50 protein-coding genes, 2 tRNA genes and 1 other annotated feature (2 of these 53 running past the window's edge) are annotated in these 57671 nt (G+C 47.0%); of the genes, 50 read left to right on the top strand and 2 right to left on the bottom strand.

All coding sequences use genetic code 11. The annotated features are described in order from the left end of the window. The 24 genes from ACE04G_RS24590 to ACE04G_RS24475 form a co-directional block, all read left to right on the top strand. A protein-coding gene (locus tag ACE04G_RS24590; protein ID WP_282320756.1) for a stage V sporulation protein D crosses the window boundary here: on the top strand, positions 1-1082 show its 3' portion. 871 nt of this gene lie to the left of the window's left edge; 1082 of the gene's 1953 nt are visible here — the last part of the coding sequence; its start codon lies off the left edge, out of view; it ends in the stop codon at positions 1080-1082. A gap of 140 nt (positions 1083-1222) precedes the next feature. After that, entirely contained in the window at positions 1223-2710 is a 1488-nt protein-coding gene (locus ACE04G_RS24585) for a UDP-N-acetylmuramoyl-L-alanyl-D-glutamate--2,6-diaminopimelate ligase (RefSeq protein WP_449004892.1), read from the top strand. Beyond that, positions 2710-4122 (top strand): UDP-N-acetylmuramoyl-tripeptide--D-alanyl-D-alanine ligase, encoded by a 1413-nt coding sequence (locus tag ACE04G_RS24580; protein WP_047844438.1) that lies wholly within the window; start codon positions 2710-2712, stop codon positions 4120-4122. Before ACE04G_RS24585 ends, ACE04G_RS24580 begins: the two co-directional genes overlap by 1 nt. A gap of 12 nt (positions 4123-4134) precedes the next feature. After that, complete coding sequence (mraY, locus tag ACE04G_RS24575) at positions 4135-5103, top strand: phospho-N-acetylmuramoyl-pentapeptide-transferase (RefSeq protein ID WP_047843751.1); 969 nt, start codon at positions 4135-4137, stop codon at positions 5101-5103. A gap of 3 nt (positions 5104-5106) precedes the next feature. After that, positions 5107-6528, top strand: a complete 1422-nt coding sequence (murD, locus tag ACE04G_RS24570) for a UDP-N-acetylmuramoyl-L-alanine--D-glutamate ligase (protein ID WP_449004878.1) — start codon at positions 5107-5109, stop codon at positions 6526-6528. 48 nt (positions 6529-6576) lie between these two features. Further along, entirely contained in the window at positions 6577-7674 is a 1098-nt protein-coding gene (gene spoVE, locus ACE04G_RS24565) for a stage V sporulation protein E (RefSeq protein ID WP_074095851.1), read from the top strand. A gap of 7 nt (positions 7675-7681) precedes the next feature. Continuing rightward, the gene (gene murG / locus ACE04G_RS24560) at positions 7682-8791 is read left to right on the top strand and encodes an undecaprenyldiphospho-muramoylpentapeptide beta-N-acetylglucosaminyltransferase (protein WP_076211539.1); all 1110 of its coding nucleotides are present in this window, start codon (positions 7682-7684) and stop codon (positions 8789-8791) included. A gap of 149 nt (positions 8792-8940) precedes the next feature. Next, positions 8941-9846, top strand: coding sequence for a UDP-N-acetylmuramate dehydrogenase (murB, locus tag ACE04G_RS24555; RefSeq protein ID WP_221822038.1), 906 nt, complete (start codon positions 8941-8943; stop codon positions 9844-9846). Positions 9847-9863: 17 nt separating this feature from the next. Beyond that, a complete protein-coding gene (gene murA / locus ACE04G_RS24550; RefSeq protein WP_221822039.1) occupies positions 9864-11147 on the top strand; it encodes a UDP-N-acetylglucosamine 1-carboxyvinyltransferase in 1284 nt (427 codons plus the stop codon). A 58-nt stretch (positions 11148-11205) separates the two neighbouring features. Further along, positions 11206-11973 carry a cell division protein FtsQ/DivIB gene (locus tag ACE04G_RS24545; RefSeq protein WP_091014077.1) on the top strand — a complete coding sequence of 256 codons (768 nt, stop codon included), beginning with the start codon at positions 11206-11208 and terminating at the stop codon, positions 11971-11973. Positions 11974-12266: 293 nt separating this feature from the next. After that, positions 12267-13550, top strand: a complete 1284-nt coding sequence (gene ftsA / locus ACE04G_RS24540; RefSeq protein WP_036614863.1) for a cell division protein FtsA — start codon at positions 12267-12269, stop codon at positions 13548-13550. A gap of 150 nt (positions 13551-13700) precedes the next feature. Next, positions 13701-14816 carry a cell division protein FtsZ gene (gene ftsZ, locus ACE04G_RS24535; RefSeq protein ID WP_017687306.1) on the top strand — a complete coding sequence of 372 codons (1116 nt, stop codon included), beginning with the start codon at positions 13701-13703 and terminating at the stop codon, positions 14814-14816. Positions 14817-15077: 261 nt separating this feature from the next. After that, complete coding sequence (gene spoIIGA / locus ACE04G_RS24530; RefSeq protein WP_091014080.1) at positions 15078-16058, top strand: sigma-E processing peptidase SpoIIGA; 981 nt, start codon at positions 15078-15080, stop codon at positions 16056-16058. Between the two features lie 11 nt (positions 16059-16069). Then, positions 16070-16792 carry an RNA polymerase sporulation sigma factor SigE gene (sigE, locus tag ACE04G_RS24525; protein WP_017687308.1) on the top strand — a complete coding sequence of 241 codons (723 nt, stop codon included), beginning with the start codon at positions 16070-16072 and terminating at the stop codon, positions 16790-16792. Between the two features lie 111 nt (positions 16793-16903). Then, on the top strand, positions 16904-17686 hold the full coding sequence (gene sigG / locus ACE04G_RS24520; RefSeq protein ID WP_017687309.1) for an RNA polymerase sporulation sigma factor SigG: 783 nt from the start codon (positions 16904-16906) through the stop codon (positions 17684-17686). Between the two features lie 174 nt (positions 17687-17860). Then, complete coding sequence (locus tag ACE04G_RS24515; RefSeq protein ID WP_017687310.1) at positions 17861-18253, top strand: YlmC/YmxH family sporulation protein; 393 nt, start codon at positions 17861-17863, stop codon at positions 18251-18253. A gap of 51 nt (positions 18254-18304) precedes the next feature. Next, positions 18305-19204, top strand: a complete 900-nt coding sequence (gene pgeF, locus ACE04G_RS24510) for a peptidoglycan editing factor PgeF (protein WP_339177967.1) — start codon at positions 18305-18307, stop codon at positions 19202-19204. Between the two features lie 6 nt (positions 19205-19210). Then, positions 19211-19912: a YggS family pyridoxal phosphate-dependent enzyme gene (locus ACE04G_RS24505; protein ID WP_339177963.1), complete on the top strand. Its 702-nt coding sequence runs from the start codon at positions 19211-19213 to the stop codon at positions 19910-19912. After that, positions 19903-20370 carry a cell division protein SepF gene (locus ACE04G_RS24500; protein WP_036614853.1) on the top strand — a complete coding sequence of 156 codons (468 nt, stop codon included), beginning with the start codon at positions 19903-19905 and terminating at the stop codon, positions 20368-20370. Before ACE04G_RS24505 ends, ACE04G_RS24500 begins: the two co-directional genes overlap by 10 nt. A 7-nt stretch (positions 20371-20377) precedes the next feature. Then, positions 20378-20647, top strand: coding sequence for a YggT family protein (locus ACE04G_RS24495; RefSeq protein WP_017687314.1), 270 nt, complete (start codon positions 20378-20380; stop codon positions 20645-20647). A 238-nt stretch (positions 20648-20885) separates the two neighbouring features. Next, positions 20886-21668: a YlmH family RNA-binding protein gene (locus tag ACE04G_RS24490; protein WP_221822044.1), complete on the top strand. Its 783-nt coding sequence runs from the start codon at positions 20886-20888 to the stop codon at positions 21666-21668. Positions 21669-21906: 238 nt separating this feature from the next. After that, positions 21907-22416, top strand: coding sequence for a DivIVA domain-containing protein (locus tag ACE04G_RS24485; protein WP_017687316.1), 510 nt, complete (start codon positions 21907-21909; stop codon positions 22414-22416). Positions 22417-22473: 57 nt separating this feature from the next. Further along, positions 22474-22766: a binding site (T-box leader), on the top strand. A 338-nt stretch (positions 22767-23104) separates the two neighbouring features. After that, positions 23105-26203 (top strand): isoleucine--tRNA ligase, encoded by a 3099-nt coding sequence (ileS, locus tag ACE04G_RS24480; RefSeq protein ID WP_405118019.1) that lies wholly within the window; start codon positions 23105-23107, stop codon positions 26201-26203. A gap of 165 nt (positions 26204-26368) precedes the next feature. Next, a complete protein-coding gene (locus ACE04G_RS24475) occupies positions 26369-26728 on the top strand; it encodes a DUF5665 domain-containing protein (RefSeq protein ID WP_017687319.1) in 360 nt (119 codons plus the stop codon). A gap of 31 nt (positions 26729-26759) precedes the next feature. Here ACE04G_RS24475 and ACE04G_RS24470 read toward each other — a convergent pair whose 3' ends face one another. Beyond that, complete coding sequence (locus ACE04G_RS24470; RefSeq protein WP_076211518.1) at positions 26760-27497, bottom strand: TraR/DksA C4-type zinc finger protein; 738 nt, start codon at positions 27495-27497, stop codon at positions 26760-26762. A gap of 222 nt (positions 27498-27719) precedes the next feature. Between ACE04G_RS24470 and lspA the strand changes: the two genes are divergently transcribed. The 8 genes from lspA (at position 27720) to ACE04G_RS24430 (ending at position 34238) form a co-directional block, all read left to right on the top strand. After that, a complete protein-coding gene (gene lspA, locus ACE04G_RS24465) occupies positions 27720-28214 on the top strand; it encodes a signal peptidase II (protein WP_091028497.1) in 495 nt (164 codons plus the stop codon). Then, on the top strand, positions 28207-29169 hold the full coding sequence (locus tag ACE04G_RS24460; protein ID WP_449004877.1) for an RluA family pseudouridine synthase: 963 nt from the start codon (positions 28207-28209) through the stop codon (positions 29167-29169). The genes lspA and ACE04G_RS24460 overlap by 8 nt, the downstream gene beginning before the upstream one ends. 110 nt (positions 29170-29279) lie before the next feature. Further along, positions 29280-30533, top strand: a complete 1254-nt coding sequence (locus ACE04G_RS24455; protein ID WP_036674844.1) for an LL-diaminopimelate aminotransferase — start codon at positions 29280-29282, stop codon at positions 30531-30533. Positions 30534-30736: 203 nt separating this feature from the next. After that, positions 30737-31627 (top strand): decaprenyl-phosphate phosphoribosyltransferase, encoded by an 891-nt coding sequence (locus ACE04G_RS24450; protein WP_339185425.1) that lies wholly within the window; start codon positions 30737-30739, stop codon positions 31625-31627. Positions 31628-31645: 18 nt separating this feature from the next. Beyond that, positions 31646-32278 (top strand): HAD family hydrolase, encoded by a 633-nt coding sequence (locus tag ACE04G_RS24445; protein WP_339177952.1) that lies wholly within the window; start codon positions 31646-31648, stop codon positions 32276-32278. A gap of 26 nt (positions 32279-32304) precedes the next feature. Next, positions 32305-32595: an EamA family transporter gene (locus ACE04G_RS24440; protein WP_197997836.1), complete on the top strand. Its 291-nt coding sequence runs from the start codon at positions 32305-32307 to the stop codon at positions 32593-32595. Then, a complete protein-coding gene (locus ACE04G_RS24435) occupies positions 32582-32902 on the top strand; it encodes a DMT family transporter (RefSeq protein WP_339177950.1) in 321 nt (106 codons plus the stop codon). The genes ACE04G_RS24440 and ACE04G_RS24435 overlap by 14 nt, the downstream gene beginning before the upstream one ends. Before the next feature lie 31 nt (positions 32903-32933). Beyond that, positions 32934-34238: a DUF6080 domain-containing protein gene (locus ACE04G_RS24430; protein ID WP_339177947.1), complete on the top strand. Its 1305-nt coding sequence runs from the start codon at positions 32934-32936 to the stop codon at positions 34236-34238. 98 nt (positions 34239-34336) lie between these two features. Here ACE04G_RS24430 and ACE04G_RS24425 read toward each other — a convergent pair whose 3' ends face one another. Beyond that, on the bottom strand, positions 34337-37012 hold the full coding sequence (locus ACE04G_RS24425) for a YhgE/Pip domain-containing protein (RefSeq protein ID WP_449004876.1): 2676 nt from the start codon (positions 37010-37012) through the stop codon (positions 34337-34339). Between the two features lie 707 nt (positions 37013-37719). Between ACE04G_RS24425 and pyrR the strand changes: the two genes are divergently transcribed. The 18 genes from pyrR to ACE04G_RS24335 all read left to right on the top strand — a co-directional run. Continuing rightward, positions 37720-38283, top strand: coding sequence for a bifunctional pyr operon transcriptional regulator/uracil phosphoribosyltransferase PyrR (gene pyrR, locus ACE04G_RS24420; RefSeq protein ID WP_017687330.1), 564 nt, complete (start codon positions 37720-37722; stop codon positions 38281-38283). Next, positions 38283-39194 carry an aspartate carbamoyltransferase catalytic subunit gene (locus tag ACE04G_RS24415; RefSeq protein WP_036674848.1) on the top strand — a complete coding sequence of 304 codons (912 nt, stop codon included), beginning with the start codon at positions 38283-38285 and terminating at the stop codon, positions 39192-39194. The genes pyrR and ACE04G_RS24415 overlap by 1 nt, the downstream gene beginning before the upstream one ends. A gap of 125 nt (positions 39195-39319) precedes the next feature. Next, entirely contained in the window at positions 39320-40624 is a 1305-nt protein-coding gene (locus ACE04G_RS24410) for a dihydroorotase (RefSeq protein WP_339305011.1), read from the top strand. A 455-nt stretch (positions 40625-41079) separates the two neighbouring features. Next, a complete protein-coding gene (gene carA, locus ACE04G_RS24405) occupies positions 41080-42222 on the top strand; it encodes a glutamine-hydrolyzing carbamoyl-phosphate synthase small subunit (protein WP_047843735.1) in 1143 nt (380 codons plus the stop codon). Between the two features lies 1 nt (position 42223). Continuing rightward, the gene (gene carB, locus ACE04G_RS24400) at positions 42224-45442 is read left to right on the top strand and encodes a carbamoyl-phosphate synthase large subunit (RefSeq protein WP_047843734.1); all 3219 of its coding nucleotides are present in this window, start codon (positions 42224-42226) and stop codon (positions 45440-45442) included. A gap of 103 nt (positions 45443-45545) precedes the next feature. Beyond that, a complete protein-coding gene (pyrF, locus tag ACE04G_RS24395) occupies positions 45546-46286 on the top strand; it encodes an orotidine-5'-phosphate decarboxylase (protein ID WP_449004891.1) in 741 nt (246 codons plus the stop codon). Continuing rightward, a complete protein-coding gene (gene pyrE / locus ACE04G_RS24390) occupies positions 46283-46924 on the top strand; it encodes an orotate phosphoribosyltransferase (RefSeq protein WP_036674850.1) in 642 nt (213 codons plus the stop codon). The genes pyrF and pyrE overlap by 4 nt, the downstream gene beginning before the upstream one ends. A gap of 272 nt (positions 46925-47196) precedes the next feature. Further along, entirely contained in the window at positions 47197-48144 is a 948-nt protein-coding gene (locus tag ACE04G_RS24385) for an ABC transporter ATP-binding protein (protein WP_339297460.1), read from the top strand. After that, complete coding sequence (locus ACE04G_RS24380) at positions 48107-49216, top strand: efflux RND transporter periplasmic adaptor subunit (protein ID WP_339177937.1); 1110 nt, start codon at positions 48107-48109, stop codon at positions 49214-49216. The genes ACE04G_RS24385 and ACE04G_RS24380 overlap by 38 nt, the downstream gene beginning before the upstream one ends. Next, complete coding sequence (locus ACE04G_RS24375; protein ID WP_339305003.1) at positions 49216-52140, top strand: ABC transporter permease; 2925 nt, start codon at positions 49216-49218, stop codon at positions 52138-52140. Before ACE04G_RS24380 ends, ACE04G_RS24375 begins: the two co-directional genes overlap by 1 nt. A gap of 2 nt (positions 52141-52142) precedes the next feature. Beyond that, on the top strand, positions 52143-53006 hold the full coding sequence (locus ACE04G_RS24370) for an ABC transporter ATP-binding protein (protein ID WP_449004875.1): 864 nt from the start codon (positions 52143-52145) through the stop codon (positions 53004-53006). Positions 53007-53027: 21 nt separating this feature from the next. Beyond that, entirely contained in the window at positions 53028-54479 is a 1452-nt protein-coding gene (locus ACE04G_RS24365) for an ABC transporter substrate-binding protein (protein ID WP_449004874.1), read from the top strand. Between the two features lie 106 nt (positions 54480-54585). Next, positions 54586-54777 carry a hypothetical protein gene (locus tag ACE04G_RS24360; protein ID WP_047843730.1) on the top strand — a complete coding sequence of 64 codons (192 nt, stop codon included), beginning with the start codon at positions 54586-54588 and terminating at the stop codon, positions 54775-54777. Positions 54778-54848: 71 nt separating this feature from the next. Next, positions 54849-54922, top strand: a tRNA-Met gene (locus ACE04G_RS24355). A gap of 56 nt (positions 54923-54978) precedes the next feature. Then, positions 54979-55052: transfer RNA gene (locus tag ACE04G_RS24350), tRNA-Ile, on the top strand. Positions 55053-55228: 176 nt separating this feature from the next. After that, a complete protein-coding gene (locus ACE04G_RS24345; protein WP_336761819.1) occupies positions 55229-55654 on the top strand; it encodes a hypothetical protein in 426 nt (141 codons plus the stop codon). A 242-nt stretch (positions 55655-55896) separates the two neighbouring features. Continuing rightward, a complete protein-coding gene (locus ACE04G_RS24340; RefSeq protein WP_449004873.1) occupies positions 55897-57453 on the top strand; it encodes a tetratricopeptide repeat protein in 1557 nt (518 codons plus the stop codon). Positions 57454-57592: 139 nt separating this feature from the next. Then, positions 57593-57671, top strand: partial view of a hypothetical protein gene (locus ACE04G_RS24335; RefSeq protein ID WP_339304995.1) — the beginning only. It continues 101 nt past the right edge of the window; only the first 79 of its 180 coding nucleotides appear in the window; its start codon is at positions 57593-57595; its stop codon lies beyond the right edge, outside the window.

The following is a 57671-nucleotide window of genomic DNA, read 5'->3' as shown; positions in this document are numbered from 1 at the left end:
AACCGGGTTCTACGTTCAAGATTATTACCTTGGCAGCAGCGCTTGAAGAGAAAAAGGTCAATCTGCAACAGGATCAATTTTTTGATCCCGGATACGTTGAGGTGGGTGGAGCTCGTCTGCGTTGCTGGAAAAAGGGCGGCCACGGAAGTCAGACCTTTTTGCAAGTGGTGGAGAACTCATGCAACCCGGGATTTGTAGCTCTGGGGCAGAGGCTGGGCAAAGAATCGCTCTTCTCCTATATTAAAGACTTTGGCTTCGGTACCAAAACGGGAATTGACCTCAGTGGAGAAGCCAGTGGAATTCTATTCAAACTGTCGAGAGTAGGACCTGTCGAACTTGCAACAACTGCTTTTGGTCAAGGTGTATCGGTTACGCCTATTCAGCAAGTAGCAGCTGTGTCAGCGGCCATCAATGGGGGTAAACTTTACAAGCCATATGTTACGAAAGCGTGGGTTCATCCGGTAACGGGAGAAGTCATGGAAGAGGCCAAGCCGGAACTGGTTCGTCAGGTGATCTCGGAGAATACATCCAAACAAGTACGTGAAGCACTCGAGAGTGTTGTTGCAAAAGGTACCGGGCGTCCAGCATTCATTGATGGATACCGGGTCGGTGGCAAAACAGGTACAGCCCAGAAGGTTATCAACGGACGTTATTCCTCGACCGAGCATATCGTATCCTTTATCGGATTTGCACCAGCAGATGATCCACAGATTGTGGTCTATACCGCAGTTGATAACCCCAAAGGAATTCAGTTCGGAGGTGTGGTTGCCGCCCCGATTGTGCAGAACATCCTTGAAGATGCTTTGCACTATATGAATGTCCCTGTTCGGAAGGATCAGGTCGCCAAAGAATACAAGTATGGTGAAACCAAAATCGTGACAGTCCCAGACTTGACAGGAGCTACTGTTGAAGATCTGTACGAGGACCTGAACATGAATTTTATGCTGGCGAAGTCTGGCAGTGGTAAATACGTAATTAATCAGGCACCTAAACCTGGGGCGAGGGTAGAACAGGGATCAACCATCCGCATTTATATGGGGAATGTACTGAACGATGCACATGATCACACAAAGGATGAATAACAGGGCTTAGGGGTAGTTTGAGGCTTCTAGCGCAACAAAATTCATCCAAGTGCGTTTCATTATAGGGTTGTATTGACGATATTAATAAATACAGACATATGTTAAAACAGAAGTATAATTGGAAAAGTGAGGTTATTCATGTGCTTTTAAAACAATTTGCATCGATGCTGACCACCGCCCGCCTCGTGGGCGAATCAAATACAGAATGCCAAAACCTTCAGACAGATTCCCGGCAGGTAAAACCGGGTGATCTGTTTATCTGTCTTCCGGGACATACAGTAGATGGTCATGATTATGCAGAAAAAGCTGTAAATGCCGGTGCAGTTGCATTAGTGGTTGAACGGCAGCTGGATCTGCCTGTACCACAATTGCTGGTGAAGGATAGCCGATTTGCGATGGCTGTTTTGGCAGATTTCTTTTTTGACTCGCCAAGCCAGAAGATGAATATGATTGGTGTAACGGGAACGAACGGAAAAACAACGACCACCTATTTGATTGAAAAAATCATGAGTGATTACGGACGCAATACGGGATTGATCGGTACTATTCAAATGCGGTATGACGGTCGCACCTACCCGATGTCAGGAACAACACCAGAGGCGCTTGATCTGCAGCGTAGTCTGCATGATATGGTTCAGAAGGGTACGGACTGCTGTGTTATGGAAGTTTCTTCTCACGCATTGGAACAAGGGCGAGTAAAGGGAACAAATTTCCGTACAGCGGTATTTACTAACCTGACGCAGGATCATTTGGACTACCACCATTCCATGGAGGAATATCGCGGGGCCAAAGGATTGTTCTTTGCACGTCTGGGTAACGGTTATACGGAAGATGTCTCACAGCGTAAATTCGCTGTTATCAATGCAGATGATCCGGCTGCGGCTTATTTCATCTCTGTGACTGCGGCTGAAGTAATTACATATGGCATGGGTGAAAAGGCGGATGTACGCGCATCCCAAATCTCAATCACGTCTCAGGGAACTGCTTTCCACGTGGATACATTTGCAGGCAGCGCGGATATTCGCTTGCGCATGGTAGGCAAATTCAATGTGTACAATGCAATGGCAGCAATCTCTGCAGCGCTGGTGGAAGGTATTCCGTTGGAAGAGATCAAGCGCAGTCTGGAGACGGTTCCAGGCGTGGATGGACGTGTTGAAGGAGTGGACGAAGGACAGCCATTTGCTGTTATTGTCGATTATGCCCATACACCGGATGGACTGGAGAATGTGTTGCGGACGGTGAAAGAATTTGCCGAAGGGCGTGTAATTTGCGTGTTTGGCTGTGGTGGTGACAGGGACCGTACCAAACGTCCTCTCATGGGGAAAATTGCTGCGAATTATAGTGATTTTGTACTGGTTACTTCCGATAATCCGCGGACAGAAGATCCGGATCTGATTCTCAAAGACATTGAACAGGGCCTGATTGAAGAATCCGTTCCTGCTGAACGTTATATGATGATTGTGGATCGACGCCAGGCGATTCATGAAGCTATTGAAATGGCAAGCCCAGCCGATGTAGTATTGATTGCGGGCAAGGGTCACGAGACCTATCAGATTATCGGCACAACCAAAACCGATTTTGATGACCGAATCATAGCCAAAGAAGCGATAAGGGGCAAATCCAATTGATAAAAAGAACATTGGCACAATTGGCCGAGATGTGTGGAGGAACATTAAGTGACGTTGCCGCTCATGGCAATGTAATGGTTGAAGGGGTGTTTACCGATTCGCGTAAACCTCTGGAAGGCAGTTTGTTTATCCCGCTAGTGGGTGAAAGGTTTGACGGACACGAATTTGTGCAAGCCTGTTTAGAGAAGGGGGCTGCAGGGGCGATCTGGCAAAAGGATCATGGTATTCCGCCACAAGGAGCTGTCATTGTTGTTGACGACACACTTGTCGCACTGCAAGCACTCGCATCTGCTTATCTAACGGAGAATAAAGCGGCTGTAGTCGGCATTACAGGCAGCAACGGCAAGACAACAACAAAGGACATCGTTGATGCCATTCTCTCAACGACGTTCAAAGTGCATAAGACGCAAGGCAACTTCAATAATCACATTGGTTTACCACTGACTGTACTAAGCATGGACCCGGATACCGAGATTATCATTTTGGAGATGGGTATGAGTGGTCGCGGGGAAATTAACGATTTGTCCGTTATTGCGCAGCCTGATGTAGCGGTCATTACCAATATTGGTGAATCACATCTGCTTCAGCTGGGGTCCAGACTGGAGATTGCCAGAGCCAAAGCCGAGATTGCCGCGGGATTGAAGCCTGGCGGGTTACTGATCTACAACGGAGACGAGCCTTTAATTGCACAAGTCCTTGAAGAACCTGCAACGAAACAACCCGATGGATTGCAGCGGTTTACATTTGGTCTGCAAACCGATAATGATGACTATCCTACCGGACTTATGAATGCGCAGAACGGGGTAGTTTTCACCACCAAACAGTCTGGAGAACATGCATTTACGCTACCTCTGCTAGGAACGCATAATGTCGTTAACTGTCTGGCTGCTTTGGCAGTAGCCCGTCATTTCAAAGTGACGACGGAGCAGATTGCCGCGGGATTGTCTCGCTTGAAACTGACAGGCATGCGTATTGAGGTTACGCAAGGCGTTAGTGGTCTAACCCTGCTGAATGATGCATACAATGCAAGTCCAACCTCCATGAAGGCCGCAATCGATGTACTAGAAGGTCTGAAAGGATACCGCATGAAAGTGGCTGTGCTTGGTGATATGCTTGAACTCGGTCCCCAAGAGCAGGATCTGCATTACGGAATCGGAGAGTATATCACATCGGCCAAAATGGACATGGTGCTGGTATATGGTCCGCTATCAGCCAAGATTGCTGAAGGAGCAAGCAAGCATATGCCTACAGAGGCTGTGCATGCTTTTATAGATAAAGAAGAAATGACCCGTTATCTACTGGAGAAACTACATCCCAGAGACGTTGTCTTGTTCAAAGCCTCAAGAGGCATGAAGCTGGAAGACGTGGTCGAAGCACTACAAATAGCACCATTACAGAATCGAGTAGACTAGAGGGGTGAACCCATGGATTTTCAGGTATTACTGTTAACAATCGGCGTTTCATTTATTCTGGCGGTGATTGCCGCACCGCTCCTGATTCCGCTGTTACGCCGGATGAAATTCGGACAGCAAGTTAGGGAAGATGGGCCTCAGAGCCATTTGAAAAAAAGCGGAACACCTACAATGGGTGGAGTCGTCATTTTAGTTGCGTTCACATTGGCCTTTTTGAAATTTTCGGCAGTCAAGAATACAGACTTTTATGTCTTACTTGTGGCTACGCTGGGATTCGGGCTGATTGGCTTCCTAGATGATTACATCAAAATTGTGTTCAAACGTTCGCTGGGACTGACGGCCAGACAAAAAATGCTGGGCCAATTGTTCTTCAGTGCAGTGATGTGTTTCTTGCTGATCCAGAATGGACACAGCACAGCCATCTCTATTCCGGGAACGTCATTCTCGTTTGACTGGACCGGATGGTTCTATTATCCGTTTGTTGTATTCATGATGCTTGCCATTACCAATGCGGTTAACTTTACCGACGGTTTGGATGGTTTGCTATCAGGGGTAAGTGCGATTGCCTTTGGCGCGTTTGCCATTGTGGCGATGCAAGCCACGTCGATGCCGGCAGCAGTGTGTGCAGCAGCGATGATCGGAGCCGTACTCGGTTTTCTGGTATACAATGCACACCCGGCCAAAGTGTTTATGGGAGACACCGGTTCTCTCGGGATTGGCGGTGCGATTGGTGCGGTAGCCATTGTAACCAAAACAGAGCTTCTATTTGTCATCATTGGCGGTATTTTTGTTATCGAAATCCTGTCTGTCATCATTCAAGTGGTATCTTTCAAGACTCGTGGCAAGCGTGTATTCAAAATGAGCCCCATTCACCATCACTTTGAATTAAGTGGTTGGTCAGAATGGCGGGTTGTTATTACCTTTTGGGCGGTAGGCGCAATTTTGGCCGCTCTTGGACTTTATCTCAACAAGGGGTTGTAGATCATGAATCATCCTGAATCATATCGCGGACAACAAGTAGTCGTGCTCGGATTGGCCAAAAGCGGCGTACAGGTCGCCAAAGTGCTGGATCGCGCCGGAGCGAAGGTTACAGTAAATGACATAAAAGAGAGAGATCAATGTCCCGAAGCTTCCGAATTGGAGGCTTTGGGAATTTCTGTTGTATGCGGAGGACATCCGGATGATCTGATTCACAGTGGTGTGAAGCTGGTCGTTAAAAACCCGGGTATCCCATACCATGCAGCTCCTGTGCAGCAAGCTATGGCATTGGGCATTGAAGTGGTGACCGAAGTAGAGGTTGCTTATCATCTATGTGCTGCACCCATGATCGGGATTACGGGCTCCAACGGTAAAACAACAACCACCACGTGGGTGGGTAAAATGTTGGAGCATGCCGGCCTCAAACCGATTGTTGCCGGTAATATCGGAACACCTCTCTGTGAAGCGGCAGAGCAAGCTTCTCCAGATAACTGGATGGTTGTTGAGCTTAGCAGTTTCCAACTTAAAGGAACGGTTGATTTCCGTCCTCGGATTGCCAGCTTGCTTAACGTTGCAGAGACGCATCTGGACTATCACGGGAACATGGATGATTATGTGGCTTCCAAAGCCAAACTGTTCGCTAATCAGCATCCTGACGACGTAGCCATTCTGAATTGGGATGATGCGGTATGTCGTGGTCTGATTCCTTACATCAAAGGCAGATTGATCCCCTTCTCAGTGACAGAGAAATTGGATACAGGTGTGTATGCAGATCCTCCTTATGTGGATGGAGAAGAGGACGATGTGAAGCGTCAGGTAATCTACGCGGATGAAAACGGAGATCACCACATCATTATCGACGTTGAGGATATTGGCCTTCCTGGGCGATTTAATGTGGAAAATGCACTGGCTGCTGTGGCTATTGCTGTAGCGGCAGGAGCTGATCCTGCGGTGCTGGCTGCTCCGCTTGCAGACTTCAAGGGAGTTGAACACCGACTTGAATATGTTCTGGAGCATAATGGCTCTGCATACTACAACAACTCCAAAGCAACCAATTCGAAGGCTACGGTCATGGCCCTGAATTCGTTCAAGGAACCGGTCGTATTGATTGCCGGAGGGCTGGATCGCGGGTCAGATATGATGGAGTTGTTACCCTTGTTCCAGGAACGGGTAAAAGCTGTCGTTGCAATTGGTGAGACACGGACAAAAATTGCCAAGGTCGCGGAACTTGCCGGATTAAAGCAAATTAAGGTCGTCGATAATGAGGAGGACGCTGCCCGGACGTTAACCGTAGCTGTGCAGGAAGCATCGAAGCTTGCCACTGCCGGTGATGTCGTTTTGTTATCCCCGGCATGTGCAAGTTGGGACATGTTTGCTTCCTATGAAGAGCGGGGACGCATTTTTAAAGAGGCGGCGCATAACTTGTAAGTAGGGGGGTGGAAAAGCCCCTACTTCCATGCAAGGGGTGGCCTCCTGATGAAACAGACGCGACCGGCACCAGATATTTGGTTGCTGATTTGTATTTTGGCATTGCTTGCCATCGGCATTATTATGGTATATAGTGCGGGCTCGGTGCTTGCCTTTCATGACTATGGCGATTCATTTTATTTTGTAAAAAGACAGGCCCTGTTTGCGGTGCTTGGGCTTGTGGCCATGTTCGTAACTGCTAATGTAGACTACCGGGTGTGGAGGAAATATGCCAAGCCTATACTGATTGCCTGTTTTATTATGCTCATTGCGGTGCTCATTCCTGGAATTGGTGTGGTTCGCGGTGGCGCACGAAGTTGGCTGGGCATTGGTTCGTTCGGTATTCAGCCTTCAGAATTCATGAAGCTGGGCATGATTCTGTTTCTCGCTCACTGGCTGAGCAAGGAACCGGGTAAAATCAAAACCTTCACATCGGGGCTTCTGCCACCGCTGGGATTGATCGGGTTGGCTTTTGGGATTATTATGCTGCAACCTGATTTGGGGACTGGCACCGTGATGATGGGCGCATCGATGCTTATTATTTTCACAGCCGGAGCGCGAATGAAACATCTGAGCTTGCTTGCTCTTGGTGGCGTAGCGGGGTTTGCAGCTTTGATTGCAGCAGCACCCTATCGGTTGCAGCGTATCACAGCGTTTTTGGACCCGTGGTCCGATCCACTGGGTGCCGGATATCAGATCATTCAATCCTTATACGCGATTGGTCCTGGTGGACTGGCGGGATTGGGACTGGGTATGAGCCGGCAGAAGTACAGTTATGTACCAGAACCGCAAACGGACTTTATTTTTAGTATTTTGGCCGAAGAACTCGGCTTTATAGGTGGAATGATTGTATTATTGTTGTTTCTGGTGCTGGTGTGGAGAGGAATGCGTGTAGCCATGACCGTTCCGGATGCCTTCGGCAGTCTGCTTGGTGTTGGTATCGTAGGTATGGTCGCCGTACAGGTCATTATTAACATTGGTGTTGTCATTGGCATGATGCCTGTTACGGGCATTACATTGCCTCTGATCAGTTACGGTGGATCATCATTGACCCTCATGCTCACAGCACTGGGCATTTTAGTGAATTTATCCCGTTATGCGAGGTGACTATGCGATGCGAGTCGTTCTAAGCGGTGGCGGTACGGGTGGACATATCTATCCGGCCGTTGCCATAGCAAGACAATGCGAGGCGGAGAACCCGGACTCGACATTTCTATACATCGGAGGAACCAGAGGGCTTGAAAGCAAGCTGGTTCCCCAAGAAAATATTCCTTTTAAATCCATTGATATTACGGGATTTCGGCGGAAATTGTCCATCGACAACCTGAAAACGGTCATGCGTTTCATTCAAGGTGTACGCAAGTCCAAAAAAATGCTGAAGGAATTCAAACCGGATGTTGTGATTGGTACAGGTGGATATGTATGTGGACCTGTGGTATACGCAGCAACAAAACTGGGAATTCCGAGTATAATTCATGAACAGAACGCCATTCCTGGTCTGACGAACAAATTTTTGATGCGTTATGTGGACACGGTTGCCGTTAGCTTTGAAGGTTCTGAAAAATCGTTTTCCGGCGCAAAAAAGGTGATCTACACCGGTAATCCGCGAGCGACTACGGTAGCCCAGGCTAGCCGTGATCGTGGTTTTGCCACGTTAGGTGTACCGATGAACAGCCGTGTTGTTCTTGTGGTTGGTGGCAGTCGCGGGGCAAAAGCAATCAATCAGGCTATGGTGGACATGGCTCCAATGCTGGATCAACTGGACGATGTACATGTCGTTTACGTGACAGGGGATACCTATTTTGATGAAACGCGTGAAGCCATTCGCAGCTCATTGGGTACGATGCCAAACCACCTGCATGTCCTGCCTTACGTGCATAATATGCCTGAGGTGCTTGCCTGCACATCCTTGATTGTAAACCGCGCAGGTGCATCATTCCTTGCGGAGATTACATCCCTGGGAATTCCTTCGATCCTGATTCCGTCACCTAACGTGACTAATAATCATCAGGAAGCCAATGCACGCACGCTTGAAGGTGGAGGCGCATCACTCACGATGCTGGAGAAGGAGCTTACAGGCAAAGTCCTGTATGAAGCCATTGCCAAGATTATGAATGATGAATCGGGACGCAAACGAATGGCTGAAGCCTCCCGGAAACTGGGGAAACCCGATGCAGCTGAAGTGCTTGTTCATGAAATTCAGCGTCTTGCTGCACGCCGATAAAGTGTGTTTGTGGGCGATTGTCACACACAAGACGGGGCTGACATAAGATACCGTATAAATCGTGACCATCGTTCCATGGCGCCAGAGCACGGTCTGTAACAACAGAATATACCGTGTTCATCGGTTTTGAAGCAAAGGAGGAAGCAAACATGCATCAGTGGATATCGTTACTATCCCAGAATAATGTTGGCAGAGTTCTTGAAAACGAATCGCTAGCCAAATACACCACATGGAAGATCGGCGGTCCTGCGGATGCACTGGTCATTCCCGAGAATAAAGAGCAGATGATGAATCTCGTTCAATTGCTTCACACGTATCAGATTCCGTGGATGCAACTTGGACGGGGCTCAAACATGCTGGTGTCAGACAAAGGAATACGCGGTATTGTGGTGAAACCAGGCGAGGGCTTTGATTATGCCGAATTTCACGAAGGCGGTGTAACCGCCGGAGCGGCGCATTCTTTTGTTAAACTCAGTGTGGTTGCTGCCAAAAAGGAATGGACCGGTCTGGAATTCGGCAGCGGTATCCCCGGCACTGTTGGTGGAGCTGTGTACATGAATGCAGGCGCGCATGGATCGGATGTGTCACGGATATTCAAATTCGCTGAGATTGTACTGGAGACAGGGGAATTGGTACGTTACAGCAAGGAGGACATGGATTTTGCCTATCGCCACTCTGTTCTGCATGATCGGAGAGGCATTGTGCTGGAAGCAACATTTGAACTCCAGCATGGAGAGCGCAACGTCATTTCGGAAACGATGGCGGCTTACAAAGATCGCCGGCGCCGCACACAGCCACTGCAGATGGCATGTGCAGGTAGTGTATTCCGAAATCCACCGGGTGATCATGCAGCCCGCCTGATTGAAGCAGCAGGGCTGAAAGGAATGACCCAGGGAGGCGCACAGGTATCCACCATGCATGCCAATTTCATTGTTAATACAGGCCAAGCAACAGCAGAGGACGTTATCACCCTAATGCAGCAGATACAGAGCACTATATCATCTCAAAACGGTATTAACCTGGTACCGGAAGTCTTCGTAGTGGGTGAGCGGTAAACCCCGGAGGTGATACATTGGACAAATTGGTGATTGAAGGCGGGAAACCCCTCTCAGGATCCATACGCATCCATGGAGCAAAAAATGCCGCTTTACCGATTATGGCCGCAAGTTTGTTGGCAGATGGAGAAGTTACACTGCATAACGTTCCACACTTGCTGGACATTGAAGTGATGCTGTATATCCTGGAACGGCTTGGATGCACGTGTCGGCATGAACAGGGAACAGTGACGATTAATACCTCGTCTATCCGGTCATATGATGTGCCAGAAGATCTAATGAAGCAGATGCGCTCTTCCATTTTTTTGATGGGACCATTGCTGGCTAAGTTTGGGCAAGTGTCAGTGTATCAGCCAGGTGGTTGTGCCATTGGAGAACGCAAAATTGATCTTCACCTCCGGGGCCTGGAAGCGCTCGGAGCCTTGATTGAAGAGCAGGACCAACAGATTATCTGTCATGGGCACAATCTGGTGGGTACAGATATTCATCTGGATTTCCCGAGTGTGGGAGCAACCGAGAATATCATGATGGCAGCCGTTCTGGCTAAAGGCACGACAACCATTTGCAACGCGGCAAGAGAACCTGAAATCCAGGACCTGCAACACTTTTTGAATGCTATGGGTGCAAGCATTATTGGTGCAGGAACGGATACAATTACGATCAATGGCGTTGAGGAACTGAAGCCTTGTTCCTATGAGATTATACCGGATCGAATCGTTGCCGGAACCGTAATGATTGCAGCAGCAGCAACACGAGGCAATGTTACGCTTACACACTGCAATCCTGCTCATCTTACTTCACTTATACATGTATTGAAGCGCACTGGTGTTCAAATCACAGTCTGCAATGATATAATGACGGTGAGCTGTATGAGCCGTCCCAAATCAGTAGACCGTATTGTGACTTCTCCGTATCCTTCGTTTCCGACAGATTTGCAATCGCAAATCATGGTGCTGCTCAGTCTGGCAGACGGATTCAGTGTGATGAAGGAAACGGTATTCGAGGGCCGGTTCAAACATGTGGATGAACTGAATGTGATGGGGGCTGATATTTCAGTCGATCTGAACGCAGCATTTATCCGTGGTGTTCCCCGTCTGTACGGGGCTACAGTAGAAGCAACCGATCTTCGTGCAGGTGCAGCTCTGGTCATTGCTGGTCTGGCTGCTCAAGGCAAAACGGTTGTGGAGCAAGTGCATCATATTGACCGGGGCTACGATCAGATCGAGAAGTTATTCCAAAGTCTTGGAGCATCGGTTGAGCGTCAGTCGCCCGTTTCGAAACAGTTGGATTTTGCCAATTAACGTCCTTGGAGTCCCCTTCTTGAAGGGAGGGGACCTGAGGCTTTGTGGAGCGCTACTTATGCCTAAAAGTCAAATTCCGGTTCTGAAGAAGAATCGGCCAAAAGGAAACACAAGCCGCAAAATTGTAATTATTCTCTTATTATTATTTATTGTTTTGCTCGCTGTACTATTCTTTCGTTCTTCCATGAGTCGGATTTCGGCAATTGAAATTACGGGTAATGTATATACAGCAACTTCAGAACTGCTGGAGAAAAGCGGGCTGAAAGAAGGCGAACAATTTTTTGGGACAAGTACTGCCGAGGTTATTGAGCGTCTCAAGACCATCAAGGCGATTTCCACCGTTACCGTGGACAAGCAATTTCCGGGTATTATTCATATCAAGGTTCAGGAATATGCCACGGTTGCTTATGAGCTTGGTTCTGACGGTACGTTAAAAGCGATATTAGCCAGTGGGACAAGCTTGACGGTTCCGGCAACAATTGGCGTTGCTGTGGAGAAGCCCATATTGACCCAATGGAAGGCTGATGATCCACTCAAAGCCAAACTGAGCCAGACACTGGCTAAAATTCCAAATGAATTGACGACGGATATTTCGGAAATTATTCCGAACCCAACGCCTTCATTTCCGGATCAGATTCGGATGTATACCAAATCGCAGTTTGAAGTGATTACAACCGTCTCTCTTTTATCGGATAAAGTGGAGTATCTGAATCAGGTGATTGAGACCGAACGGCCTGGGAAAATCACCATGCTTGAGGCAGATACCTATGTCCCTTTCATCCCGGATGATCCCGAAGATGATGCTGAACCAGGAGCAACCCCCTGATCTTTGCCATTATGAGGCTGGACTGAATATGAAAGCCTAGGCAGGTCGGGGTTTGGCCCCGTCAGAGCAATGAAACTTGTTCTTTCTGAGATGAAGAAAAAATGATACACTTGAACTTATGGCACCTGAGTTGCCTCCTTCTTTTTTCTTCAAGGTTTTATGTCTGGCAACCAGATTTTGACACCCAAAAACATTGTAGAAAAAAGAGGGAAAGCCTGAAGTGTGTTGAATATGTTTTAAGAGTGTTTAAATTCGAACGTAATTTACTATTGGAGTCAGGAGGTGCCACAGACTTGAGCAACAATGACATCATTGTTAGTTTGGACATCGGTACATCCAAAATTCGCGCTATTATTGGGGAAATGAATAATGGAACCTTTAATATTATAGGAGTTGGATCTGCCGACTCGGAGGGAATTCGCAAAGGTGTAATCGTAGATATCGATCAGACGGTGCAGTCGATTCGCAACGCAGTGGATCATGCAGAACGTATGGTAGGTATTCAAATATCCGAAGTGTATGTTGGAATCTCGGGAAATCATATCGGACTGATGAGCAGTCACGGCGTCGTGGCTGTGTCTAACGAGGATCGTGAAATCGGAGAAGAAGACATGGAACGGGTGTTGAAAGCAGCCGAAGTCATTGCAGTTCCTCCGGAACGGGAAATTATTGATGTTGTCGCCAAGCAATATGTTGTAGATGGCTTGGAGGGCATACAGGATCCCCGTGGTATGATTGGTGTTCGTCTGGAAGTTGAAGCAACGATCATAACGGGTGCAAAAACCGCGATACATAATCTTTTGCGCTGCGTGGAAAAAGCGGGTCTGAAAGTAAGCGATCTGGTTCTCATGTCGCTTGGAGCGGGTCAACTGGCTTTGTCCAAAGATGAAAAAACGATGGGTTCAGTGCTTGTTGATATTGGAGCAGGTGCGACAACCATCGCCATTTTTGAAGAAGACAGTCTTGTTGCAACATCAACGTTGCCTATAGGTGGGGAATTCGTAACAAATGATATCGCCTATGGCTTACGCACGTTAACGGATCAGGCGGAGAAGGTGAAACTGAAATATGGCTGCGCCTGGTTGGATGATGCTGCTGCGGATGTGATGTTCAAAGTCACCCGAATTGGCAGTAATGTAGACAAGGAGTTTTCACAGGAGGATCTGGCAGCAATTATTGAACCTAGGGTTCAAGAAATATTCCAGATGATATCCCAAGAAGTGAAACGTCTTGGTTACAACGAGCTTCCTGGAGGTTATATACTAACGGGAGGTACGGTCTCTATGCCGGGGGTTCTGCAGGTCGCTCAGCATGAGCTTGCTGCTTCGGTACGAGTTGCAGTTCCGGATTATATTGGTGTGCGTGACCCTGGGTTTACAAGCGGAGTCGGCATATTGCACAGTGTAATTCGCAGTTTGCGCATTCGTCCCTCGATCAATAACGGCGGTGGAAACAACAACAACAATAATAACAACAAGAAACCGACCAACCGTCCGAAGCCAAATACGGCACAGGAATCGGAGCAAAAACCCGGTCTGTTCGAGCGGCTGAAGAATATGTTCAGCGAATTTATATAACAGGTTGGATCCATTTCATACATTCTTGAAGCCGTCTGAATGCGCCGGTACTAAAATAAACGCTTTCGTTCGTCGATATATGAAATTGATTCGGTTCAAATCAAAAATTGGACGGGCCATCCATGCACATTGAGGGGGAGATGGAATAATATGTTGGAATTTGATTTCGAGATGGAGAGCTTGGCTCAAATTAAAGTCATCGGTGTAGGCGGCGGCGGAAGCAATGCAGTCAACCGTATGATTGAAAATGGTGTACAAGGTGTTGAATTTATTACGGTGAATACGGATGCTCAGGCGTTACACCTGGCGAAATCCGAGCATAAATTGCAAATCGGTGATAAATTGACTCGTGGTCTTGGTGCTGGCGCCAACCCGGATGTAGGTAAAAAAGCAGCGGAAGAGTCCCGCGATCTGATCATGAACACGTTGAAAGGTGCAGACATGGTATTTGTTACAGCCGGTATGGGCGGTGGTACAGGTACAGGTGCGGCTCCGGTTATTGCCGAAATCGCTAAAGAGTGTGGTGCACTTACCGTTGGTGTCGTAACTCGTCCATTTACATTTGAAGGACGCAAGCGTTCCAGCCATGCAGAGCAAGGTATTGAAGCGCTCAAGGAAAAAGTCGACACACTGATCGTGATTCCTAATGATCGTTTGCTCGAAATCGTAGACAAAAAGACTCCTATGCTTGAAGCGTTCCGTCAAGCGGATAACGTACTTCGTCAAGCTGTACAAGGTATCTCTGATTTGATCGCTGTACCGGGTCTGATCAACCTTGACTTTGCTGACGTCAAAACGATTATGCACGAACGTGGTTCAGCCCTTATGGGGATTGGTGAATCAACTGGTGAGAATCGTGCCGCAGAAGCAGCACGCAAAGCCATTATGAGTCCTTTGCTGGAAACTTCTATTGAAGGTGCTCGCGGCGTAATCATGAATATTACGGGTGGCGTTAATCTGTCCCTGTATGAAGTGAACGAAGCGGCAGAGATCGTAACTTCTGCTTCCGACCCGGAAGTGAACATGATCTTTGGTGCCATCATTGACGAAGACCTGAAAGAGGAGATTAAGGTTACGGTTATTGCAACCGGTTTTGAAGATAAACCTGCTCCACCACCACCAGGACGTAAACCAGCTCCAGCAACAGCGGAGACGACGGATACACGTTCGCCGAACCTGCGTCCTTTCGGAAATCAGCCGAGCAATGATCAGCTGGACATTCCGACATTTTTACGCAATCGTTCACGCAATAATAACAACGATTAATACGCAAATCAATTTATTGGAAACCCGGTACTCCTTATGGAGCGACCGGGTTTTTTCTGTTTATTCAGATATCATAGCATACAGCAATGAACAAATTCTGAACAAAGGGCCTGAGCAATTCCGACAAAAAAAGTTGGAACCACACCCCCATGATTAGACAGACTTTGAACAGGGGGCTCCGTATACTTGTGAATATGCTCATGAATATCAGGATATCGGGTACCGGTATTTCGATATGTTGCGCGCAGGCAGGTGAAGACTTTGGTTGTTTATGTGGATCTAATTTTTTTGACAAACCTGTGTATTGACGGTGCACTCATCGGAATGACCGCCTGGATGCGCAAGACAAAGCTGGTTTGGTGGCGGTGGTTGCTGTCAGCCATTGTGGGCGCATTATACGTGGTCATGATGTTTGTACCGGAGTTTGATTTTATGTTCACCTTTTTGATCAAGTTCGGGTTCTCGCTGGTCATGCTTACGATTGCTTTTGGTTTTAAAGGTCTGCAGGCTTTTGCGAGGACGCTCGGTACCTTCTATGTGATTAATTTTGTCGCTGCCGGAGGTATTCTGGGTGTGCATTACATGCTTCAGAGCTCCGGTGAGTTGTTTAACGGCATCTGGTTTACGGCTTCTGGCGGTATGTCATTTGATCTGAAAATTGCTTTCTGGTTCACGTTTATCGTATTTTTTGCTGTTCTGTTTTTATTCAAAGCTGTGCAGAGCTCAAAACGGAAAACGGATCGTATGACGACCTATTTGGGTAAAGTTGAGGTCTGCATCGATGAGGTAGTCATTTCTTGTACAGGCCTTCTGGATACGGGCAATCAACTTACTGATCCCTTATCGCGCATGCCGGTCATGGTGATGGAAGTTTCGTTATGGCAAGACATGTTACCTGCTTCATGGAAGGGTAGACTCAAGGACGAGGCGCCGGACAACCTTATTCTGGAGCTTGATCAGGAAAGTTTTCAGTGGCAGGATCGACTGCGGCTAGTGCCTTATCGGGGCATTAACAAAGGGACTGCGTTTATGCTGGCAATGAAGCCGGACCGGGTGAAGGTGACGATGGAGGAAACATGTTATGAGACGACAAGGGTACTCATTGGGCTGGATGGAGGTGTTTTGTCGTCGGATGGGAAATACCAGGCCGTGATTCATCCTGAACTTGTGCAAGACGCTGCTTCTGCGCAGTCTACGGCTCTCTCTGCGGGAGCAACAGAAAAGCCGCTGAATGTGGTATAGGAGGAACGTACATGCTTGTGAAATGGAAACTGGTGGCGCAGCTGCAATATTACCGTCTGTTATTTTTATTGGGACTCAAAAGCGAAGAGATCTATTATATTGGGGGAAGTGAGGCACTTCCGCCGCCTTTGACAAGGGAAGAAGAAGAATTTTTACTGCAAAAATTGTCCTCGGGAGACTCGGCCATTCGCGCAATGCTTATTGAGCGCAATCTGCGTCTGGTGGTGTACATTGCACGAAAGTTTGAAAACACAGGAATCAATATTGAAGATTTGGTCTCCATTGGAGCCATCGGATTGATCAAGGCAGTTAATACATTTGACCCGGAAAAGAAAATCAAACTGGCAACCTATGCATCACGTTGTATCGAAAATGAAATTTTGATGTACCTGAGACGTAATAGTAAGATCCGAACTGAAGTTTCTTTTGATGAACCGCTCAACATTGATTGGGATGGAAATGAACTATTATTATCCGATGTATTGGGCACAGAAAACGATACAATCTATCGGAATATTGAAGAGCAGGTAGACCGGAAACTTTTGCACAAGGCACTGGAAAAATTAACGGAGCGCGAGCGAATGATTATGGAGCTTCGTTTTGGCCTGACGGATGGGGAAGAAAAGACACAAAAAGATGTAGCGGATCTCCTCGGAATCTCCCAATCCTACATCTCTCGACTCGAAAAAAGAATCATTAAAAGACTCCGCAAGGAGTTCAATAAAATGGTCTGAAATACATCTTTGGTCAGAATGGGTATTACTGGCAAGGGTGCCAAGTACGAATAAAAAAGCCTGCCCCGGAGATAATGTACATTAATGTTTCTCCTTGGGAGGTAAATCACGATGACCCGAAACAAAGTCGAGATTTGTGGCGTGGACACCGCAAAATTGCCTGTCCTCACCAACACTGAAATGCGGGAATTGTTTCATTCCCTTCAGCAACACCATGATCGCTCAGCAAGAGAGAAATTAGTGAATGGCAACCTGCGTCTGGTACTCAGTGTCATTCAGCGTTTTAACAATCGGGGGGAGTTTGTCGATGATCTGTTCCAGGTTGGTTGCATCGGCCTGATGAAAGCCATTGATAATTTTGATTTATCCCAGAATGTCAAATTTTCAACCTACGCGGTGCCGATGATTATCGGTGAAATCCGTCGATACCTGCGTGATAATAACCCAATTCGGGTATCTCGCTCCTTGAGGGACATTGCTTACAAAGCACTTCAGGTCCGTGACAGCCTGACGAATAAAAATTCCCGGGAACCGACGATATTTGAAATTGCGGAAGTACTGAATGTGCCGAAGGAAGATGTTGTTTTTGCATTGGACGCCATTCAGGACCCGGTCTCGCTCTTCGAACCGATTTATCATGATGGTGGAGATCCGATCTATGTTATGGATCAGATCAGCGATGACAGAAACAAGGATGTGTCATGGATCGAGGAAATTGCACTCCGTGAAGCGATGCATCGTCTTGGTCAGCGGGAAAAAATGATTCTGTCGATGCGGTTTTTCGAAGGGAAAACCCAGATGGAAGTGGCTGATGAAATTGGCATTTCCCAGGCTCAGGTATCACGTCTGGAGAAATCAGCGATACAGCAGATGCAAAAACATGTAAAGTCGTAACACGATGCAAGGGCAGAAGGACGATCAATCGGGGCAGTGTATACCGTTGGTCGTCTTTTTGTATTGGAACGTTGCCACTTTCGGTGAAAAACAGGACATTTTTCGCCCCTGAAACATATATTGTATAGAAGCGTGAAGAACGGGCAGAAGAGGAATAACAGGGGGCGGAAATGAATGAAAGTGAATACGAGCGAAGTAGCGGCACGAGGCATGAAAATCTCGGACTTTCAGACAAAGGATGTCATTAACATTACGGATGGTAAACGCCTCGGTCAGATCAGTGATTTGGAGTTGGATCTGAAGCAGGGACGAATTGAAGCGATTGTTGTGCCAGGGTACAGCCGTTTTATGGGTCTTTTTGGCGGGGGGACAGATCTGGTGATTCCTTGGAGAAATATCGTAAAAATTGGTTCAGATGTGATTTTGGTGAAGATGGATGAGGTGAAGGAAAATACGTATGATGAGCGTGATCGTGAAGCGCGCCTGTATGATGAACAGCAACATAACCGCACAGAGCGAGTGGAACGCATTGAACGGTCGGAACGTAATCAGCGTCGAACGATATAAATGAGACAGAATGTGGCTCATTTGGTACACTGGAAGTGGTGAGGTGAGATAATGGAACCCTTTGTATTAGATAAAGAATTACTTGAACGGACCAAGAACCCAAATTCAGATTTCGGTCCTGATCCGTTATTATTATATGTTGAGCCTTGGACACAGCAATTTGAACAGCTGTCAGTCGGGTTTACGACGAGACATGGTGGAGTTGGAAAAGTTCCGTATGCCACGCTCAATTGTGCTTATCATGTGGGGGATGACCCTGAAGTTGTACTTAACAACCGCAGGCTTGTAACCGAGAAGCTTGGTTTTGCAGCAGAAGCATGGACCTGTGGAGAGCAGGTGCATGGCAAACATGTAGCTGTAATTACCGTTGAAGATCGGAGCAGAGGATTACTTGATCGTCAATCTGCGTTGCAGGATACGGATGGATTGGTCACGAATGTGCCTGGTGTGCTGTTGACTTCTTTCTACGCAGACTGTGTTCCGCTTTATTTCTATGACCCTGTGCAGCAGGCGGTAGGTCTTGCTCATGCCGGCTGGAAAGGTACAGTCGCGGGTATTGCTGTATCCATGGTAGAGACGATGGAACGGGAGTATGGCAGCCGTAGGCAGGACATTCGAGCTGCAATCGGTCCGTCGATTGGGGATTGCTGTTATGAAGTGGATGAGGCGGTCATGCAGCATGTACGGGTTTGGTTTGATGATTCCCCGGTTAATGATGAATACAAGGATTCTGCTTCTAAACAAGCATATCGAGCCGTGAATAACGGTAAAACGATGTTAAACTTGAAAGAATGTAATCGACACATTATGATGAAAGCAGGAATAATGCCGGATCATATCGAATGTACAACATGGTGTACAAGTTGTCATCCCGAACTATTTTTCTCCTATCGGAAGGAAAATGGTGTTACAGGACGGATGGCGAGCTGGATTGGGCTGGAAGAGAGGTGACCCTCTGTGTCATTGGAGGAGCGTATACAACAGGTAAATCAGAAGATCGAGGATGCATGTCGGCGCAGTAACCGTCATCGTGATGATGTGAATGTGATTGCGGTCACGAAATATGTCTCACTTGAAACAACGGGATCGGTGCTGGATCATGGTCTTGAGCATATTGGAGAAAACCGGTGGCAGGATGCACAGGCCAAATGGGAAGCTTTTGGTCAGCAGGGTACCTGGCATTTTATCGGTCATTTGCAGACAAACAAGGTGAAAGACGTGATTGGCAAGTTTCGTTACATCCATTCACTGGATCGTTTGTCATTGGCGAAGGAGTTGGATAAAAAAGCAGCTTCACTTGGCATCCAAGTGGAAACGTTTTTGCAGGTGAATATTTCGGGTGAAGAGAGCAAGTATGGATTACAGCCTGAACAGGCAAGTTCTTTTTTGCGTGATATTCGTTCGTTCAACAATCTCAAGGTCGTCGGCCTGATGACCATGGCACCTCATGAGGAAGATCCGGAGCTGACGCGTCCCGTATTTCGTGGATTGCGTGAGCTGAGGGATCAATTGAATGGACAAGCCCTGACAGCAGAGCAATTGACTGATCTGTCGATGGGGATGTCCAATGATTTTGAAGTGGCCATTGAAGAAGGTGCAACCTGGGTACGGCTAGGATCGATTCTCGTAGGAAAAGAGGAGGGTTCACGATGGGCGTAATGAATAAATTTATGAATTTCCTCGGACTTCAGGAAGAGGAAGAGATTGTGGAACGTGAACGAATGGCTGCGCAGGAGGAAAATGAGGCTGAACATCAGGAAGCTGAAACCTCCAGTCTCGATAAACGTAGAAACCAAAGGGGGAATAATGTGGTGAGCATTCATTCCCAGAAAAATGTTAAAGTTGTCCTGTATGAACCGCGTTCTTATGACGAGGCTCAGGAAATTGCCGACCATCTGCGTTCGCATCGTACCGTTGTGGTGAACTTGCAACGTATTCGCCAGGACCAAGCGCTGCGCGTTATTGATTTTTTGAGTGGCACGGTATATGCACTGGGTGGCGGTATTTCGAAAATCGGCGGAAACATTTTTCTCTGTACGCCAGATACGGTTGAAATTCAGGGATCAATTACGGAAATACTGGCTGACAGCGAGCAAGATTATAACAGAATGAGGTGAGCCGTTTTTGGAGTCGTTAGTTAATATTTTGGGTTTTGCATATCAAATTTACTTTTACATGGTCATCGTCTACATATTGATGTCATGGCTTCCCAACGCACGGGAAAGCTTTATTGGTGAATGGCTGGGCAAATTAGTGGAACCATATCTAAGTCCGTTTCGCCGATTTATACCGCCTTTGTTCGGTGTGCTGGATATTTCCCCGATTGTGGCGCTGATTGTTCTGCAACTCGCGCTTAATGGGTTGATCTCCATACTTCGGTATTTTGCATATTAGAGGTTGTTCAAAAAGTCCGCTTTTGATTACGAAGGATGCCTAGTGGCATCGTCAGCATCGAATATGGAATTCAGCCGAAATAAGCGGGAGGCTTACGAAGTATGTTTCCTTCGGAAACATTGTAGTTGCTCACGTAGTTTTTTCTACGCTCCGCTACTCCATTTCTAGCTTTATCCCATCTTCTCGGTACTGAAAACCGGTCTTTTTGAACACGGACTATTAGGGTAGGGTGACATAGATGAGCGGTGAAATTTACGAACATTTTAGCCATGATGAGCGAGATTTTGTAGATAAGGCTTCGGATTGGGTTGAGAGGGCAGGTAAGTATCATGACATGAAGCTAACTGACTTCCTTGATCCAAGACAGGTTTTTATATTACAGACTCTTGCCAATCGCCGTAACGACGTTCAGATTCGTCTGGATGGTGGTTACGAAGCTGCTGAACGCAAGCGTGCGCTGGTTGCACCTGATTATATGTATCTGGATGATGAGGATATGGGTATGCAGGTGCTCAGTATTACGTCTGATGATCAGAAAATCTCGGAGCTGGAGCATGGGGACTATATGGGTTCCCTGCTCGGGCTTGGGATGAAACGTGGAAAGATCGGGGATATCCAAGTGCTGGAGGACGGTTGCCATACAGTGGTGGCGGCGGAAACCGGCGCTTTTTTATCGCTTCAACTGAATCAGGTGCATCGGTTACATGTGTTCACAGACTTACTTCCTTTGGATCAGATGCGGTGGTCAGAGAGTAAACTGGAGACGATGGACATTACGGTCGCTTCTCTTCGTTTGGATGGAATCTGCGCAGATGTGTATCGGCTTAGTCGCAGTAAAGTGCTGGTGCCGATCAAAGCTGGTCGCTGCCGTGTGAACTGGAAGGTTGAGGAAGATCCCTCCAAATCGCTAAAAGCGGGTGATGTCGTATCCATTCAGGGATTTGGCCGTTTCAAGGTTATGGAACAGGATGGGATGACTAAAAAAGGGCGCTGCCGAGTGAAAATCGGCAAATTTGCCTGAGTCTGTTGCAGGAAAATCCGCTTTCTTGTCGAAATGGTTATCATAAAGGTGTAGAAAATACGCGGTGTATCCGATATACATTAAGTCAAAGCTTTACATGAACGTTGGAGGATGCAATTGGATCCTGCATTCCGTATACGTTGCCAAGGTTAGGCATCAACGATACGGCCCCTTGGGTGGTACCCATATGCTGCAACCTTCTCTAAACGGGAAGGAACTTTTACAGGAGGTGGACAGCATGCCATTAACGCCGCTGGACATACACAACAAGGAATTTTCCCGACGTTTGCGCGGGTATGACGAGGATGAAGTCAATGAATTCCTGGATCAAGTCATCAAAGATTACGAAGGCGTCATTCGCGAGAACAAAGAGCTGAGCAATCAGTTGCTGTCCGTTCAGGAGAAACTGGATCATTTTTCTACAATTGAAGAGACACTTAGCAAAACGATCATCATTGCGCAGGAAGCTGCTGATGATGTGAAGGGTAATGCGAAGAAAGAAGCGCAGTTGATCGTGAAGGAAGCAGAGAAAAATGCAGACCGGATCGTGAACGAATCGCTGGGCAAATCGCGTAAAATTGCTTTGGAAGTGGAAGAACTTAAAAAGCAGGCATCGATTTATCGAGCCCGTTTCCGCACGCTTGTTGAAGCGCAGCTTGAACTGTTGACTCAGGATGGTTGGGAAGTGCTGGAGAGCCGGGAGCAGGAAGTGCGTGACCGTGAGCGGGAGATGAAAGAAATTTATTAGTCTGTCGCCTGGTTGACTTTTGTCTGCAAAGAGGCTATAACTATATTCATAATGAATAGTGATTCCATGACGGGTTCAGTACGTTATGATCTCATCCCTCAGAGAGTTGGTGGTTGGTGCAAACCAATGGATGAGTTATAGCCGAATATCTCCCCGGAGAAGTGACGCTGAAGCGGTGATTATGATTGCCGTGTGTAAGCCGAACCGTAAGCCGTACGTTATAACGGCACCCTGCAGTAGTTTAGCGGGGCATAAGCGCTGTTGATGACAGAGCATACCCAGGCTTGCCTGGATGTGGTTTGTGATGAACAGAATTAGGGTGGTAACGCGAGTATAGTCTCGTCCCTTTCCAGGGATGGGGCTTTTTTGTGTTCAAAAAAGGGCGAACGTCTATGAGGCCCGAAGGACCTCAAGGAGAGAGCCGCCCGCCGGGGGAGCGAAGCGCCCGGCAACACCCGTCTCGCGGTAAGGCCATGCGGCGTTCACGCAGGGAACAGCCGCAAAATGGCCGCCACTACGCACATCCCCCCTCGCCCATAAGCGCCACCGATTCCACACCGACAACCATCTCGGGTGTCCAGAGGGCGGAGCGCCTATGGGGTCCCCCTTGGCAAGGGGGATTTAGGGGGATTGAAACGCTTTTTGTGGACGGTCCACAATCCAACCAAAGAAAGGGAAGATAATCATCATGCAACGAGTTGACGTCAAAGAGAAGGCACGTGCCAGAGAATTACGCGTGTTAGATAAATGGAAAACGGAGAACACATTCAAAAGATCCATCGAAAACCGGGAGGGCAAGCCAAACTTCGTATTTTATGAAGGGCCGCCTACAGCAAACGGTAAACCGCATATCGGTCACGTACTGGGACGCGTAATCAAGGATTTTGTTGGACGGTATAACACGATGAAGGGTTACCGTGTTGTTCGTAAAGCAGGCTGGGATACACATGGTCTGCCTGTAGAGCTGGGTGTACAGAAGAAGCTGGGTATCTCCCACAAGTGGGAAATCGAAGATTACGGCGTGGAAAAATTCATTAACGAATGTAAAGCGAGCGTATTCGAGTACGAGCAACAATGGCGTGATCTGACAGAAGGTATCGGATACTGGACGGATATGGATAACCCGTATATCACCCTTGATAACAACTACATCGAGAGTGTATGGAACATCCTGGCGACAATTCATGAGAAAGGCCTGTTGTATCGTGGTCACCGTGTGAGCCCGTATTGTCCTTCTTGTCAGACAACACTAAGTTCCCATGAAGTTGCACAAGGGTACAAAGACGTTAAAGATCTGAGTGCTACAGCGAAATTCAAACTGAATGACAGCGGAGAATTTGTACTGGCTTGGACGACAACACCTTGGACACTGCCTTCACACGTTGCACTTGCCGTGAATCCGGATATGGACTACTCCCGTGTTCGTCAAGGTGATGAAGTGTACATCATGGCAACCAATCTGGTTGAAAAAGTGATGAAAGATACCAAGGGTGAGTATGAGATCATCGGTGCACTGAAAGGTGCCGACCTGGTTGGCAAAACGTATGATCCTCCGTTCAACTACATTCAGGCTGAGAAAGCCAACATCATTCTGGGTGCAGGCTTTGTAACGGATGCAAGTGGTACGGGTATCGTACACATGGCTCCTGCCCATGGTGAAGATGACTACCGTGTATGCCGTGAGAATGGCATCAGCTTTGTGAACATGGTGGACTTGGAAGGTAAATTTGTCGCTGAAGTGACTGACTTTGCCGGACGTTTCGTGAAGGATTGTGATATTGATATCGTGCGATATCTGTCTGAGCATGGACGTTTGTTCAGCAAAGAAAAATATGAGCATAGCTATCCGTTCTGCTGGCGTTGTGATACACCGCTTCTGTACTATGCAATGGACAGCTGGTTTATCCAAACAACAGCCATCAAGGACCAATTGATTGCCAACAACAGTGAAGTGGATTGGTACCCGGGTCACGTTCGTGAAGGTCGCTTCGGGAAATTCCTCGAGGATCTGGTGGATTGGAACATCAGCCGTGATCGCTATTGGGGAACTCCGCTGAATATCTGGGTATGTGAGGAGACTGGCGAACAATTTGCTCCACACAGCATTGCAGAATTGCGTGCTCGTGCAGTAGGTGATGTGCCTGAGAATCTTGAATTGCATAAACCATATGTGGATGACGTTAAAGTCATGAGCTCTTGTGGCAAATATGAAATGAAACGTACACCGGAAGTGATCGATGTCTGGTTCGACAGCGGCTCCATGCCGTTTGCCCAGCAGCACTATCCATTTGAAAATAAAGAAGTATTCGAACAGCAGTATCCTGCTGATATGATCTGTGAAGGGATTGACCAGACACGTGGCTGGTTCTACAGCTTGCTGGCGGTTTCCACCCTTTTGACAGGCAAAGCGCCTTACAAAGCGGTTATGGCTACAGGACACGTTCTTGATGAGAACGGACAGAAGATGTCCAAATCCAAAGGTAACGTTATCGATCCTTGGGAAGTGATTGAAGAATACGGTACAGATGCATTCCGCTGGGCTTTGTTGTCTGACAGTGCACCGTGGAACAGCAAACGTTTCTCCAAAGGTATCGTAGGCGAAGCAAAATCCAAAATGGTGGATACGCTGGTCAACACCCATGCATTCCTGACGCTTTATGCTACCATTGATGGATTTGATCCACAGGAGCACCCGTTCCAACTGTCTGCACACAAGCTGGATCGCTGGATTCTGTCGAGACTGAACAGCCTGATCCTGGTTGTAGAAAAAGCGCTGTTGGTTAACGACTATCTGAACTCTTCCAAAGCGATTGAAGCATTTGTTGATGAGTTGAGTAACTGGTATATCCGTCGTTCCCGTGACCGGTTCTGGGGAAGTGGTCTGACAGAGGATAAACTGGACGCTTACCGTACATTGACTGAGGTACTGGTGACTACTGCGAAGTTGGTTGCTCCGTTTACACCGATGCTGGCAGAAGACATCTATCTGAACCTTGCAACAGGTGAGAGTGTACACATGGAAGACTATCCTGTAGCCAATGAAGCGCTGATTGATGCAGGACTGGAACAGGATATGGAGACGGCTCGCCGCGTGGTTGAACTTGCCCGTAACGTTCGTAACGAAACAGGTATCAAGACACGTCAACCGCTGTCCGAATTGATCGTTTCTCTTGATAAAGGGTTTGACCTGGCAAGTTATGAAGAAATCATCAAGGAAGAGATCAATGTAAAAGGAATCCGTACGGAGCATAATGATGCGGAATTCGTTGACTTTACATTGAAGCTGAACCTGAAAGTTGCAGGTAAGAAATACGGTAAAAACGTAGGATTCCTGCAAAACTTCTTCAAGGGAATGTCGGCCGATGAGACACGTAAAGTGGTTTCGGAGGGTATGCTGAACATCGTTTCACCGGAAGGCGAAGAGCTGCAAGTGACGAACGAAGAATTATTGGTTGATAAACAGGCCAAATCAGGTTTTGCATCAGCATCAGGTTACGGTCTGACGGTTGCGCTCAATACCGAAATCACGCCAGCATTGGAACAGGAAGGCTGGGTCCGTGAAGTGGTTCGTGCTGTGCAGGATACCCGGAAACGACTGGACCTGCCGATTGAGAAAAGAGTACGTTTGACGCTGGATGTGGATGCATCCCTTCAGGAAGCTATTCAGGCGTTTGATGATGTGTTGCGTGAAAATGTTCTCGTAACCGAAGTTACATTTGGCTCGAATGAGTCCATGGAACGTGTTGAAGCCGGAGGCAAATCGATCGGTATTTACATCGAAGCGTAATTCGGAGCATGTCCCATCCAATTAAGACAGAATATAGAGCATAAACAAACGAGCCGCAGAGGCAGGGACATATTCCCTGTATCTGGGCTCGTTTGTTTTTTAGGCAAAAAGGCAATGATTCTATAGTGCAGTCAATCTATATTGATCAAAGGAACTGACCAAAACATGAGCGAACATGACAAGCAAACCGCATCCACTTCACAACAATCAACATCAGATAATCTGAATTCCCATGACAAAATTGAAGAGTTACATACCCTGACGAACCGTCTGGCGAATGAACTGGAACGTTCACGAATAGCGCAATACACAGAATTGCTGAACAGACCATGGAAATTGATTGGACTTAACCTGTTGTCAGGAGCCGCCCGAGGTGTGGGGATCGCGATTGGGTTTACCTTTTTCGCAGCAACGATCATTTACGTTTTACAGCTACTTGGGGCGCTCAATCTTCCCATTGTTGGAGACTACATCGCTGATATTGTGCGCATTGTCCAGCGTCAGCTTGATATGAACACCTATTAAGCGATTAAAGGTGAAGGATATCAAAGTGCATTTAGTACATGTCATCCGTCTCCATATCCGGTTCTAACAGACCCTCGCCCTCACGGTTCTCCAGGTACTGGCGATATTGCCGATTGCGCACGATGGAGACGTCATGACCATAGATGTCTGTTGCAACAAAGCTTTCGTACGCTTCAACGCAGCCTTCCACTTCATCGGTGGCTTCAATCGCCATAACATCATAGCTGTCGATATCACGCCCTTCAGCCATGGCTGGTGAGTTCGATGTGCCCCAGCTCTCAACGATCTGCCAGGCATCCTCGCCATCGAAGCCATTTTGGTCATCACGTTCGTCCAGACTGGTTCGACCAAATGCCGGGGCAAGGAATTCTTCCTCTACAGGACGGTTCTCAGAGACAACGGTTTCCGGTTGATGTTTTTTGCAGTATTTGGTGTAGGGAACAGCTTCCATGCGTTCATAAGGGATGGGTTGCTGGCAGACCGCACATGTACCGTAATGTCCTTCTTCGATGGAGTGCAGTGCAGAATCGATACGTTCCAATTGGAATTCATCATGTTCCAGCAGGGAAATATCTTTCTCGCGTTCATACACCTCCGTGGCTATGTCACCAGGATGGTTATCAATTGGTGATAATTCACCTGTCTGTAGTTTAAGGGAATCTCCAAGGCCATAATGCTCGTTTTCCGAAAGTCTATGTTCAATATCGCGCTTATCGGACATCAGTTGGGAACGTAAAAATTGCAGTTGTTCGTTAGTAAAATGTGACATGATTTTCCCCTTTCTGCTTTCATGCTGGAATCCGGATTTTGACTCTATTGTAGGATGTGCCATTAAGGGCAAGATTACAGAAGGGAAATGTTATCGTTTTTGCCATAAGCATTGCTGATACAGCGCGTCGTGGACGATTTCCAAACAGCTGTGCTACAATAAACAAGTCTGGCGTAAGCCTGGTATCGTTTGGAAAAGACAAGAACGGAGTGACAAACAAACGTGGTGTATTATATCCTCGCTTTTATCGTATTTTTATTGGATCAGGGAACCAAGTATCTGATTGCAACCCGGATGGAACTCAGAGAAGAAATTCCGGTCATCGGCAATTTCTTTGTCATCACATCACATCGTAATTCAGGGGCAGCATTTGGCATTCTGCAAGACCAGCGTTGGTTCTTTATCGTGGTTACGTTGATTGTGGTCGTTGCCTTGATTTGGTATTTGCAAAAGGTAAAAGATACCCCGCACAAATTGCTGCCTGTGGCGCTTAGTCTGGTGCTTGGTGGAGCAATTGGCAACTTCCTTGACCGGGCATTGACCGGAGAAGTTGTAGATTTTGTACAGCTTAATTTTGGAAGTTATACGTTTCCCATTTTTAACATCGCCGATTCGGCAATCTGCATCGGTGTAGCGTTGATCATTGTGGAGACGTTGCTTGAAGGACGGCGCGAAAAAGCAGCCGCGAAGATTGAAGGGAATGAACATCATGAGTAATCCGAATAAGGAACAGATTAACGACGAAGAACTAATGAATGGCAATGAACGTATGGAATGGACCGTTGCCGCTGAACATAAAAAAGAACGAATTGACAAATATATTACGGAAGCCGTGGATAACGTATCTCGCTCCCAAGTTCAATTGTGGATCGGAGACGGAATGGTTACGGTAAATGGTGCTGTAGTCAAAGCCAATGCCAAGTTATCCGTAGGGGATCTGGTTGAGTTACAGATTCCAGAACCAGCTGCTGTGGAGATCATTGCCGAAGATATTCCGCTGGAAGTGGTATATGAAGATAGCGACCTGATCGTGATCAACAAACAGCGTGGTCTTGTGGTGCATCCGGCACCAGGACACACGTCGGGTACCCTCGTTAATGCACTCATGTATCATTGCAAAGACCTCTCGGGTATTAATGGGGAGTTGCGTCCTGGTATTGTGCATCGTATCGATAAGGATACATCTGGCCTGATTATGGCTGCCAAGAACGATCGTGCGCATGCATCACTGGCTGCTCAGTTGAAGGAACATACGGTGAATAGACGGTATATTGCGCTTGTTCATGGTCATCTTAACCATGATCAAGGGACCATTGATGCACCGATTGGACGCGATACCAATGACCGCAAAATGTATACGGTCACAGAACGTAACAGTAAACATGCCGTTACGCATTTTACCGTTACAGAGCGGATTAATGATTACACCTTGCTGGAATTGAAACTGGAGACAGGACGTACTCACCAGATTCGGGTTCACATGAAATTTATTGGTCACCCACTTGTAGGAGATCCAACTTATGGACGGAATAAAGGCATCAAAATGCAAGGACAGGCTCTTCATGCGGCCATTCTTGGATTTGTGCATCCAACAACGGGAGAATACCTTGAATTTTCAGCTCCGATTCCGCAAGATATGGAAGACGTGCTCGCCTCGCTACGCAGTCGTTAACAGCTCCAAGAAAGTACAAATGTTCGGATACTTTGTCCATGGCTTTGATCACGCAAATGCTTCATATTAAAGTGTAGAAATTTGCGTCAAATGAGGAGATGAACAACGTTATGAGTATCGATAAATACCAAGAAACTTACATTCAGACTAATTTTGCCGACCGTATCGGTGGCTCCAACTATGGTAAAGACACGAACATTTATAAATTCGAGAAAATCAAACGTGCCAAAGCTTCGGCCAAAAAAGATTTTCCCGATGTGGAACTGATTGACCTTGGTGTAGGTGAACCGGACGAAATGGCTGATGCAGGCATTGTAGCTGCACTTGCAGAAGAAGCTTCCAGACCTGAGAACCGTGGTTATGCTGACAATGGTATTCCTGAATTCAAAGCTGCTGCTGCTTCCTACCTGAAAAACGTATTCAACGTAGAAGGTATCGATGCAGATACTGAGATCGTGCACTCCATTGGTTCAAAACCGGCTTTGGCGATGATGCCTTCATGCTTCATCAATCCGGGTGATGTGACGATCATGACCGTTCCAGGTTACCCGGTTATGGGTACACATACGAAGTATCTGGGTGGAGAAGTGTTCAACATTCAATTGACGAAAGAGAACAACTTCTTGCCTGATCTGACGGCTATTCCGGAAGACATCGCAAAACGTGCGAAGTTGCTCTACCTGAACTATCCGAACAACCCAACAGGTGCAAGTGCAACAGTGGAGTTCTTCACTGAAGTCGTGGAGTGGGCGAAGAAATACAACGTAGTTGTTGTACATGATGCTCCATATGCAGCATTGACGTATGATGGCAAAAAACCGTTCAGCTTCCTCTCGGTACCTGGTGCGAAGGATGTCGGCGTAGAGCTGCACTCTCTGTCCAAGTCCTACAACATGACAGGTTGGAGAATCGGATTTGTAGCGGGTAACCCGCTTGTAGTCAAAGCATTCAGCGACGTGAAGGACAACAATGACTCCGGTCAGTTCATCGCGATTCAAAAGGCTGCTGCTTATGGATTGAATCACCCTGAGATCACGGAAAAAATTGCAGAGAAATATTCCCGTCGTCACGACATGCTCGTTGCCGCACTGAACGAACTGGGCTTCCAGGCTGAAAAACCTAAAGGTTCATTCTTCCTGTATGTTGAAGCACCAAAAGGTGTGGTTGGTGGACGTCGCTTCGAATCCGGCGAAGATTTCTCCCAATTCCTGATCCGTGAGAAACTGATCTCATCCGTACCTTGGGATGATGCGGGTAACTTTGTTCGTTTCTCCGTAACCTTTGAAGCGAAGGGTGAAGAGGAAGAGAAACGTGTTATTGCTGAGATCAAACGTCGTCTGAGCGACGTACAATTTGAATTTTAATCGCAGTACCCAATAGTTAAATCATGTACTAACGAAGAGACCGGATACGGTCTCTTTTTTTATGCCCATATTAGATTTTTTTCATTTACTCCCTTTACAAAATTATACAAGCAACATATGATTAGATCTTTACGTTATTTGTTATATACAGAAGTTGTTTTTGAAGGGAGTTATTTCAATTGTTATCATCACGAACAAGTACGGTGTCCTCACCGGCAACAGGAACAGGTAGTACAGTGTCAGGATTATTCAGATTGTTAAGACCCAAACAGTGGACCAAAAATCTGCTGTTATTTGCTGCGTTACTATTCTCTTTTGAGGAGATTCGGACTGAAACCATTCTTGCGACGTTGCTTGGTTTTATTCTATTTAGCCTCGTTGCAGGCTGTGTGTATATTTTAAATGACTTTGTAGACCGGGACAGGGATCGACAGCATCCGGTGAAAAAGTATCGTCCCATGGCTTCTGGGCAGGTGAATCCGAGTCATGCTTTGTTGTTTGGCATTCTTCTATTAATCCTTTCCGTAGGAACGGCCTTCATGATGAACCCTCTATTCGGGGTGTTATGTATCGTCTATTTCCTGTTGAATGTATCATATTCATTTGTGCTGAAACATCTCGTTATCCTGGATATGATGACCATTGCAGCCGGTTTTGTACTTCGTGCCATTGCAGGTGGTGTGCTGATCCATGTGCCATTTACGCCGTGGTTTTTGATCTGTACAATGCTGTTGTCGTTGTTTTTGGCTATTGGCAAACGCAGAAATGAACTTACGTTGCTTGAGGGAAATACGGGATCACATCGTAAGGTTTTGGATAACTACTCCATTACGTTACTGGATCAATTCAATACGATTGTGACGACAGCTACGATTATCAGTTATTCCCTGTTCACATTCACTTCAGATCGAACCATTCATCTCATGTGGACGATTCCATTGGTTATTTACGGCATGTTCCGTTACCTGTATCTGATCCACATGAAGGACCAGGGAGGTTCGCCCGATCGTGTGCTGTTTGAGGACAAGCCCATATTAATTACGGTTACGTTGTATGTGATAAGTGTTATTACAATCTTTGCAATCTTTGAATAAAAGCTGAGGGGGATCAGGGTGAAAAGCACGAAAGTTGCCATTTTTGATATTGATAAAACGATCATACGCAGTGATTCCATGTTTCAATTTGTGCATTACGGAGTTCGCCGTTACCCGTGGCAGGTATGGAGATTACCTGTTATTGCATTACATACCGTGTTATTCAAGGCAGGCTTCATGACGGTTGAACAAGTCAAACGATCCTACTTTCAAGAAATTGAGCGTATGTCTGAAAAAGATCTCGAACATTTCTTTGATACTCGTTTGCGTACGTCCATTTTTGCCGAGGCCAGTGTAGAGATGCAACATCGCAAAGAAGCAGGTTATCATGTCTTGCTGGTAACTGCATCTCCTCATGCCTATATGAAATACTTTAATAATTTTCCGTGGGTGGATCACGTAATTGGAACTGAACTTGTCCGCCATGCGAATGGTTACACATGCAGAGTTGATGGCAGCAATTGCAAAGGGGAAGAGAAAGTACGCCGAATTCAGGCTTATCTGAGTGAGAAGAATATGGTCATTGATTATGACCAGTCATGTTCCTACTCGGATTCTTTATCCGACCTTCCAGTCATGCAGCTTGTAAGTCAACGATACTTTATTAACAAGCGTGTACCAGACATGGAGGCATTAACGTGGGGGAAATAAAATCGCGTCATACTGGTAAATGGTTGATGCTCGTTTCCGCTTTTCTGACAGCAACGGGTCAATTGTTCTGGAAATGGGGACTAACCGAGTGGATCTACCTGGGTGTTGGTTTTCTGTGTTATGGACTTGGAGCGATTTTGATGATCAAAGCTTTTGCTCTGGAAAAACTCTCTGTTGCTTATCCTCTGATGTGTGCCAGCTACGTATTTGCCTTAATCTATGGGTATTTTTTGCTTGGGGAAGAAATTACGGTGCAAAAGCTGGCAGCAGTTGTGTTGCTTGGAATCGGGGTGACATTAACCAGTGTTGATCGATAGCTGGATGGTTGCCGTATTAATTGTCATGACGTTGTGTGGTGCACTGGGCGGGGCCGGACTGAAAGCTTATGCTTCCAGTCGCAATCGTCTGCATGTATCCATGGGACTTGGATTCTACGGAACGGGTGCGTTGCTGAATATTGTATTGCTGAAGTTTCTTCCATTAACTGTAGTGTTGCCTGCGAACGCATTAACATATGTGTGGACTCTTATCATAGCGCGACTGGTATTTAAAGAGACAGTGGGCCCTTTACGCTGGATCGGTGTGGCATGTATTATGGGTGGCTTACTATTACTGGTATTTTAGAACTTAATTAATCAGGATGTGAAAAGAAAGCATGAACTTTTTAGATTACTTATTTTATAATCGCAGAGCCAACTGGACAGCCTTTTACCTGTTTGCAGGATTTGCTCTGTTCTATGGTTTAATGAACGGCTCGTATGTTCTGTACATTGAAAATAATGCAGAGATGCTTGGGGCCTATAGCCCATTTAATACAACGCTGTTTCCAATCAATTTATTCAACTTTGATCCTTCAATGTATTATGGGGACAACAGTTCTTCCGTGATCCATCCGCTGATCTCCTTTCTCGCAGTCACCCTTGCGGCTGTAGCGAAGCTTCTGGGAGGCAACTGGTTCTTTCTAATCCTGCAATCGCTGGTGAATGCGGGTTCGGTGGTGCTGGCGTATCTGTTCCTGAGTCAAAAAGAAGATAAACAGACCATCGTACCGTTGCTGTTCGCCTTACTGTTTGGTTTCAGTTCCTACCTGATGTATACTGCGTTGATTCCGGACTCGTATCCGTATGTACAGTTCGTTATCTTTCTCTCTGTAGTTTACATGCAATATACTCGTGAGCGTCAGGACGTACGTTATGTACCCAACGCATTGCTTGCATCGATTAACTTTGGACTAACCTCGACCAATATCGTACCATTTGCTGCTGCCACATTCTTCAATATGCATGCATGGCGCAATAAGGCGAATTTGAAAAAATACATCGGCATCATGGCACTGGCGGTTCTGGTCATCGTCGTATTAACTGGCATTCAGTATGTTGCCTTTGGAGGTCGCAGCTGGGTTAGTAACTGGCTGTTGGGCATTCAAAATGGTGGAACAAGCTATGCAACACCATTCCAGTTCGCTGTTCATTGGAAAGCATTGAACATGTTAACCATTAATCCGATGCTGACACCGAAGATGCATTTACTGGACCCGGGCATGGCGGCCTTTGTTACGGATCTATCACGTTCCAATCCAATCTATGTGCAGATGACAGGTATCTTTGTTTTACTACTGGCATTCATGGGCTTCATTAAGGGTATTCGTGAACGTGAAGTGTGGACCCTGGTGCCATATATTCTGTTTGCCTTTTTTCTTCATGTCGTCGTGGGCTTTGGTCTGGCTGTATTTCAATATGATATGTACCTGTATGCGGGGCATTATCTGTTTGCGTTTTTCCTGTTGGGTGGAGGTTTCGTCATCAGCCTTCGTCCGGGATTGAGGAAAAAATTGGTTATAGGCTTGATCATGTTATGTGTCATCGTTACGGTAAGTAACAACATCTATCGCCATGTAGAAACATTAACAACAATCAAACAATCCTATAATCAGTTGGAACAGGAACGCTCAGTGAAATAGTCAAATAGTAAATGTATCGATTCATATAATGAAACGAGAAAAGGCCATTGGATGTAAAGTCCAATGGCCTTTTCTTAATTAGTGTTGAGCAAAATGAGTTAAGCAATAATTTTGGTCTTCTTGGCATTCTCGGCTGAACGTTTGGTGAGACTGCTGAGTGGACGTTTCAAAGCGAGAGCAACAATGAGACTCAGCGCGATGAACATACACAACCACAGAATATCCTTGATGGCAGTAGACCACAATATGCCGCCGACCGACTCACGCAGCAGACTGATCGCATACGTGAAGGGCATGAACGGATTCAATGCCTGGAAAAAGGGAGATGTCATGCTGATTGGGAACGTACCGCCGGAGCTGGAGAACTGGAACACCATGAAGATAATGGCGATCCCTTTTCCGATATTTCCAAATACGGACAGCAGGGTGTACGTTATGGTGACAAATACGGCACTCACCAGCATGGCAAACAGGACAAACCACAGTTTATCTGCAACATAGGTACCCAGGATTAAGATATCTCCCAGGGTGACACATATCGCCTGAAGTAACCCAATGGTCAGAAAAGTAGCGAGACGTCCAAGATACAACTCATATCCCCGGAACTTACCCCCAGGATTCTCAGCTTCGGCACGAAGCAGAGAAATCAACAGTGTTGAGCCAACCCACAGAGACAGCACGCCATAAAATGGTGACATAGCCGATCCATAATTCGGAATTGGGTAAAGCTGTTGTTCCTTAATTTGCACCGGACTTGCAAGAAAAGCACTTTCTTCTTCGATATCGCCGCGCAAAAGTTTGGCGATTTCGGCAAACTGGTTATTACCTTCGACCTCACGAAGTTTGTCAGCAGCCTTGCTGATGGCACTTTCCAATGCTGGCAGATCATCACGTACCAGCGTGGCAACTCTGTGAACTCCTTTTTCGACCTCCGGAAGCTGGTTCTGGACAAAATCCGATGCCTTGCCTATCTGTTTCTCGGCATTAGGCAGATCATTACGAACAAAGTCAGCGGCTTCGTTCAGTTTGTTTCCCAGCTTGGGCAGTTCGTTTCGAATTAATGAAGACACTGTGTTCAGAGCTTGGATAAAACCTTCACTTTTGTTCGCGAGTGTCTCTGATATCTCATGGATCTTAGATTGTATTTGAGGCAGTTCGCTCTGGATTTTTGTCAACTCGGTCTGCCCAAACGTAATCCCTTCTTTGGCTGATGCAAGAATGTCTGCAATATCCGGAATACGATCTTTTGCTCCTTGTAGAGTTTCTGCTGAAGTGGAGAGGGTAGACCTGAACTTATCCGCACCAGCTGCAAGTGCAGGAGATATTTCACTTTCATAGGTGTTTAAGATATTGCCAATCCCGCTGCTGATGTCCTTCGAGAGTGTATTTAACTGAGCGATGACGTCTGTCGGTGGAGTTGTATTACGACGCATGGCATCACTGATGATGCCAGTCAAGCGGATTTGCAACTGAAGTTTATCAGAAATGGAGTTCAGTTGTGTAATTTTATCGGCAAGCGGTTGGCTTGGAAGCAATTTATTGATGTTGCCCAATAGTTCTGCCATACTGTCCACGAGTTTTACCGCAATCCCTAAACGCGAAGCAATCCGGTCGAGATCTTCTGCTGTAGGAAGGTTACTAAGATCAGAATGTTGCAATTGTGCAAATACGTCTCCTGCAGCGTTAGTAATCTGCTGCACCAGCAGCAGATTTTGGCGGATCGCCGGGCCAATTGTCTGAAACGCTTCTTCACTGGAATCCACGAACTGATTTAATCCCTCAGCAAGCTCAATCCCGTTGCCAGCGATTTGTGATACTTTGTCCAAATCTTGCTCTGCTGCCGTTACGATAGACAGAGCTTTGTTGGTTTTATCCAACGCTGTTTGGATGACATCTGATACCTGGCCAAAGTTTTCATCCACTTCTCGAATGCGTTCTACCGCTTTTTGTATATCCGGTATCCGCCCTTGAATAGCCAGCACTTCGGAAGCCGCATCATTGATTTGTGGCCAATACTCCTGCACCTTGAGCACATACTGTGCTGCTTCATTGATTTCAGGCAGTTTTTTCTCGATTTCAACGATCTTTTGAGCATCTTTTACAATCTCGGGCATGGCTTTTTCTACTTCCAGAACCTTTTGACCTGCGGCTTGAATAGCCGGAAGATTTTTCTCCAGTGTAAAAATGCCATTCTCCATCTTGCGCAAAGTTGGAAGCTGGGTGTTAATTTCAACCCCGGCTTCCTTCAACTTGGTTAGAACGGCCTCACTGACGGCTTCAGTGAAACTTTCATTGATTTGTGTTGTTATGGCAGATACACCGGAGCCTGTGATTTTAGGAGCAATGGCATTGACTTTCTCATTAACGGTATAGATTACCTCTGGACGTTCCAGCTTTCCGTCAACGATACCTGTAATTTTGGACGAAAAGTCTCCGGGAATGAGCAGGCTTGCATAATATTCTCCTGTTTGTACCCCCCGACTAGCCTCAGTCCAATCTACAAAAGTCCAGCCCAGCTTCTCGTTGTGTTTGAGGCTGGTTACCAGTTCGTCTCCGATATTAACGTTGGTTCCTTCAACAGTCGCACCCTCATCCTCGGTTGTCACTGCAATTTTGATCCCTTGAGTGTTACTGTATGGGTCCCAGACGGATTTCACATTGACCCAGTCATATACCCCGGGTAGTAGAATAATAGCCACAATTAGAAATATACCTGTGGGGACCTTCAGAATATGCAACCAGTCTGTTTTGTAAACGTGCCAAATGTGACGCATGACTTCCTCCTAAATGTACATAAATGTAGGGCGTATCTTATTTCTATGTCGCTTATTTGTGAATCTTATGTATATCGGCATTATTGCAGCATCTATGAATGGGTTCATGTTTATAAACTGTACCCATTCCACTCGTTGCTAATTCGGAATCTTCATATATTACTTAAATAAAACTCACCGTTTGTTCTAAAAAGAAGTGTCTGTCTCTACTTGAGTATAGTCAGAGGTTTATTTTGGTTATATCAAATTTCTCATTTGCCTATGGATAAATATGCAGAAATGATGTATAATTATGAATAACCAATGAGATGTATTGTGCATGGATGTTTTTCAGCCTAACTGCTGATTCTAAGAAGAACGTAGCAGAGGGTTTTCACCTGCGATGGTGAGGTGTTGACAGGGGGTTGTCTTTCTGTCATAATTCATGAAGACAAACGGACATATTGAGTACAGAACCCTGTGAGGTCCTGCAATATGAACGACATGAATAGCACCTTTAAATCAGTCCCGTGAGACTGGCAAGGTAACGTGAACGATACATCGTTTTTTGCTGCGGCAAATGAAACGATGCATCCCCGAGAGTAAACTTTCTTCAGAGCGGTCTGAAGTTCGGAGACTCCTTGCCAATAAACACGGCAAGGAGTCTTTTTTGTTCTCCTCGTCACGGGGCCATGATGCTGAAGGGATATCCTGAGGAGGCTGAACGCATGAGCACAGAGACACATGTCATTATGGATGAGACGGCGATCCGCCGCGCACTAACACGGATTGCCCATGAGATATTGGAGAAAAACAAAGGAATCGACGATTGTGTGTTGGTCGGTATTCGTACACGCGGGGTTTACCTGGCAGAACGGATTGCCGCCAAGATTGAAGAAATCGAAGGCGCCAAAGTCCCCTGGGGAGAACTGGATGTGACTCCTTACCGCGATGACCGCTTGGACGAAAATAAAGCGAATCGCAAGGAAATGTTGATTATGACACCTGAATCACTTTCGATCCACAACAAAAAAGTGATTTTGTTCGATGATGTGCTCTATACCGGACGGACGATTCGCGCAGCGATGGATGCCCTGATGGACTGTGGAAGACCGCAGAACATTCAGCTGGCTGTACTCGCAGACCGCGGACACCGGGAACTTCCGATCCGACCTGATTTTATCGGCAAGAATGTGCCGACTTCCAAATCAGAGGAGATCGAAGTTGCACTCATGGAAACGGATGGACAGGACGAAGTCAAAATCACTCAGAACCGGGGGGAGCAAGCATAATGATTACACAGACAGCATTGAGAGACCGAAGCTTGCTTGGACTGAAGGAACTTAGTCGAGGAGAAATTGAGTCCATTCTGAACAGAGCGGCTCACTGGGAAGCGCAGAAAGAGAAACTGGTTCCTGTACTGGAATCACGCTTCGTTGCGAACATGTTCTTCGAGAACAGCACACGTACCCGCTTCTCTTTCGAAATGGCAGAGAAACGCCTGGGCGCACAAGTGCTGAACTTTACGGCAGCCGCATCCAGTGTGGAAAAAGGAGAGTCCATTTACGATACGGTACGAACACTTGAGTCGATGGGCATTGATGCAGGCGTGATCCGGTTGAAACCGGCAGGCGTTCTGCAACAACTGGCTCAGAAAGTGAATGTACCACTCGTGAACGCTGGAGACGGCAACAATGAGCATCCCACACAGGCCTTGCTGGACCTCTACACGATGAGGAAAGCATTTGGCGAACTGAAAGGCTTGCGTGTTTCCATCATTGGTGACATCCTGCATAGCCGTGTAGCTCGTTCCAACCTGTGGGCACTGCAAAAGTTTGGTGCAGATGTACGCTTCTGTGCTCCGCAAACAATGCAGGCACCGGAACTCGCAGAGCATGCTCCTTATGTCGGTCTTGAAGAAGCGCTGGATGCAGATGTAGTCATGATGCTCCGTGTTCAACTGGAACGTCATCAACATGGCTTAATTACTTCAGCTGAGGATTATCGCGAACACTACGGATTGACGGAAGAACGTGCGTCACGCCTAAAACCAAGCACCATTATCATGCACCCTGCTCCTGTGAATCGCAATGTCGAGGTAGATGACGCGGTTGTGGAGAGTGAAGCATCGCGGATCTTCCCGCAGATGGCAAACGGCGTTCCAATCCGCATGGCGGTTATGGAACGTGCGATGAAACTGTAACAGGGTCTGGCTGTGGGTCATAGGCTGATGGTACGGAAGTTCTTATAGAGCAATAGAGAGTACACGATAAAGAAAATCATCCGGCTTGCCTGGTAAGCCGGACAGAACCGAAGCGGAGGGCAATTATGCTACAGATTATAAAAAACGCGAACATCTTGAACCAACAAGGGGAACTTGAACGGAAAACCATCATTATAGATGAAGGTAAAATTAAAAAAATCGCTGGTCTGGAAGACCAAGCCGTACTGGATGCCGAAAAGTCAGCGCAAAGTGTAACAGACGCATCAGGCAAACTGGTCATTCCGGGATTGATCGATATGCACGTACATTTGCGTGAACCTGGATTCGAACACAAAGAGACGATCGAGACAGGTGCCCGTTCAGCAGCACAAGGTGGTTTTACAACGATCGCTTGCATGCCGAACACGAGACCAGTAACAGATACAGCGGAAGTTGTGAAACTGGTATTGGATAAAGCCAAAGAAGCTGATCTGGTTAAAGTGTTGCCTTATGCAGCCATTACAAAAAACGAACTGGGTCGTGAACTTACCGATTTTGCCGCATTAAAAGAAGCTGGTGCTATTGGATTCACAGATGACGGTGTAGGCGTACAAAACGCTCAAATGATGAAAGATGCCATGAGCCTCGCGGCAAGCATGGATATGCCCGTGATCGCTCACTGTGAAGATGACTCACTGGTTGTTGGTGGATATGTGACGGAAGGTGAGTTTTCGAAGCGTCACGGCATCAAAGGGATTCCAAATGAATCCGAAGCTATCCACGTTGGCCGTGATATCCTGCTCGCAGAAGCAACGGGAGTTCACTACCATGTCTGTCACGTAAGTACAGAGCAATCGGTTCGCTTGATTCGTCTAGCGAAGTCCATCGGCATTAAAGTAACTGCTGAGGTGTGTCCGCACCATCTGGTGTTATCGGATGAAGATATCCCGGGCATGGACGCCAACTGGAAAATGAACCCGCCTCTGCGCTCACCACGCGATGTGCAGGCTTGTATCGAAGGTTTGCTGGACGGCACGTTGGATATGATCGTAACTGATCACGCGCCACACAGTGAAGAAGAGAAAGCCAAAGGCATGGAGCTGGCACCGTTCGGAATCGTAGGATTCGAAACAGCCTTCCCGCTGCTGTACACGAAGTTTGTGGAAACAGGACTGTGGAGCTTGGACTTCCTGGTGAAACGTATGACAGCTGATCCGGCACGTGTATTCCGACTGGATACAGGCAAACTGGAAGAGGGAGCACCAGCGGATATCACGATGATTGACCTGAACGAAGAAAAAGCAGTTGATCCTGCAACGTTTGCAACCAAAGGAAGAAACACTCCATTCACAGGCTGGAAGCTGAAAGGCTGGGCCACACAAACATGGGTGGATGGCAAAAGCGTATGGAGCAACACTGTACAACAATAAAACGGTAATTTAGTAAATTGATAAATTAGTAACGCTATATCTTTAAATCTTTAAATCAGCAATAGTAACTCTTAACTTTTTTAAAACAACAAATCTTTTTTAAATCTAACTCTAGCTCTAACTCTAGAACTTAATCTATAACTTTTTACACCAGTAACATCTTTTCAACTAACTCGAGGCAAATCATGCCGAGAGTCTAACATACGAAACAAGCAAAGTTGAATGTCATGATTTTGAACTTGGACTCCAACGTAACTGCGGAGCGGACAGAAAAGACCCGAAGAAGCAAAGCGTTCGCCTTTATCACCGGATTACATCATTTGAAAAATGATAAAAAGTAGTCCGGGGATAACAGCGATCAAAGGGTTTTCTGTACGCGGAGCCGCACAATCGTAACGTCACCCATGTTCAACTCAAAATATTCAACGTTGATAAACACAGAGGAGTGAAATGGGATGCAGGCACAGGCAAGATTATTGTTGGAAGACGGCACACTGTTCACCGGGAAAGCATTTGGTGCTGAAGGTGAAACTACAGGTGAGGTCGTTTTTAATACGGGAATTACAGGCTATCAAGAGGTGCTTTCGGATCCTTCCTATTGCGGTCAAATCGTGACCATGACGTATCCACTGATCGGAAACTACGGTATTACGCGTGATGACTTTGAGTCGATTCGTCCATACGTGCACGGTTTCGTTGTGCGTCGTCATGAGCCAACGCCAAGCAACTGGCGTGCGGAATACAGCGTAGACAATCTGCTCAAAGAATACGGCATCGTAGGAATCAGCGAAATTGATACACGCATGTTGACTCGCCGGATTCGTCACCACGGCACAATGAAGGGAATTCTCACAACAGGATCGAAGCCTGTGGAAGAACTGCTGGAGATGATGGGAGACACCACCATTGCCGAGCTGCGTAACCAGGTGCCAATGACTTCTACAGAACATGTCTACAACAGCCCGGGAACGGCTGAGCGTATTGTGCTCGTGGATTATGGTGCTAAAACAGGAATCTTGCGCGAACTCAGCAAACGTAACTGTGACGTTGTTGTTGTTCCACACGATGTAACAGCAGACGAAATTCGTCGCCTGAACCCGGACGGCATTCAACTGTCCAATGGCCCTGGGGACCCGAAAGACGTACCTCACGCAGTTAACATGATCAGTGAACTGCTTGGCGAATACCCGATCTTCGGTATCTGCCTGGGTCACCAGTTGTTCGCACTTGCAGCAGGAGCAGACACCGAAAAACTCAAGTTTGGACATCGCGGAGGAAACCACCCGGTGAAAGAACTGGAGAGCGGACGTTGCTTCATCACATCCCAGAACCATGGATTTACCGTAAACGAAGAGTCTGTGAAGAGTACAGACCTGGAAGTTACACATATCAACAATAACGATAAGACCATTGAAGGTCTGAAACATAAATCATTCCCGGCATTCTCGGTTCAATATCACCCTGAAGCAGCCCCGGGTCCTTACGACAACAGTTATCTGTTTGACCGCTTCATCGAGATGATTCGCGAGCACAAAATCACTAACCCGCAAAAGCCGCGTCAAGCCGTATTGGCAGCCGCAGTGAAAGGAGCACAATAACATGCCGATTAACAAAGATCTCAAAAAAATCCTGGTGATTGGTTCCGGTCCAATCGTCATCGGTCAAGCGGCCGAGTTTGACTATGCCGGTACACAAGCCTGCCAGGCTCTGAAAGAAGAAGGCGTGGAAGTTGTACTTATCAACAGCAACCCGGCGACCATTATGACAGATACAAACATGGCTGACAAAGTATACATCGAACCAATCACCCTGGATTTTGTAACCCAAATCATCCGTCAGGAGCGTCCAGATGGCTTGTTGCCAACACTGGGTGGTCAAACAGGACTGAACATGGCTGTAGAGCTGGCTCGTGCAGGCGTGCTGGAACGTGAAAATGTGAAATTGCTCGGAACGCAACTGACATCCATCGAGAAAGCGGAAGATCGCGATCTGTTCCGTGACCTGATGCGTGAATTGGAACAACCTGTACCAGAGAGTGTAATCGTAACGACACTTGAAGAATCACTTGAATTTGCGAATGAGATTGGTTATCCAATCATCGTGCGTCCAGCCTATACACTGGGCGGAACAGGCGGCGGAATCTGTGCGAACGAAGAAGAGCTGCGTGAGACGGTGGCAGCGGGAATTCGTTACAGCCCGATCGGGCAATGTCTGGTCGAGAAGAGCATTGCAGGCATGAAAGAAGTCGAGTATGAGGTTATGCGGGACAAAAACGATAACTGTATCGTTGTCTGCAACATGGAAAACTTTGACCCGGTAGGTGTTCACACAGGCGACAGTATCGTCGTAGCACCAAGCCAAACGTTGTCGGACCGTGAATATCAAATGCTGCGTTCAGCTTCCCTGAAAATCATCCGTGCCCTGAACATCGAGGGTGGATGTAACGTACAGTTTGCACTGGACCCACACAGCTTCCAATACTATGTTATCGAAGTAAATCCACGGGTAAGCCGTTCATCAGCTCTGGCTTCCAAAGCAACGGGTTATCCGATTGCAAAAATGGCTGCCAAAATTGCCATGGGTTATACCTTGGATGAAATCGTGAACCCGGTAACAGGCCAAACGTATGCTTGCTTCGAGCCTACACTGGATTATATCGTGAGCAAAATCCCACGCTGGCCGTTCGACAAGTTCATCTCGGCGAACCGTAAACTGGGAACGCAGATGAAAGCAACAGGCGAAGTCATGGCGATTGGCCGGACATTCGAAGAGTCGATCCACAAAGCAGTTCGTTCCCTGGAAATTGGCGTACATCGCCTCTACCTGAAGGATGCCGAAACGCTGGACGAAGCTACCCTGAACGAACGTCTGATCAAAGCAGATGATGAGCGTATCTTCCTGATTGCCGAAGCATTCCGCAGAGGGTATACGTTGCAACAACTGCAAGACCTGACCAAGATTGACTGGTGGTTCCTGGACAAAATCGAAGGTCTGATCGCATTCGAAGATCGCATTCGCGAAGAATCCGAATTGTCTTCCGACATTCTGTATCAAGCGAAACGCCTTGGATTCACAGACCGTGCCATTGCTGAACTGCGTGCGCAAGGTCAACCAGGAGGCACATTAACAACTGAAGCGGAAGTTAGAACTCGTCGGGAAGCAGAGAATCTGCGCCCAGTGTACAAAATGGTAGATACATGTGCGGCTGAGTTTGAAGCCACAACGCCATATTACTACTCCACTTACGAGACAGAAAATGAAGTAATCCCTTCTGACAAGAAAAAAGTTGTGGTACTGGGTTCAGGACCAATCCGGATCGGTCAAGGGATCGAGTTCGACTACTCTACTGTACACGCAGTATGGGCATTGCAAAAAGCAGGCTATGAAGCAGTCATTATCAACAATAACCCGGAGACGGTGTCTACGGACTTTAATACATCGGATCGCCTGTACTTTGAACCGCTCTTCTTCGAAGATGTCATGAACGTGATTGAACAGGAGAAACCAGTAGGAGTTATCGTACAATTTGGTGGTCAAACGGCCATCAACCTGGCAGCACCACTGCGTAATGCAGGTGTAACCATTCTTGGAACGGATCTGGAAAGCATCGATGAGGCGGAGGATCGCAAGAAGTTCGAGCGTCTGCTCTCCCGTCTGGAGATTGCACAGCCAAAAGGTAAAACGGTCATTTCCGTTGATGATGCAGTAGAAACAGCTCAAAGTCTGGGCTACCCGGTACTGGTTCGTCCTTCCTACGTACTCGGCGGTCGTGCGATGGAGATTGTATACTCCGATGCTGAATTGCTGACATACATGGAACAGGCGGTTAAAATCAATCCGGAGCATCCGGTCCTGATCGACCGTTACATGATGGGTAAAGAAGTTGAGGTTGACGCCATCTGTGATGGTGAAACGGTATTGATTCCGGGAATCATGGAACATATCGAGCGTGCAGGGGTTCACTCTGGTGACTCCATCGCGGTATATCCTCCTCAACATCTGTCCCAGGATTTGAAAGAGAAAATTGTAGAGATTACAATCAAAATTGCGAAAGAACTGAAAACGGTAGGTTTGGTCAACATCCAGTTTGTTATCCATGATGGTCAAGTGTACATTATCGAAGTGAACCCGCGTTCATCCCGTACCGTACCATTCCTGAGCAAAGTAACCAACATTCCGATGGCTAACTTGGCAACACAAGCTATTCTGGGTGTGAAACTGAAAGATCTTGGTTATGTCGATGGACTGTGGCCTGAATCGGATCATGTATCTGTTAAAGTTCCGGTCTTCTCCTTCGCGAAGCTGCGTCGTGTAGAACCAACCCTCGGACCTGAGATGAAGTCTACAGGTGAGGTTATGGGTCGTGACCCGAATTACGCTAAAGCGTTGTTCAAAGGTCTCATCGGCGCAGGAATGAAAATTCCGGCAACCGGAGCGATCGTAGTAACTGTAGCAGACAAAGACAAAGACGAAGCGGTTCCTTTGCTCGAAGGTTTCTACAGACTGGGTTACAAAATCATGGCTACCGGCGGAACAGCAGCTGCGCTTGAAGCAGCGAACATTCCAGTAACGACTGTGAACAAATTAAGTGAAGGTTCGCCGAACATTCTGGATATGATCCGCAGCGGCGAAGCAAACTTTGTCTTCAACACACTCACCAAAGGCAAAACACCGCAGCGTGATGGATTCCGTATCCGTCGTGAAGCGGTAGAAAACGGCATTGTATGTATGACTTCATTGGATACGATTCGTGCGCTGCTGATCATGCTGCAAACGATCAACTTCTCTTCGGAAGCAATGCCTGTCTTTGTAAAATAAATAACTCTCTGATGAAGGACATCAGTCAGCCTGCGGGCTGGCGGGATGTCCTTTATATCGGGCAAAAACGGAAAAAATGAGCAAGTGGAGGGGAGCGCTGGTGATGAATCAAGCGAGTTTCAATGAAATGGCTGGCCGTCTGATGGTGGCACTGGATTATCCTGGAGCGGAAGAAGCTCAAGAATTGGTACAAGCTCTTGAGGGCATTCCCTGTTATCTGAAGGTGGGCATGCAGCTGTTCTACGCAGCAGGACCGGACTTTATTCGGGAGCTGAAATCCAAAGGTTACTCCGTTTTTCTGGATGTGAAAATGCATGATATTCCTAATACCGTTCGTGGCGGTGCTGAGAGTATCACACGTCTGGGTGTAGACATGTTCAATGTACATGCAGCCGGTGGAACCCTCATGATGCGTGCTGCACGTGAAGGTGCTGAGGCAGCGATCGCTGCCGATCCTTCTTTACGCAAGCCCGAGATCATTGCGGTGACCCAATTGACCAGTACAAGCCTGGAAACGATGAATACCGAGATTGGTATTCCGGGAAGTGTGGAAGCTGCTGTGGTTCGTTATGCTGGACTGGCCCAAGAGGCCGGACTGGATGGAGTTGTTGCTTCCCCGCTGGAAGTGCCTGCAATCCGAGCAGCGTGCGGAAGTGCTTTTCACACCGTTACACCGGGAATTCGTCCAGCAGGTAGTGGTCTGGGAGATCAGACACGCGTCTTGACGCCAGGTGAAGCCATCGCCAGAGGCAGTCATTACATTGTTGTAGGCAGACCTATTACAGGCGCTCCCAATCCGCGTGAAGCGGCAGAAACCATTTTGAAGGAGATGTTGAACGCATGATCGAACTGAATGAGATTCCGAATCATATTGCTTCCCAACTGTTGAAAATTAAAGCCGTGGCGTTACGTCCGCAGCAGCCATTTACATGGACATCCGGCATCAAATCACCAATATACTGCGATAACCGTTTAACGATGTCCTATCCCGAGATTCGTAATGATATCGCTGAAGCCTTTGCAACGATTATTCGGAACCAATACCCGGATGCAGAAGTCATTGCAGGTACGGCAACAGCAGGTATCCCGCATGCTGCCTGGGTGGCCCAGAAGCTGAATCTGCCGATGGCCTACATTCGTGATAAAGCGAAAGGACACGGCAAGGAGAACCTGATCGAAGGTCTGATTACCGAAGGACAGAAAGTAGTTGTCATCGAAGATCTGATCTCCACAGGTGGAAGCTCGATCAAAGCAGCCGAAGCCGTACGTGTAGCAGGTGCAACCCCTCTCGCCGTTCTTGCGATCTTCAGCTATCAGCTGGATAAAGGTGTTAAAGCATTTGAAGATGCTGGAATTCCACTTCAGACGTTGTCCAATTACACCGCGCTGATGGATGTGGCTTTGGCTCAGGGAACGATTCAGGAGAGTGACTTTGAATTGCTCAAATCTTGGCGTGAAGATCCTTCTTCATTTGGTAAATAATATCATTGATACCTCGAAAAAATGTTCAGGATTGAACGGTATCAAAATTGTAATGATTGCCGTCATAGCGGCAAAACCATCGAATATGCTAGAGGCATCCCGTACTTTGGGGTGCTTTTTTTGTTTGTTCATCAAAATATTAACTTTTTCACTCTACCGTTGTAAAAAGCTTGTAACTTTTAGTTGGGATCGGTCGTTTATAATTCAGTGTAGGATGGAACAGATTTCTAATTTTAGGTTTTTTGAAGAAATGAACGGGATTTCAAGAAAGGATGAGCGTGATTGCTGGCATGAAGAATTTATTTCTCAGAAAAAGACCTGCCAAGAGCCAGTCAGGCGATGAACATCAACAGGGGGAAACACCGTTAGAGACATCGACGGAGTCGGGGGAAAATACATACAACAATGAACACGATTACCCGACGAATAAACCTCCGTTACCTGAAAGTGAAATCGCTTCAGATGAAGTGGCTGCAGCTGCTGTCACTACCGTTGAGGAACCCCAGAAGAAGATCAAACCAAAGAAGGATATGCTGCCTCCATATGATGGACCTGTACTGGAGGTGCGTAACGTGCATCGCAGTTTCCAGACAGGCAGTCGTATCATCCATGTGCTCAAAGGCATTGATATGGAAGTGAATCCGCAACAACTGGTCATGCTGAAGGGGCGATCAGGCTCAGGCAAAACAACACTGCTGAATATGCTCGGTGGACTGGATCAGCCTTCAAGTGGAGACATTCTGTTCTCCGGTCAGCCTCTTCAGGATTGGGGAGATCGGCGGCGGACCGCTTTGCGGCGCAAAGAGATCGGTTTTATTTTCCAGGCATATGCACTCATGCCCTTATTATCTGCTTGGGAAAATGTAGAACTGTCGCTGCGCATGGCGGACGTTCCGCGAGCGGAGTGGAAGGACAGGGTTGGTCACTGTCTGGATCTGGTTGGACTCTCCAAACGGGTGAAGCACCGACCTTTCGAAATGTCGGGGGGAGAGCAACAGCGGGTGGCTATAGCCAAGGCGATTGCCCATAGACCCAGATTGTTGCTTGCGGATGAGCCTACAGCGGAACTGGATTCCAAGATGGGCGCTCAGGTCATGGCCGTATTCCGCAATATTATTGAAGTAGAACAAGTAACAATATGTATGACTACACACGATCCTACAATTTTGGAGGTTGCGGACCATGTTTATGAAATGGCGGACGGCAGATTTATCAAGTAAAGGGGCCGCTCCGAAGAGGGGGAAACGCGCAGCACTTATTGTACTTGGTGCAATAATGGTTGCAACGATGTCCGGCTGCTCATTGCTGCCGTCAGAAACAGAGGAAGAAGTGCTTCCACCTATTACACCACCAACGATCTCTAAGAAACCGGAATATGAAGTCCGGACGGAAACGTTGGAGAAAAAAGTAAGTGGCAGCGGTAAGATGATGAGTCAGCGGGAAGAGAAGGTGTACTTCACGCTTGATGGCATGCATGTCAAAGAGTTAAATGTTAAACCAGGGGATAAAGTGAAAAAAGGCCAGCTTCTGGCCGTGCTCGATGTGGAAAGTGTAGAGAAAGAGATCCGTGGCAAGAAACTGGCTATTCGCAAATCCGAAGTTCAAATGAAGGAAACACTCCGCAAGAAGGATGAGATGGACCCGGTAGAGTTCGAAGAATCAACGATTGCGTTTGAAGAACTACGCCAGGAACTCGCTGATCTGGAGGAACAACTGGGCAAAGCCACGTTGACCGCTCCGTTTGGTGGCACCGTTATTGCTGTGCAGGTAGAGAAGGGTGCAGCCGTGAAAGCGTATGATCCGATTGCTACGATTGCGGATACATCCAATCTGGTTGTGGCAGCTACCTTTGCCAAGGAGGATCTGGAGAAGTTCTCCGCGGGTATGAAGGCAGAAGTAGATATTAATGGAGCTGGTAAAGTCGCTGGCAAAATTAAAGTCATGCCTATCGCGGAAGCATCGGGAAGCGGTAGTGGCGAAGGGACGGGTGAAGGTGGTACGCCTCCAACCAAGGAAACGCTGGATAAGTATGTCATCGTTACACTTGCAAAAATGCCAAAAGGCGTCGAACGTGGCACACCACTATCGGTCTCGATTGTAACGCAGCGTACCGAGAACGCAATTGTGATTCCTGTATCCGCTTTGCGCTCCATCGGCTCAAGAACGTACGTACAAGTGGTGGAGAGTGATGGCAGTAAGCGTGAAGTGGACGTTGAAGTTGGACAGCAGACATCGACAGATGTCGAGATTCTGAAAGGTCTGACCGTAGGTCAGAAAGTAGTGGGACGCTAATGGGGCTGCCATTGCTTCGGCTGCTGTTCCGCAAAATGTGGAACACGCGCTGGATGACCTTCAGCACACTGATCGGATTGATTGTGGCGGTAGCGTTCACCGTCAGTATTCCAATGTATGCCGATGGTGCGTTGAAACGGGTCGTCGCGCAAACGCTGCAGGATAACAGTGAAGGGTTGCCAGCCGGTTCGTTGCTTATGAGTTATCAGGCACCTGGTGGCGTGAAGACAGACACACGGGGTCTGGATGAAGTCGATCGTTATATTCGTGAGGATGTCCCTCGCGATATTGGTTTTCCTTTTCATACGTATGTGAATTCAAGATCTATTCGCAGCACAGAGGTGAGCCCGGAAGATCCAACCAAAGTGGATGCCAGCAGGGCGCGCAGTATGAGTCTGGGTACGATGAGTGGGCTGGATGCACAGGTGAATTACTCTGCCGGGGTGAAACCTGGAAACCAGGTCAAAGATGACACGATTGAGGCAGTCATGTTGGAAGAGGGCATGTATCGTAACGATCTGCATATCGGTGACATTCTGGAATATCCGGTGTATAGCGGTCTTGATATCACGTTACGTGTGAAGATTACGGGTTCCTTCAAGGCAGATGATCCGAACAGCCCTTACTGGGTACAAGGATTTGACGGCATGATGAATGGACTTTATGTGGATGAATCGGTTTTTAATGATGTTTTACTGAAGGAAAAAGGGATTTCACTTCAAAATTCACGTTGGTATTATGCCTTTGATCTGAAAGAAATTCAAACCAGCCAGTTATCAGGTCTGACTTCCATGCTGGAAAGGCTGGATATCGATCTGTACCAGCGGCTGAAAGATACAAAAGTGGACATCACCTTTGGTGATCTGCTTAAGCAGTTCCGCAGTCAGAGTCTGCAACTGCAGACGATGTTGTTTACCTTGGCAGCACCGATGATTGCGATGGTCTTTTATTTTATTGCGATGAATGCCAGACAGTCATTACAGAAGCAAGAGAGTGATATTGCGGTATTGCGCAGCCGTGGAGCTTCAGCTCGGCAGATATTCTCTCTCTACCTGCTTGAAGGCATATTTCTGGGGGTTATTGCGCTCGTTATTGGGCCGTTGCTTGGTTGGTTTATGGCCAAGAGTATCGGTTCAGCAAGTGGCTTTCTCTCGTTCGTAGATCGGAAGTCTATTCCGATCGGTGTATCAAAAGAAGCCATTCTCCTGGGCGTAGCAGCGGTCCTTGTTGCGATCATCGCATCCCTTATCCCTGCGATAACCTATGCACGGGCAACCATTGTTTCGGCCAAACGGCGGCAAGCACGAACAGATCGTGCTCCAGTATGGCAACGCTGGTTCCTGGACGTTGTGTTGCTGGGTCTGGCTGGATATGGATACTACCTGTTCTATGAACGTCAGATGTTGACCTTCCAGACGGGAATGACAACCGATCAGCTGCAGGTACAGCCGTTTCTGTTCTTTGTACCCGCACTCGCGATCTTTGCGCTTGGACTATTCTTCCTGCGCTTGTTCCCATGGATATTGAAGCTCATCCAGCTGATCGGTCGTAAATTTCTCCCGGTCCCGCTGTATCTGACATTAACACAGTTGTCGCGTTCATCTTCTTCATATTATCCGCTGATGATCCTTCTTGTACTGACACTGGGACTTGGGGTATACAACTCGGCTGCTGCTCGGACGATTGATTTGAATTCCACTGAGCGTACCTTGTACCGTTATGGTTCTGATGTGATTATGCAGACTGTGTGGGAAGGAACACCTGAGGTTAAACCTGGTGGTTCCGGACAGAATGGCGGTACGGGTGGAGGTCAACAAGGTGGTGGCAATGGAGGAGGAGGTTCTGCTGGAGGGGGTTCTGGCGGAGGAAATGGCGGTGGAGGTGCTCCAGGTGGTGGCGGTGGCGGTTCTTCGCAGCCATCCAAAGTCATCTACTCCGAACCTCCATTCGAAGTGTTCCGCAGATTAGATGGGGTTGAACATGCAGCACGCGTGCTGCAGACCAAGGGCAATATTATCGTTTCTGGTAAATCGGGCGGACAGGGGATGCTGGTCGGAATTGATAATGTGGACTTTGCTCAAGTGGCATGGTTCCGCAACGATCTGTTCCCAGCACATCCCTACAAGTACCTTGACTTGCTTGGTAAATATGAAGGGGCTGTGTTGATCTCTTCCAAATTTGCTGACAAGTTCAAACTCAAAACTGGAGATCTTGTCTCCATGGGTGTACAGGGACAGGCGATTGAATTCGTCGTGTTTGGGATCATTCCTTACTGGCCAGCCCAGTATCCGGATCAGATGCCATTTTTCGTGGCGAATCTGGATTATATCTATGATCAGGTGCCTCTGATTCCTTATGAGGTATGGCTGAAAATGGAACCGGATGCCAAAGTGGCTCCGCTTATGGAGAAACTTGCAGCAGAGGGCATTGAGTTATCTTCTGTGCGTGACGTCCGCACCGAATTGGTGTCTCAGGGTAAACATCCGTCAAGAGGTGGCGTATTCGGGATTCTGAGCCTTGGTTTCCTGGTATCCGTTATTATCTCGTTGATTGGATACGTGCTGTACTGGTTCTTCAACCTGTCCGGCCGAGTTGTGCAGTTTGGTGTATTACGGGCCATGGGGTTATCCCGGGCACAACTGAGCGGTATGCTGCTGCTGGAGCAGGTGTTCACAGCGGGGCTGTCGATCCTGCTGGGTATTGGGATTGGTCAGGTATCCAGTCGTTTATTCCTGCCATTCCTGCAAACGACGGATAATGTATCTGCTCAGGTACCTCCGTTCCGGATTGTGTTTGAACAGCAAGATATGTTGCAACTGTATGGGGTCACTGTGGTGATGCTGGTCATTGGTGCAACGATGTTGCTCTGGCAGATTCGCAGATTGCGGGTTCACCAGGCAGTCAAAATGGGAGAGGAGAGGTAAACGTGATCCAATGCGAAGGACTTGTCAAAATTTTTAAATCCAGCGATGTGGAAGTCGTTGCCCTTCAGGGTCTCAACCTGACTGTCAATCAAGGTGAAATGATGGCGATCATCGGTAACAGCGGTAGCGGTAAATCCACACTGCTGAATATTCTGGGTGGGCTTGATCGTCCTACGGCTGGTACGGCCGTTGTGGGAGACTGGGATTTGCTCAAGATGACAGATGCCCAATTGGTCGAATACAAACGTCATACGGTAGGTTTTATCTGGCAAAATAACGGTCGTAACTTGCTGCCTTATCTCACTGCACTGGAAAATGTGGAGACTCCCATGATTCTGGGAGGCAAGCGTGATCGTGCATACGCGAAACAGTTGCTCGAATGGGTAGGCCTTAAGGATCGGATGTATAACAAATTGCATCAATTGTCAGGAGGAGAGCAACAACGGGTAGCGATTGCGATCTCATTATCCAATCGGCCCAAAATTCTGCTTGCAGATGAACCAACCGGTTCGGTCGATTCCGAGACATGTGATACAATCATGGGCATTTTCCGAAGAATGAACAAGGAACTTGGCGTTACAATTGTCATCGTTACCCATGACTTGACGCTTGCTGGCAAGGTAGACCGGATCGTTGCGATTCGGGACGGCTTGACCAGTACCGAGTTTGTGAAGCGCAATCCAAATTTGGATGATGAACATAACTTGTCCGAAGCGGGTATGCCGGACATTCACGAAGCATTTGTCATTATTGACCGTGCAGGGCGGCTTCAGGTGCCAAAAGAGTATCTGGAGGCCTTATCCATTGATAATCGGGCTACATTGGAATTTGACGGTGAACGTATTGTTATTACGCCGCCAAGATAATTAATGAGGGGGAATTGGAAGATGAAGAACAGGTTGTGGGGAAAACGTGTGCTGGCTGTCATCGCTACTGCGACGCTGGCACTGCCGCTGATTGCCGGCTGTACGGCAAGTGAGGCCAAGGATACGGAACAGCGTGTATTACGTGTGGCAACGTTGTGGGGAGGACAGGATGATAGTTACTTCCGTCAGCAGTTCACCGATGCTTTTGAATTGACACATCCCAATGTAACCATCGAAATTGTGGCTGCTGTTGATCAGAGCAGCATGTATGGGTATGGCAACACGGAAGAACAGCCGGAAGTTCCGGATACGATGGAGAGTCTGAAGAAGATTATGACTGGGGATAACCCGGTTGACGTTATCGTGGCTGATACCGCCACAGTGAAATCATTAATTCAGGAGAATCTGGTGAAACAGCTGGACCCACTGATGCAGGAAGATAAGTTTGATACCAGTGATATCGTGCCTAGTGTACTGGAGGGAATTAAGGACCTTGGGGATCAGAGCATTTATGCATTGACACCAACGTTCTCCTCATCGGCTTTGTTCTATAACAAGGGTATGTTTGCAAAAGCAGGCGTGGAACCGCCAACGGACAACATGACATGGGATGATATTTTCAATTTGGGTACCCGTCTAACGAATGGTGAAGGTAAAGATCATGTATTTGGTTTCTCCTTCACGACATATCAGGGTGGTTCGCCGTACTACTCCATGCAGCAGTACTACAGCTCGTTGCAGCTGAAGACGTTTGATGACAAAGCAGAGAAGATGACAGTAGATTCTCCTCAATGGGAGAAAGTGTGGAGCACCATCAGCAAACTTGCGATTGACAAAGTTATTCCTAAAGGCGACGAACCACAGGATCAGGATCCGAGTGGGCGTTATGATCCAGTACAGGGTGACCTATTCCTGAGTGGCAAGTCAGCCATGGTTATTGGTGATTACAGCTATATTAATCAATTAATTGATGCCAATAAAAATGCGGATAAAATGAAAGACTTTACGAAAGTGGATTGGGATGTGGTAACACCGCCAGTTCACCCGGAAGCTCCTGAAATTGGAGGCAGCATCTATCTGAGCAACCTCATGGCGATTAATAGTGCGGCTCAGAACCCGGATGATGCGTGGGAACTGATCAAGTACATGAACAGTGAGGACTGGGCTAAGATCAAAGCACGTAGCAGCTACGAGATGGTATCACGGAAGAGCTTCATTAAACCCAAAGACGGCCTGGATTATAACATTCAAGCATTCTATGCGCTGAAGCCGATTCCGCCAACCAATACCAACCTGGATAAAATGTATCAAAAATCCCCGGGCTTATGGCAAGTGAATGAAAAAGGTATGGAATATTTCAACCAAGTACTAGAGAACAAAAAGACACCAAAAGAAGCACTTGGTGAGTGGGCAGCTAAAGGAAACGAGATGCTGGAGAAATTGAAAAAGGATCCTAAAGCTACGTTTCAATGAGATCTGATGAAGTAGTCATATCATAAGTTAAGGATAGCCGCTGAAGATTTTAATCTTTGGCGGCTATTTTTATGAAAATGGGGTATTCTACAAAAAGCAGGAATAAATGACGACTCCGGAAAGGACGAGCGGTATGCACTGGGTATATTTCAGCAAGTTGTATGCAACCAAATTTCAGGCAGGATGTCTGGCCAAACGTATGGAGCAGGATGGGTGGATTTACGGTCATAATGAACCAGCGGAAGTGGAAGTTTATCGATCACGTAAAGGACGTTACGGTGTACGTTTTATTCCCTGACATTACCCCTTGACTTATAGGGTGGTGATAGTGTATATTAATTAAGTCGCTGTTTTAATATTTCTTACTGACGCGGGGTGGAGCAGCCCGGTAGCTCGTCGGGCTCATAACCCGAAGGCCGCAGGTTCAAATCCTGCCCCCGCAATTTAGTTTCACTTGGATGATTCACAGCCATCATCTGCACGTTATACATTATGTCTAGGGCCCTTAGCTCAGTTGGTTAGAGCGGTCGGCTCATAACCGATTGGTCACAGGTTCGAGTCCTGTAGGGCCCATATTCTTGAAACCCTTGCTCAGCAAGGGTTTTTTTCTGTCTTCATTTAGGGGCTGGATTAAAAGGTAAAAGTCATCATTGTTGGTATGCCCTTTTTTGCGCATCTCAGTGTATGTCCACGCCGCACACCAAATCTCGCATATACTATCCTATCCCAACCCATAGGAGGTAGATTTCATGAGTCAATTTATTGATGCAAGAACCTCGCAGAATGCGAGTTTGGCAGGTTCTATTGCTATACCTATTCTGGTGATTAACACGCCTCAGTTATTTGGACAGATTGGTTTGATAACCACTGCTGGCATTGGGGCAAACCCGCGGGTGCAGTTCAAGGGAACTGTGTCTGTGCAACTTCCATTAGCGATCGCTGGTATAACCATTACAATTGTCAGAGGAACTTTGCCAACAGACCCTGTTATCTATTCCGCAACGTCTACGTTTAGCTTGAGCATCCTGGCACCTCAGATTATTACCTTCTCTGCCGATGACTTCAATCCGCCAATCACACCGCAATTGACGTACACTGCATTTGTGAGCTCTAACTTGTTGGGAACAGTCCGTGTTGGCCCTGAGAACTTCGACGGAGTTTTGTATTCTGATTAGTGTTGAGTGCACCTGCTCCAAAGTGGATTAGATCATTCATTTTCTTAAAATGAAGGACATCACAGGCCTGCCCTCAAAAGCAGGTTTTTTTCTTATTGAAAGGGAACACTGAACTCCATCGAGTCGACAAGGTTCTATGATATAATACATTACAGAGATTGGAATGGTATTCGATAATAAAGTGATACATGAACATCTAAGAATCTTATGAAATTATAGATAGAAAGCAGGTTTAACGTTTAATGACGTCAAATGAAAGTCAACGTTTTCGTTACAGCGAAGCTCCGGTCTGGGATTGGCAGAGAGCTTATTATGAACAGAAGGGGTTACAAGCTTGGACAGAGAACCAAGTACCTCAATATATTACCAGTAATCCGATGATTGCCACGACGTATGCAGAGATGATCTTTGGTTTTCTTCAGGACCTATCGAACAAAGGAAAGATCAGCGAGACCGTAACCATTCTTGAACTTGGAGCGGGTGTAGGGCGTTTGGCGCATCAAATTCTCCTGAAACTGCTTGAATTAAAGGAATTTGCCGGAATAGAGTTACCACCTTTCAGATATGTGATGACGGATCTCGTAGCGGAGAATGTACTGGGTTGGCAGGAGCATCCATCCATGCAATCCTTTATTCAACAAGGTATAGTGGATTTTGCACGTTTTGACGCTGTAGCGGATACGGAGTTGAATCTGGCCGTTGCAGGTACGGTTATTCGGCCCGGTGATCTGAAACAACCGTTGTTGTTGATTGCTAATTACTTTTTTGACAGCATTCCACAGGAATTAATCTACATTGGGGATGGCGAGATCTATGAGTGCGATCTGCTTGTACAATCCCCGGATCGTCGTCTTGATCTTGAGCCTGCTGAGATGCTGAAGAACATGACGCTGAGTTATGAATATCGCCGAGCGCCGGAATACAGTGCGGATAACTATCCTTATCAGGAGCTTATCACATTGTACAAAGAGGAACTGGAGGATTCGCACATTCTGTTCCCTGCAATCGGGTTGTCCTGTCTCGAACGGTTGAACAAGCTGTCACAGTCAGGTTATGTGTTGATTACCGCTGATAAAGGGGATCATCGCCTGGATAACTGGAAGTTCGCAGAGCCACCTGAATTTGTTCTTCACGGGAGTTTTTCTCTAACGGCTAACTACCATGCCATTCAATATGTCTTGGAACAGCAGGGTGCCTATACACGATTCACAACACATCATTATAAAGATCTGAATGTTGGGTGCATGTTGATGCTTGAGGAACCCATCAGTTATGTTAACACTCGTCTGGCCTACCATCGATTTGTTGAACGTTTTGGCCCGGATGACTTTTTCAGTATGAAACAATGGATAGACCAACGGATCGAAAGTATGGAGTTGAAGCATATTTTGCCGTTTTGGCGTCTGGGCGGGTATGATGCTGAGTTCTTGATTCACAGTGCGACGCACATTTCCAGTCTTCTTCCTGATGCAAGTGATGAGGAAATGCTTGATATTCAGTCTGGTATTCATACGATGTGGTCGTCCTACTATGTGATGGAGCAGCAAGGCGGTCTGGCATTTCTGGCAGGGCAGCTATTATATGAGATGTATATGTACGAGGATGCCAAACGGTTTCTGGAGTTATCATTGGTTGCAGATCCGAGTAACCATAATCCAGCCGTCTTATACGATTTGGCTGTGTGCTGTTATGAACTTGAACTGGAAGAAGAAACCCTGTCATATACGCATAAAGTATTGGCTTTGGAACCTGATCATGAAGAGGCGGCAGCGTTGCTCCAGAGTTTCGAGTTGATATGAACGGAACAATTGAAGTCCTGTCTCCTATATGTCTAGAAATACTGATGGTTGTATATAAAATTGAAACTTAATTGGGTTGTAATCGTATTAATGGGATATTAAACCAATCATCTGTTTAAACAGCAAAGGAGACAAAAATATGAAAAAAGCCTTATCCGTTGCGTTATATCCATTAATGTGGGTTGTTGGTGCATTTAGCGTTCTGTCTGTTAATGCAA

The organism is Paenibacillus sp. AGC31, from assembly GCF_057334655.1.
Note: the sequence above shows the minus strand (reverse complement) of the source record. Positions and strands in the feature narration are given on the sequence as shown.

What these genes read in the sequence shown, in the direction of transcription:
- ACE04G_RS24380 (WP_339177937.1), top strand. Translation starts at nt 48,107, where the DNA reads ATGTTTATGAAATGGCGGACGGCAGATTTATCAAGTAAAGGGGCCGCT.
- ftsZ (WP_017687306.1), top strand. Translation starts at nt 13,701, where the DNA reads ATGTTGGAATTTGATTTCGAGATGGAGAGCTTGGCTCAAATTAAAGTC.
- ACE04G_RS24365 (WP_449004874.1), top strand. Translation starts at nt 53,028, where the DNA reads ATGAAGAACAGGTTGTGGGGAAAACGTGTGCTGGCTGTCATCGCTACT.
- carB (WP_047843734.1), top strand. Translation starts at nt 42,224, where the DNA reads ATGCCGATTAACAAAGATCTCAAAAAAATCCTGGTGATTGGTTCCGGT.
- ACE04G_RS24430 (WP_339177947.1), top strand. Translation starts at nt 32,934, where the DNA reads ATGAACTTTTTAGATTACTTATTTTATAATCGCAGAGCCAACTGGACA.
- ACE04G_RS24475 (WP_017687319.1), top strand. Translation starts at nt 26,369, where the DNA reads ATGAGCGAACATGACAAGCAAACCGCATCCACTTCACAACAATCAACA.
- ACE04G_RS24375 (WP_339305003.1), top strand. Translation starts at nt 49,216, where the DNA reads ATGGGGCTGCCATTGCTTCGGCTGCTGTTCCGCAAAATGTGGAACACG.
- ACE04G_RS24500 (WP_036614853.1), top strand. Translation starts at nt 19,903, where the DNA reads ATGGGCGTAATGAATAAATTTATGAATTTCCTCGGACTTCAGGAAGAG.
- ACE04G_RS24340 (WP_449004873.1), top strand. Translation starts at nt 55,897, where the DNA reads ATGACGTCAAATGAAAGTCAACGTTTTCGTTACAGCGAAGCTCCGGTC.
- ACE04G_RS24490 (WP_221822044.1), top strand. Translation starts at nt 20,886, where the DNA reads ATGAGCGGTGAAATTTACGAACATTTTAGCCATGATGAGCGAGATTTT.
- murD (WP_449004878.1), top strand. Translation starts at nt 5,107, where the DNA reads ATGAATCATCCTGAATCATATCGCGGACAACAAGTAGTCGTGCTCGGA.
- murG (WP_076211539.1), top strand. Translation starts at nt 7,682, where the DNA reads ATGCGAGTCGTTCTAAGCGGTGGCGGTACGGGTGGACATATCTATCCG.
- ACE04G_RS24410 (WP_339305011.1), top strand. Translation starts at nt 39,320, where the DNA reads ATGCTACAGATTATAAAAAACGCGAACATCTTGAACCAACAAGGGGAA.
- pgeF (WP_339177967.1), top strand. Translation starts at nt 18,305, where the DNA reads ATGGAACCCTTTGTATTAGATAAAGAATTACTTGAACGGACCAAGAAC.
- ACE04G_RS24470 (WP_076211518.1), bottom strand. Translation starts at nt 27,497, where the DNA reads ATGTCACATTTTACTAACGAACAACTGCAATTTTTACGTTCCCAACTG.
- spoVE (WP_074095851.1), top strand. Translation starts at nt 6,577, where the DNA reads ATGAAACAGACGCGACCGGCACCAGATATTTGGTTGCTGATTTGTATT.
- ACE04G_RS24455 (WP_036674844.1), top strand. Translation starts at nt 29,280, where the DNA reads ATGAGTATCGATAAATACCAAGAAACTTACATTCAGACTAATTTTGCC.
- ACE04G_RS24385 (WP_339297460.1), top strand. Translation starts at nt 47,197, where the DNA reads ATGAGCGTGATTGCTGGCATGAAGAATTTATTTCTCAGAAAAAGACCT.
- ACE04G_RS24360 (WP_047843730.1), top strand. Translation starts at nt 54,586, where the DNA reads ATGACGACTCCGGAAAGGACGAGCGGTATGCACTGGGTATATTTCAGC.
- ACE04G_RS24515 (WP_017687310.1), top strand. Translation starts at nt 17,861, where the DNA reads ATGAAAGTGAATACGAGCGAAGTAGCGGCACGAGGCATGAAAATCTCG.
- ACE04G_RS24345 (WP_336761819.1), top strand. Translation starts at nt 55,229, where the DNA reads ATGAGTCAATTTATTGATGCAAGAACCTCGCAGAATGCGAGTTTGGCA.
- ACE04G_RS24460 (WP_449004877.1), top strand. Translation starts at nt 28,207, where the DNA reads ATGAGTAATCCGAATAAGGAACAGATTAACGACGAAGAACTAATGAAT.
- pyrF (WP_449004891.1), top strand. Translation starts at nt 45,546, where the DNA reads ATGAATCAAGCGAGTTTCAATGAAATGGCTGGCCGTCTGATGGTGGCA.
- carA (WP_047843735.1), top strand. Translation starts at nt 41,080, where the DNA reads ATGCAGGCACAGGCAAGATTATTGTTGGAAGACGGCACACTGTTCACC.
- ACE04G_RS24440 (WP_197997836.1), top strand. Translation starts at nt 32,305, where the DNA reads ATGCTCGTTTCCGCTTTTCTGACAGCAACGGGTCAATTGTTCTGGAAA.
- ACE04G_RS24545 (WP_091014077.1), top strand. Translation starts at nt 11,206, where the DNA reads ATGCCTAAAAGTCAAATTCCGGTTCTGAAGAAGAATCGGCCAAAAGGA.
- ACE04G_RS24425 (WP_449004876.1), bottom strand. Translation starts at nt 37,012, where the DNA reads ATGCGTCACATTTGGCACGTTTACAAAACAGACTGGTTGCATATTCTG.
- sigG (WP_017687309.1), top strand. Translation starts at nt 16,904, where the DNA reads ATGACCCGAAACAAAGTCGAGATTTGTGGCGTGGACACCGCAAAATTG.
- sigE (WP_017687308.1), top strand. Translation starts at nt 16,070, where the DNA reads ATGCTTGTGAAATGGAAACTGGTGGCGCAGCTGCAATATTACCGTCTG.
- pyrE (WP_036674850.1), top strand. Translation starts at nt 46,283, where the DNA reads ATGATCGAACTGAATGAGATTCCGAATCATATTGCTTCCCAACTGTTG.
- ACE04G_RS24415 (WP_036674848.1), top strand. Translation starts at nt 38,283, where the DNA reads ATGATTACACAGACAGCATTGAGAGACCGAAGCTTGCTTGGACTGAAG.
- ACE04G_RS24485 (WP_017687316.1), top strand. Translation starts at nt 21,907, where the DNA reads ATGCCATTAACGCCGCTGGACATACACAACAAGGAATTTTCCCGACGT.
- pyrR (WP_017687330.1), top strand. Translation starts at nt 37,720, where the DNA reads ATGAGCACAGAGACACATGTCATTATGGATGAGACGGCGATCCGCCGC.
- mraY (WP_047843751.1), top strand. Translation starts at nt 4,135, where the DNA reads ATGGATTTTCAGGTATTACTGTTAACAATCGGCGTTTCATTTATTCTG.
- ileS (WP_405118019.1), top strand. Translation starts at nt 23,105, where the DNA reads ATGCAACGAGTTGACGTCAAAGAGAAGGCACGTGCCAGAGAATTACGC.
- murB (WP_221822038.1), top strand. Translation starts at nt 8,941, where the DNA reads ATGCATCAGTGGATATCGTTACTATCCCAGAATAATGTTGGCAGAGTT.